This is a genomic window from Pacificimonas sp. ICDLI1SI03, from assembly GCF_054740865.1.
Genome location: NZ_JBSQAU010000002.1, coordinates 225,679 through 282,911, shown reverse-complemented (window position 1 = coordinate 282,911; position 57,233 = coordinate 225,679). Strand labels below are relative to the sequence as shown.

At 62.4% G+C, this 57,233-nt stretch carries 49 protein-coding genes, 1 tRNA gene and 1 other annotated feature (2 of these 51 only partly in view); of the genes, 19 read left to right on the top strand and 31 right to left on the bottom strand.

Translation table 11 applies throughout. The annotated features are described in order from the left end of the window. A protein-coding gene (locus tag ACSMXM_RS13310) for a septal ring lytic transglycosylase RlpA family protein (protein ID WP_460316827.1) crosses the window boundary here: on the bottom strand, positions 1–617 show its 5' portion. Its footprint begins 13 nt before the window's first position; 617 of the gene's 630 nt are visible here — the first part of the coding sequence; the start codon lies at positions 615–617; the stop codon falls past the left edge of the window. A gap of 343 nt (positions 618–960) precedes the next feature. Between ACSMXM_RS13310 and ACSMXM_RS13305 the strand changes: the two genes are divergently transcribed. Then, entirely contained in the window at positions 961–2,232 is a 1,272-nt protein-coding gene (locus ACSMXM_RS13305) for a class I SAM-dependent methyltransferase (RefSeq protein WP_460316826.1), read from the top strand. Here the strand turns inward: ACSMXM_RS13305 and ACSMXM_RS13300 are convergent. The 3 genes from ACSMXM_RS13300 to ACSMXM_RS13290 all read right to left on the bottom strand — a co-directional run bounded on the left by ACSMXM_RS13300 (position 2,148) and on the right by ACSMXM_RS13290 (position 4,904). Beyond that, positions 2,148–2,888, bottom strand: coding sequence for a sterol desaturase family protein (locus ACSMXM_RS13300; RefSeq protein ID WP_460316825.1), 741 nt, complete (start codon positions 2,886–2,888; stop codon positions 2,148–2,150). The genes ACSMXM_RS13305 and ACSMXM_RS13300 overlap by 85 nt on opposite strands. A gap of 95 nt (positions 2,889–2,983) precedes the next feature. Beyond that, positions 2,984–4,180, bottom strand: coding sequence for a phospholipase A (locus ACSMXM_RS13295; RefSeq protein ID WP_460316824.1), 1,197 nt, complete (start codon positions 4,178–4,180; stop codon positions 2,984–2,986). Between the two features lie 196 nt (positions 4,181–4,376). Next, entirely contained in the window at positions 4,377–4,904 is a 528-nt protein-coding gene (locus tag ACSMXM_RS13290; protein ID WP_460316822.1) for an EF-hand domain-containing protein, read from the bottom strand. Between the two features lie 118 nt (positions 4,905–5,022). On the opposite strand from ACSMXM_RS13290, the gene ACSMXM_RS13285 reads away from it, so the two are divergent. The 5 genes from ACSMXM_RS13285 to ACSMXM_RS13265 all read left to right on the top strand — a co-directional run bounded on the left by ACSMXM_RS13285 (position 5,023) and on the right by ACSMXM_RS13265 (position 10,561). After that, complete coding sequence (locus tag ACSMXM_RS13285; protein ID WP_460316821.1) at positions 5,023–6,249, top strand: argininosuccinate synthase; 1,227 nt, start codon at positions 5,023–5,025, stop codon at positions 6,247–6,249. Next, positions 6,242–6,673, top strand: coding sequence for a hypothetical protein (locus ACSMXM_RS13280; protein ID WP_460316820.1), 432 nt, complete (start codon positions 6,242–6,244; stop codon positions 6,671–6,673). Before ACSMXM_RS13285 ends, ACSMXM_RS13280 begins: the two co-directional genes overlap by 8 nt. Positions 6,674–6,804: 131 nt before the next feature. Beyond that, positions 6,805–8,316: an NAD(P)/FAD-dependent oxidoreductase gene (locus ACSMXM_RS13275; RefSeq protein ID WP_460316818.1), complete on the top strand. Its 1,512-nt coding sequence runs from the start codon at positions 6,805–6,807 to the stop codon at positions 8,314–8,316. 38 nt (positions 8,317–8,354) lie between these two features. Continuing rightward, positions 8,355–8,750 carry a GtrA family protein gene (locus ACSMXM_RS13270; RefSeq protein WP_460316817.1) on the top strand — a complete coding sequence of 132 codons (396 nt, stop codon included), beginning with the start codon at positions 8,355–8,357 and terminating at the stop codon, positions 8,748–8,750. Continuing rightward, complete coding sequence (locus ACSMXM_RS13265; protein ID WP_460316816.1) at positions 8,747–10,561, top strand: hypothetical protein; 1,815 nt, start codon at positions 8,747–8,749, stop codon at positions 10,559–10,561. The genes ACSMXM_RS13270 and ACSMXM_RS13265 overlap by 4 nt, the downstream gene beginning before the upstream one ends. On the opposite strand, the gene ACSMXM_RS13260 is transcribed toward ACSMXM_RS13265, so the two are convergent. From ACSMXM_RS13260 to ACSMXM_RS13240, 5 genes are read right to left on the bottom strand one after another with little or no spacing between them, the layout of a single operon-like run. Continuing rightward, positions 10,558–11,190, bottom strand: a complete 633-nt coding sequence (locus ACSMXM_RS13260) for a MarC family protein (RefSeq protein ID WP_460316813.1) — start codon at positions 11,188–11,190, stop codon at positions 10,558–10,560. The genes ACSMXM_RS13265 and ACSMXM_RS13260 overlap by 4 nt on opposite strands. Beyond that, on the bottom strand, positions 11,187–12,086 hold the full coding sequence (gene folD, locus ACSMXM_RS13255; protein ID WP_460317607.1) for a bifunctional methylenetetrahydrofolate dehydrogenase/methenyltetrahydrofolate cyclohydrolase FolD: 900 nt from the start codon (positions 12,084–12,086) through the stop codon (positions 11,187–11,189). Before folD ends, ACSMXM_RS13260 begins: the two co-directional genes overlap by 4 nt. Next, entirely contained in the window at positions 12,083–12,385 is a 303-nt protein-coding gene (locus tag ACSMXM_RS13250; RefSeq protein WP_460316811.1) for a YggT family protein, read from the bottom strand. Before ACSMXM_RS13250 ends, folD begins: the two co-directional genes overlap by 4 nt. A gap of 52 nt (positions 12,386–12,437) precedes the next feature. Further along, positions 12,438–14,045 carry a hypothetical protein gene (locus ACSMXM_RS13245; RefSeq protein WP_460316809.1) on the bottom strand — a complete coding sequence of 536 codons (1,608 nt, stop codon included), beginning with the start codon at positions 14,043–14,045 and terminating at the stop codon, positions 12,438–12,440. After that, complete coding sequence (locus tag ACSMXM_RS13240) at positions 14,042–15,298, bottom strand: NAD(P)/FAD-dependent oxidoreductase (RefSeq protein WP_460317606.1); 1,257 nt, start codon at positions 15,296–15,298, stop codon at positions 14,042–14,044. The genes ACSMXM_RS13245 and ACSMXM_RS13240 overlap by 4 nt, the downstream gene beginning before the upstream one ends. A gap of 77 nt (positions 15,299–15,375) precedes the next feature. Between ACSMXM_RS13240 and ACSMXM_RS13235 the strand changes: the two genes are divergently transcribed. From ACSMXM_RS13235 to murA, 5 genes are all read left to right on the top strand, one after another. Next, positions 15,376–17,436, top strand: coding sequence for an NAD(+) synthase (locus ACSMXM_RS13235; protein WP_460316807.1), 2,061 nt, complete (start codon positions 15,376–15,378; stop codon positions 17,434–17,436). A gap of 81 nt (positions 17,437–17,517) precedes the next feature. Beyond that, positions 17,518–18,753: a dicarboxylate/amino acid:cation symporter gene (locus tag ACSMXM_RS13230; RefSeq protein ID WP_460316806.1), complete on the top strand. Its 1,236-nt coding sequence runs from the start codon at positions 17,518–17,520 to the stop codon at positions 18,751–18,753. An 8-nt stretch (positions 18,754–18,761) separates the two neighbouring features. After that, on the top strand, positions 18,762–19,043 hold the full coding sequence (locus ACSMXM_RS13225; RefSeq protein ID WP_460316805.1) for an acylphosphatase: 282 nt from the start codon (positions 18,762–18,764) through the stop codon (positions 19,041–19,043). Positions 19,044–19,105: 62 nt separating this feature from the next. After that, positions 19,106–20,023: an EamA family transporter RarD gene (gene rarD / locus ACSMXM_RS13220; RefSeq protein ID WP_460316804.1), complete on the top strand. Its 918-nt coding sequence runs from the start codon at positions 19,106–19,108 to the stop codon at positions 20,021–20,023. Between the two features lie 22 nt (positions 20,024–20,045). Further along, complete coding sequence (gene murA / locus ACSMXM_RS13215) at positions 20,046–21,326, top strand: UDP-N-acetylglucosamine 1-carboxyvinyltransferase (RefSeq protein ID WP_460316803.1); 1,281 nt, start codon at positions 20,046–20,048, stop codon at positions 21,324–21,326. On the opposite strand, the gene ACSMXM_RS13210 is transcribed toward murA, so the two are convergent. The 3 genes from ACSMXM_RS13210 to ACSMXM_RS13200 all read right to left on the bottom strand — a co-directional run bounded on the left by ACSMXM_RS13210 (position 21,323) and on the right by ACSMXM_RS13200 (position 25,771). Next, the gene (locus tag ACSMXM_RS13210; RefSeq protein ID WP_460316801.1) at positions 21,323–23,062 is read right to left on the bottom strand and encodes a bifunctional helix-turn-helix transcriptional regulator/alpha/beta hydrolase; all 1,740 of its coding nucleotides are present in this window, start codon (positions 23,060–23,062) and stop codon (positions 21,323–21,325) included. The genes murA and ACSMXM_RS13210 overlap by 4 nt on opposite strands. A gap of 178 nt (positions 23,063–23,240) precedes the next feature. Beyond that, entirely contained in the window at positions 23,241–24,239 is a 999-nt protein-coding gene (locus tag ACSMXM_RS13205) for an NADP-dependent oxidoreductase (RefSeq protein WP_460316800.1), read from the bottom strand. After that, positions 24,236–25,771 (bottom strand): lipopolysaccharide biosynthesis protein, encoded by a 1,536-nt coding sequence (locus ACSMXM_RS13200; protein WP_460316799.1) that lies wholly within the window; start codon positions 25,769–25,771, stop codon positions 24,236–24,238. Before ACSMXM_RS13200 ends, ACSMXM_RS13205 begins: the two co-directional genes overlap by 4 nt. Before the next feature lie 141 nt (positions 25,772–25,912). Here ACSMXM_RS13200 and ACSMXM_RS13195 point away from each other — a divergent pair, with 141 nt between their 5' ends. Beyond that, positions 25,913–28,120: a transglycosylase domain-containing protein gene (locus ACSMXM_RS13195; RefSeq protein WP_460316798.1), complete on the top strand. Its 2,208-nt coding sequence runs from the start codon at positions 25,913–25,915 to the stop codon at positions 28,118–28,120. Here ACSMXM_RS13195 and ACSMXM_RS13190 read toward each other — a convergent pair. The 3 genes from ACSMXM_RS13190 to ACSMXM_RS13180 are packed head-to-tail and all read right to left on the bottom strand — an operon-like array spanning position 28,106 to position 29,886. Beyond that, positions 28,106–28,855: a M48 family metallopeptidase gene (locus ACSMXM_RS13190; protein WP_460316796.1), complete on the bottom strand. Its 750-nt coding sequence runs from the start codon at positions 28,853–28,855 to the stop codon at positions 28,106–28,108. The genes ACSMXM_RS13195 and ACSMXM_RS13190 overlap by 15 nt on opposite strands. Further along, positions 28,845–29,282, bottom strand: coding sequence for a YcgN family cysteine cluster protein (locus tag ACSMXM_RS13185; protein WP_460316793.1), 438 nt, complete (start codon positions 29,280–29,282; stop codon positions 28,845–28,847). The genes ACSMXM_RS13190 and ACSMXM_RS13185 overlap by 11 nt, the downstream gene beginning before the upstream one ends. Positions 29,283–29,286: 4 nt before the next feature. Further along, positions 29,287–29,886 (bottom strand): SCO family protein, encoded by a 600-nt coding sequence (locus ACSMXM_RS13180; RefSeq protein WP_460316791.1) that lies wholly within the window; start codon positions 29,884–29,886, stop codon positions 29,287–29,289. Between the two features lie 26 nt (positions 29,887–29,912). Here ACSMXM_RS13180 and ACSMXM_RS13175 point away from each other — a divergent pair, with 26 nt between their 5' ends. Continuing rightward, positions 29,913–30,548 carry an ankyrin repeat domain-containing protein gene (locus ACSMXM_RS13175; protein WP_460316789.1) on the top strand — a complete coding sequence of 212 codons (636 nt, stop codon included), beginning with the start codon at positions 29,913–29,915 and terminating at the stop codon, positions 30,546–30,548. A 19-nt stretch (positions 30,549–30,567) separates the two neighbouring features. On the opposite strand, the gene ACSMXM_RS13170 is transcribed toward ACSMXM_RS13175, so the two are convergent. The 4 genes from ACSMXM_RS13170 to ACSMXM_RS13155 form a co-directional block, all read right to left on the bottom strand. Then, complete coding sequence (locus ACSMXM_RS13170) at positions 30,568–33,294, bottom strand: [protein-PII] uridylyltransferase (protein WP_460316787.1); 2,727 nt, start codon at positions 33,292–33,294, stop codon at positions 30,568–30,570. Between the two features lie 32 nt (positions 33,295–33,326). After that, complete coding sequence (locus tag ACSMXM_RS13165; protein ID WP_460316785.1) at positions 33,327–33,755, bottom strand: hypothetical protein; 429 nt, start codon at positions 33,753–33,755, stop codon at positions 33,327–33,329. An 83-nt stretch (positions 33,756–33,838) separates the two neighbouring features. After that, entirely contained in the window at positions 33,839–38,551 is a 4,713-nt protein-coding gene (locus ACSMXM_RS13160) for an NAD-glutamate dehydrogenase (protein WP_460316783.1), read from the bottom strand. 115 nt (positions 38,552–38,666) lie between these two features. Continuing rightward, positions 38,667–39,908: a PAS domain-containing protein gene (locus tag ACSMXM_RS13155; RefSeq protein WP_460316782.1), complete on the bottom strand. Its 1,242-nt coding sequence runs from the start codon at positions 39,906–39,908 to the stop codon at positions 38,667–38,669. A 160-nt stretch (positions 39,909–40,068) separates the two neighbouring features. Between ACSMXM_RS13155 and ACSMXM_RS13150 the strand changes: the two genes are divergently transcribed. After that, a tRNA-Thr gene (locus ACSMXM_RS13150) sits at positions 40,069–40,144 on the top strand. A 69-nt stretch (positions 40,145–40,213) separates the two neighbouring features. Here ACSMXM_RS13150 and ACSMXM_RS13145 read toward each other — a convergent pair. Then, entirely contained in the window at positions 40,214–40,534 is a 321-nt protein-coding gene (locus ACSMXM_RS13145) for a DMT family transporter (RefSeq protein WP_460316781.1), read from the bottom strand. 147 nt (positions 40,535–40,681) lie between these two features. Then, the gene (locus ACSMXM_RS13140) at positions 40,682–41,392 is read right to left on the bottom strand and encodes an HPP family protein (protein ID WP_460316779.1); all 711 of its coding nucleotides are present in this window, start codon (positions 41,390–41,392) and stop codon (positions 40,682–40,684) included. A gap of 284 nt (positions 41,393–41,676) precedes the next feature. On the opposite strand from ACSMXM_RS13140, the gene ACSMXM_RS13135 reads away from it, so the two are divergent. Both ACSMXM_RS13135 and ACSMXM_RS13130 read left to right on the top strand, forming a co-directional pair. Next, positions 41,677–42,378 carry a cytochrome c oxidase assembly protein gene (locus tag ACSMXM_RS13135; protein ID WP_460316778.1) on the top strand — a complete coding sequence of 234 codons (702 nt, stop codon included), beginning with the start codon at positions 41,677–41,679 and terminating at the stop codon, positions 42,376–42,378. Positions 42,379–42,381: 3 nt separating this feature from the next. Beyond that, on the top strand, positions 42,382–42,900 hold the full coding sequence (locus ACSMXM_RS13130) for a CopD family protein (protein WP_460316776.1): 519 nt from the start codon (positions 42,382–42,384) through the stop codon (positions 42,898–42,900). On the opposite strand, the gene ACSMXM_RS13125 is transcribed toward ACSMXM_RS13130, so the two are convergent. Continuing rightward, complete coding sequence (locus tag ACSMXM_RS13125; RefSeq protein ID WP_460316774.1) at positions 42,821–43,357, bottom strand: DUF2231 domain-containing protein; 537 nt, start codon at positions 43,355–43,357, stop codon at positions 42,821–42,823. The two genes, ACSMXM_RS13130 and ACSMXM_RS13125, sit on opposite strands and share 80 nt — an antisense overlap. Here ACSMXM_RS13125 and coxB point away from each other — a divergent pair. Genes coxB through ACSMXM_RS13110 form a run of 3 tightly spaced genes read left to right on the top strand, consistent with a single transcriptional unit; the run spans position 43,286 to position 47,003 of the window. After that, a complete protein-coding gene (gene coxB / locus ACSMXM_RS13120) occupies positions 43,286–44,161 on the top strand; it encodes a cytochrome c oxidase subunit II (protein ID WP_460316772.1) in 876 nt (291 codons plus the stop codon). The two genes, ACSMXM_RS13125 and coxB, sit on opposite strands and share 72 nt — an antisense overlap. Then, positions 44,158–46,671 carry a cytochrome c oxidase subunit I gene (ctaD, locus tag ACSMXM_RS13115; protein ID WP_460316771.1) on the top strand — a complete coding sequence of 838 codons (2,514 nt, stop codon included), beginning with the start codon at positions 44,158–44,160 and terminating at the stop codon, positions 46,669–46,671. The genes coxB and ctaD overlap by 4 nt, the downstream gene beginning before the upstream one ends. Next, complete coding sequence (locus tag ACSMXM_RS13110) at positions 46,668–47,003, top strand: hypothetical protein (RefSeq protein ID WP_460316770.1); 336 nt, start codon at positions 46,668–46,670, stop codon at positions 47,001–47,003. The genes ctaD and ACSMXM_RS13110 overlap by 4 nt, the downstream gene beginning before the upstream one ends. A gap of 13 nt (positions 47,004–47,016) precedes the next feature. On the opposite strand, the gene ACSMXM_RS13105 is transcribed toward ACSMXM_RS13110, so the two are convergent. The 9 genes from ACSMXM_RS13105 to ACSMXM_RS13065 form a co-directional block, all read right to left on the bottom strand. Next, complete coding sequence (locus tag ACSMXM_RS13105) at positions 47,017–48,684, bottom strand: peptide chain release factor 3 (protein WP_460316768.1); 1,668 nt, start codon at positions 48,682–48,684, stop codon at positions 47,017–47,019. A gap of 78 nt (positions 48,685–48,762) precedes the next feature. Beyond that, positions 48,763–48,951, bottom strand: coding sequence for a TraR/DksA family transcriptional regulator (locus ACSMXM_RS13100; RefSeq protein WP_460316766.1), 189 nt, complete (start codon positions 48,949–48,951; stop codon positions 48,763–48,765). A 2-nt stretch (positions 48,952–48,953) separates the two neighbouring features. After that, positions 48,954–49,805, bottom strand: a complete 852-nt coding sequence (locus ACSMXM_RS13095) for a universal stress protein (RefSeq protein ID WP_460316765.1) — start codon at positions 49,803–49,805, stop codon at positions 48,954–48,956. Between the two features lie 12 nt (positions 49,806–49,817). Further along, positions 49,818–51,302: a SulP family inorganic anion transporter gene (locus tag ACSMXM_RS13090; protein ID WP_460316764.1), complete on the bottom strand. Its 1,485-nt coding sequence runs from the start codon at positions 51,300–51,302 to the stop codon at positions 49,818–49,820. A 240-nt stretch (positions 51,303–51,542) separates the two neighbouring features. Continuing rightward, positions 51,543–51,599: a sequence feature (sul1 is cis-regulatory element that is thought to sense ions involved in sulfur or methionine metabolism; They are found in Alphaproteobacteria), on the bottom strand. A gap of 72 nt (positions 51,600–51,671) precedes the next feature. Beyond that, the gene (locus ACSMXM_RS13085; protein WP_460316762.1) at positions 51,672–52,880 is read right to left on the bottom strand and encodes an MFS transporter; all 1,209 of its coding nucleotides are present in this window, start codon (positions 52,878–52,880) and stop codon (positions 51,672–51,674) included. A gap of 320 nt (positions 52,881–53,200) precedes the next feature. Next, complete coding sequence (gene dinB, locus ACSMXM_RS13080) at positions 53,201–54,304, bottom strand: DNA polymerase IV (protein WP_460316760.1); 1,104 nt, start codon at positions 54,302–54,304, stop codon at positions 53,201–53,203. 33 nt (positions 54,305–54,337) lie between these two features. Next, positions 54,338–55,711, bottom strand: a complete 1,374-nt coding sequence (locus ACSMXM_RS13075; RefSeq protein WP_460316759.1) for a protein adenylyltransferase SelO family protein — start codon at positions 55,709–55,711, stop codon at positions 54,338–54,340. Then, positions 55,708–56,403 carry a TetR/AcrR family transcriptional regulator gene (locus ACSMXM_RS13070; RefSeq protein ID WP_460316758.1) on the bottom strand — a complete coding sequence of 232 codons (696 nt, stop codon included), beginning with the start codon at positions 56,401–56,403 and terminating at the stop codon, positions 55,708–55,710. Before ACSMXM_RS13070 ends, ACSMXM_RS13075 begins: the two co-directional genes overlap by 4 nt. Positions 56,404–56,485: 82 nt before the next feature. Next, positions 56,486–57,233, bottom strand: the end of a protein-coding gene (locus ACSMXM_RS13065; protein ID WP_460316757.1) for an asparagine synthase (glutamine-hydrolyzing). The gene runs 992 nt beyond the window's last position; the window shows 748 of its 1,740 coding nt (coding positions 993–1,740); its start codon lies off the right edge, out of view; its stop codon occupies positions 56,486–56,488.

The window sequence follows — 57,233 nt, the reverse complement described above, 5'->3', positions numbered from 1 at the left end:
AGCAGTTCCAGCTTCACCCGCGCCTTGCCGGCACCCAGCATGCCGATCTTGCGGGCAGCCGCTTTTGACAGGTCGATAATGCGCTGGCCGTGGAACGGGCCACGGTCGTTGATTTTCACGACGACGCTTTCTCCCGAGTCCATATGGGTTACCCGAACAGTGCTGCCCAGCGGCAGGGTGCGGTGCGCAGCAGTCAACAGGGCGGGATCAAAGGCTTCCCCGCTGGCGGTGGAACGTCCAGCGAAACGGTCGCCATAATAGCTCGCCTCGCCCAGGCCGATTTCCTCTGCCGCAGCTTCAACAGCCTCGGCAGCAGCCTCTACCAGTGGGTCCGTGGCGGAATCGGCGCGCGGTTCCGGCAGGATGATCGGCATTTCGCTCGCAAATCCCGGCTCCGGCACGATTGCGCCGGAGAGAGCGCCGTCGCCGGCTTCCTGACCCTCAAGCAGGACATCGGCGGGTGGCGCGGTGTAGAGGTGCGCGTCTGCCAGACCCGCGCCGGCAATCGCCACGGCACTGACACCCACAGCCATTCGCGCCAAGCGGTGCTCGGTCTTTAATTTCAGAAATGCCTTCAGCCGGGCGCGTCGACCGGGAAGCATGGCTTCTTTCGTCATCAATATGCCCATAACCTATGAACGGATAAGGATATTTCTTGTTCCGGCATCGCCCCGGAACGCCCCCGACGCCGGAACGACGAAGCCTTGAATTTTGTGCTGGCCTCAGATCACCCACACGGCCAGTCGATATTAGATTACCAGTTGCCACAGGCCATGCACCAGCCCGCCGCGCACCATCCGGGCGCGGTTCAAGCACAACTGGCCGCAGACTCGATCGAGGAATTCCGGTCGACGCAAGCGCGCGCGAATCGCGCGAAAGCCGCCGATCCTGCCTCTTTACTCTGGCGGAGAGCGAATTAATCGATCCTCACCTTTTGGCAGAGAAGAAGGGGACCGGAATATGTGGCTGTTGAACCATATTCTTGATCGTCTCATCCGGCGGGGTGAGCTGACGGTGGTGGGCGCGAATGGCAAGCGCCGGACATTCGGCGCACCGGACCCCGATTACGGCCATTTGACGCTGCGGCTGCATGATTCCGGAGTGGCGCGCGCGATCGTCAGCAATATCGGCCTGGGATTTACAGAGGCGTTCATGGACGGCCGCCTGTCTATAGAAGGCGGCGATATTCGCGATTTCCTGTATCTGATCAAACGCAATAACAGCTTCGGTACGGGCCGCACTATAGAGGGGCAGGGGCTGAAACGTCGGCTGACGAGACTGCGCGCGCGCCTGGATCGCTTCAACTGGAAGCAGCGTTCAGAACGCAACGTCGCCCATCATTACGATCTGTCGGACGACCTATATAAATTGTTCCTGGACGAGGACTGGCAATATAGCTGCGCCTATTTCGAGGACGGCGTCACCGATCTGGACACCGCGCAGCTGGCAAAGAAACGGCATATCGCCGCAAAGCTAGCCCTGGAGCCGGGACACACGGTTCTCGATATCGGCTGCGGCTGGGGGGGCATGGCGCTGTACCTAGCGCGGACCTTCGACGTGCGCGTGAAGGGGATCACGCTGTCGCGAGAACAATTGAAGGTCGCGCGCCGGCGGGCGGAGGAGGAAGGACTGGCGGATCGCGTTACGTTCGAACTGATCGATTATCGGGATGTGGAGGGCAGCTTTGACCGCATCGTGTCCGTCGGCATGTTCGAACATGTCGGCCCGCCGCATTATGCGAAATTCTTTCGAAAGTGCCGCAACCTGCTGGCACAGGACGGCGTGATGCTGCTGCACACCATCGGGCGCATGGGCGGACCCGGCGTCACCGACAGCTTTACGTCCAAATATATTTTCCCCGGCGGTTACATCCCTGCTTTGTCAGAGATCGTTTCGGCGAGCGAGCGCGAGAAGCTGATCATGACCGATACCGAAACCTTGCGCCTGCATTATGCCAAGACGTTGAGGATCTGGTACGATCGGACGAAGTCGGCAAAGGACCGCATCGTCGCGCTGTACGACGAACGTTTCTACCGCATGTGGACGCTTTACCTGGCGGGCGCGGAAATGTCGTTCCTGACCGGCGGGATGTGCAATTATCAGGTTCAATATGTCCGCGACCGCTATGCCCTGCCCCTGACGCGGGACTATCTCGCGGAAAGGGAGGCGCTGCTGCGAAGCGCGGAATCGCCTGCGCCCCAGTCGTCCCGCGTGTCGGCAATGGGCAGGTAGAGCGACTGCCGGACATTGAGACGGCGCGCATAGGCGGCGACGCCCATGCGGACGGCATCTGCCCGCATGTCCAGGCGAAAGCTGCCATGCAGCCGGTCCCACAGGCTGATGCCGCTGGACCAGTTGGAATCGGTGGCATCGCGACGTGCCATGTGATGGATCCCGTGCATGCGCGGTGTGGTCAGGAACAGCGCCAGCCGCCGCTCCCACCTGCACGGCAGGCGAATATTGGCGTGATGAAACAGCACGCTGAGGAAAAAGAACCGATTCCAAACGTCGTGGGTCCGCGCATCCGGGCCCAGCAAGACGATCATCGCCATGCGCATCGGCGCCGATATCGCCTGGTCCACCGCGTGAAATCGGATGGCCGTCGACATGTCGAGGTCCAGATCGACATGGTGGACCCGGTGGAATCGCCACAAAGGCGCATAAACATGCGTCCAGCGGTGCCACCAGTACATCGCCCAGTCGAGCGCCAGAAACCCCGCGAGCGGACGGAGGCAGGGAGCGAGGAAGCGCACGGCGCCAAAGCGGCCGGCATCGCGCGCCAAAAGCGGGGCGAGCGCGTAATTTTGCACGGCGCCCGCGACAAGAAGGCTGCCGGCACCCAGAACGATATTGTCCAACTGGCGGCGGGCGCGCGGCTGTCGCGGCATACGCAGCGGTTTACGATCCTCACGCCGCATTAAGGCGACCAGCGCGAATGCCCCACCCGCGACCGCTGCCGCAGTCCCCAGGGGTCGCAGCCTCGTCACGGAACCAGACTGATTCCAAACCGCAGCCGGGTCGATTTGCGATCATATTCGAACAGATTGTCGCCATATCCGGCAAATAACTGGCCATGCAGGCGAAGGTTCAGATCGCCCAGAAACCCGCCCTTGATCGGATAGCTGAGGTCGGTCTGTACGCTGCCCCGGCCCGTCCCGATGAAGCCGAGGGCCGCTGTCTCCAGCCGCGCGCCGTCGTCGCGCACCAGCGTTAGGCGCAGGCCCGAATGGCCGCGAAATTCGTCGATATCGGGATTATCCTCCAGATCGCCGAAGTATATGAACGCACGGGGCGCGGCGGTCAGGCGAAAGGAATCGCCAATCGGCACGCTGACGGACGGTTCCAGATAGACGGTGTTGAAACTGCGGCTGAATGGCTCCTCGCGGCCATTGGAATAATGTTTGACGCCCGCCTGAACATTCACGTCCGATCCCTGCAGGGAGGCAAGGGCAAGATCGCTGCGATATCGATAAAACAGCTCCGGCTGGAAATCTATGGAGCGGAAGGGCGAACTTTCGACGCCCAGATCCCAGAACATCGTCTGTGTATATCCGAAATAGATGCCGCGCAGGAAGGACAGCCGGGATGCTGTTCCCGAATCGGGATCGACCAGCGCATATTTGAAGCTGAACTGCAGCTTTGCGTTCAACGGCGATGTACCCAGCAGCGCATACATGGGACGATAGGTGGAAAAATTAAGAGCGCCGTCGGCCTGCGGTGAATCCTGCAGCGCGTCGGGTTCCGGGCGGCTGTCGGGCGGAACCGCCGCCAGTTCGACCGGCGGAGCCTCTGTCACTGTCGGGGCGGGCAGGATCACCGCCGCCGATGCCGGCATATCGCCGGCCATTTCGATACGGACCGGCCCGCCTGTCGACAATCTGTCGGGCAACGCAAACCGGTACACGGGCTTCGCAAAGGCACCGGGCGCGACCGTCTGCGGACTGCCCAGCAGGTCGAGGACCACGGGCGTCGACTGCCCATCCTTCACAATGGTAGCATCGAGCCGCTGAGGCAGGGTTAGCGCTTGGGCACTGTCGTTCAGGAACACCAGTCCAATCTCTGGCGTACCAGGGTCGACGCCCGGCTGGACGGAACCGATGATAATTTCCGTCGCCAGGGAGGGCGCGGCAAACAGGCAGAGAAGAAATGCCCGAACGGCAAGGGAAGGAAAGCTGTTCATGCCCCGCTCTTACCAATTGCCGTCTTAAAAGGATCACAAAAAGAGAAAAGGACCGACACCCAAGGGAGGGAGGGTGCCGATCCTTCGCTACGCACGGGGGCGGCGGCGGGCCGTCAAAGGGGGAAAACCGGATCGCCGGTCGTCCGCCCCCATGTCACGCGCCCAAATGGGGGGAAAGGCGCGTATTCGGTAAACTCTATTCGGCAGTTCGCCCCTTCCCGCGTTCCGCCCGCATTGACTGCCACTGCGCGCGGCGCTCGGCGGCGGTCACGGTGCCGTCCTTGTCGGTGTCCGCGCGATCGAAACGATCGAGGGCGGGCGCCTTCGCCTCCGCGAGGGTGATACGGCCATCGCCATCTGCATCGGCGCGCATCATCATATTGCCGCCCTTATGCCGAGCGCCGGCACGCTTGCCGCCGCGCTTTTCGGCCATGGCATTCCATTCCGCCTCGCTGATAGCGCCATTGCCGTCGGTATCGGCCTTGGCGAACATTTTGCCGCTACGCTCCGCCATCATTGTTTCACGCGCGGCCTTCACCTCGGCCTCAGTCACCGTGCCATCGGAATCGGCGTCCATTTTCTGGAAATGATCGGTCACGCGTGCCTCGACATCGGCGCGGTCCATATCGGCGCCGCGCTTTGGCCCGCCATCGTCCGGTGCGGCATGTGCGCCCGCAGCGAACAGGGTGGCCATGCTGGCCGCGATCAGAAATTCGTTCTTCATTTTCGACACTCCTCACTGACTGTCGTAGAGGAATACGGGGCCGTCGGTGCATATCCCTTGAACGTCCCCTTCATCTTTGCGAAAGCCCGCCCGTCCCTCTTTCCCAAGGCCTAGAAACATGCCCGAGATCAAACGTGTCGTCCTTGCCTATTCCGGTGGCCTCGACACCAGTGTCATCCTGAAATGGCTGCAAACCGAATATCAGTGCGAGGTGGTGACGTTCACCGCCGATCTGGGCCAGGGCGAGGAGCTGGAACCTGCACGCAAGAAGGCGCTGGCCGCCGGGGTGAAGCCCGAACATATTTTCATCGACGACCTGCGCGAAGAATTCGTGCGCGACTATGTCTTTCCGATGATGCGCGCCAATGCGCTTTATGAGGGGCTGTATCTGCTGGGCACGTCCATCGCACGGCCGCTGATTTCCAAGCGCCAGATCGAGATCGCGCACCAGGTCGGCGCCGACGCGGTCAGCCATGGTGCCACCGGCAAGGGCAATGATCAGGTCCGCTTTGAACTCGGCTATTATGCACTGGACCCGGACATCCGCGTCATCGCTCCCTGGCGGGAATGGGATCTGACCAGCCGCACGCGCCTGATCGCCTTTGCCGAGGAGCACGGCATCGAGGTCGCCAAGGACAAGCGCGGCGAGGCACCCTTTTCGACCGACGCGAACATGCTGCACACCTCCTCCGAAGGAAAGGTGCTGGAAGACCCGTGGGACGAGGTGCCGGACTATGTCTATTCCCGCACGGTCAATCCGGAGGATGCGCCCGACAAGCCGGAATATGTCGAGGTCGACTTCGAACATGGCGACGGCGTCGCGCTGAACGGCGAAGCGATGAGCCCGGCCACCCTGCTGGAGGCGTTGAACGAATATGGCCGCCGCCATGGCATCGGTCGCCTTGATATGGTCGAGAACCGCTTCGTCGGCATGAAGTCCCGCGGCATGTACGAAACGCCGGGCGGCACCATCTATCTGGAGGCGCATCGCGGTATCGAGCAGCTGACGCTGGACCGCGGCGCGACCCACCTGAAGGACGAGCTGATGCCGCGCTATGCGGAGCTGATCTACAACGGCCTGTGGTTCAGCCCGGAGCGGGAGATGCTGCAAGCCGCCATTGATCACAGCCAGAAGGACGTCACCGGCACGGTGCGGCTGAAACTGTACAAGGGCAGCGTTCAGACCGTCGGCCGCAAGGCGGATGTCAGCTTTAACCTCTACAGCCAGGACGTGGTCACGTTCGAGGATGACAAGGGCCGCTACAACCAGCGCGATGCGGAGGGGTTCATCCGCCTGAACGCCCTGCGCCTGCGCCTGCTGGGGCAAAGGAAGCGCGGTGGCTGATCCCATCGCCCCGTCGCTGGCCGGCGTATTGTCGGAATTTTTCGACAATTACGCGGCCGCGATCAATGCGAATGACGAGGATGTCATCCTGTCGTTCCTGGCGACACCGCACGGGATTCGTCGTGGACAGGAAACCATCTTCCTGGAAACGACCGAGGAAGTGCGCGAGAATATGGACGCGATCCTGTGGAAGTATGAGGAAAACGGCGTCGAGATCGTAACGCCGACCTTGCTGGAAGCGCGCGAATTGCCCGGCGAACAGGCCGCCGCCGCGCGCGTAGGCTGGCGCCTGACGGGGGAAAATGGCGAAGAGAGGCTGCGCTTCGAAACGCTTTATACGCTGGCGGCAGAAGACAATGTGTGGGCCATCGTCGCCGTCGACGCCACGGAGGAAGTCGCGGCCTGGGCAACAGCGGGCTGGTAGCCACAAACCCACGGCCTGAGATGCGATTTTCTGCCCCCGTCGATGCGACAGGCCTTTCTTAACCAGTCTTTTAAACCTTTTGCTGCAATGCAGTTCCTGAAACCAATTCAGCGTTCAGGGGCAGGCAGCGTATGGCATATCAGGGATCGGGCGTTGACGTCGCCATTATCGGCGCAGGACCGGCCGGACTGACCTCCGCCTATTTGCTGACCAAGGCAGGCTATTCGGTCACAATCATCGAAAAGGACCCCATTTATGTCGGCGGCATCAGCCGCACGGTCGAACATGATGGCTATCGTTTCGACATTGGCGGGCACCGTTTCTTTTCGAAGTCGAAGGAGGTCGTCGACCTTTGGAACGAGATCCTGCCGGATGATTTCATTCAGCGCCCTCGCATGAGCCGCATTTATTATGAGGGCAAATTCTACTCCTATCCGCTGCGGGCGTTTGAGGCGCTGGGTAATCTGGGGCTGATTCGCTCGACGCTGTGCATGGCGAGCTATTTGAAGTCCCGCGTCTTTCCAAAAAAGGACGTAGCCAATTTTCAGGACTGGGTATCAAACCAGTTCGGGCGGAAACTGTTTTCCATTTTCTTCAAGACCTACACCGAAAAGGTGTGGGGCATGCAGTGCGACGAGATTTCCGCCGACTGGGCGGCGCAGCGGATCAAGGGGCTGAGCCTTGGCAGTGCCGTCATGGACGGGCTGAAGCGGTCGCTGGGCCTCAACAAGAAACCGAACGACGGCATGGGGGCGAAGACCCTGCTGGAAAGCTTTCGCTATCCCCGCAAGGGGCCGGGCATGATGTGGGAGGCGGCGCGCGACTTCGTCGTTGCCGGCGGGAACACCGTCCTGATGGATCACGCCCTGCATCAGCTGTCCGAAGATGTTTCGACGGGCAGGTGGAAGGTGCTGGCAAAACGCGGCGACGGCAAGATGGTGGAGATCAACGCGTCTCACGTCATTTCCTCCGCGCCGATGCGGGAGCTTGCCAGCCGTCTGCATCCGATGCCGAAGGCGGCGGTGAACGCACTTGACCTGAAATATCGTGATTTCCTGACGGTTGCCGTCATGGTGAAGTCGAAAGACCTGTTCCCGGACAATTGGATCTATATCCACGATCCATCCGTACAGGTCGGGCGTATCCAGAATTTCCGGTCCTGGTCGCCCGAAATGATCCCGAATGAGGATATGGCCTGCGTCGGGCTGGAATATTTTTGCTTTGAAGATGACGGCCTGTGGTCGGCACATGACGAGGATCTGGTAAATTTGGCGAAGATGGAGCTGGAGTTACTTGGCCTGTGCAATCCCGACGATATCGCAGGTGGCGTCGTGGTGCGGCAGGAAAAGGCATATCCCGTCTATGACGACGCCTATGCCGCCAATGTCCAGGCACTTCGCAGCGAACTGGCCGAAACGCATCCCACGCTGCACCTGGTCGGGCGCAACGGCATGCACAAATATAATAATCAGGATCATGCCATGATGACGGCGATGCTGACCGTGAAGAACATTCAGGCGGGCGAGATCGTCCACGACGTCTGGTGCGTGAACGAGGATGCGGAATATCACGAGGCTGGTGACGAAGGCGCGGTCGAGGCGCTGAAATCCGAACGCATGGTTCCCCGCAAGATAGCCGCCTGACAATCCGCATATTTCGTGTCCGCGACGGGAAGAGGCCCATGGCCCGGCTGATCGATATGACATATCTGCGCTATGGTTTGGCCAGCGTGTGTGCATTGGCCGCTGACGTCGCCATGTTCACCGTGCTGATGTCGGCGGGCATGATCGCCAGCCTGGCCTCCGGCGCAGGATATGGCTTCGGAATCAGCGTGCACTGGCTGATTTCCAGCCGCGTGGTGTTCGCCCGGCAGACACATGTGCGCGGCAGCGACCAGCGGCGTCAGCAGAAATTGCTGTTCGCAGGCTCAGCCCTATTGGGACTGGGGCTTACCATGTGCATCGTGGGGGCGGGCACCGGCCTCGGTCTGGACCCCTCGGCTGCAAAGGCAATCGCTGTCATCGTCAGCTTTCAGGCGATCTGGCTCGTTCGCCGCCTTTATGTCTTTGCGTCATGACGATCGCCTTCGGGGCGGCCGATGCCGTGGCCGATACGGAACGCGCCGACGCCGACGCGCGTAAATTCCGCCTTGGCATTCTGATCGTCTGGATAGTCTCCACGCTGTTGCTGGCACTCCTGAAAAAGGACGCCATCTTTTCCGGTGAATTGCATGGACCGGATGATTATCTGCGACTGCAGGAAGTTCGTGACTTTCTGGCCGGGCAGAACTGGCGCGACGTCACGCAATATCGCCTGAATCCCCCTGATGGCGCGCCGATGCACTGGTCGCGACTGGTCGACCTGCCGCTGGCGCTCGTAATGGTTGCATTTCGGCCATTGGTCGGCGCGGCGGGCGCGGAAACGGCGGCCGCGATCATCGTGCCGTGCCTCTCGCTGTTCCTGACGATCATGTTGATCGCCTTTCTGATACGGCGGGTTGCCGACTGGCGCATGGCGCTGATCGGCGCACTGCTGGTCCCCGGCATGATGTTCCCGGCATTGCAGTTGAGCCCCATGCGCATCGACCATCATGGCTGGCAAATTGTTCTGGGGCTGGCAGCGGTGGCAGCCATCGCAGGTACGCGCACGACAAGCGCAGCCATGTTGGGCGGCGTCGCACTGGCGCTGATGCTGCACATTTCGCTGGAGGGACTGCCGCTTGCCGTTGCAGCCGGCGCCCTGCTGGCCTTGCGCGCCCTCTTCGTTCCGGCGGAAACCGGCAGGCTGCTCGGCTTCATGATTTCCGTGACGATCGCCAGCCTTGCATTTTTCGCCGCGACCCAGCCGCTGGCCATGTGGAGCGCCCACTGGTGCGACGCGATCATGCCAGCCTATCTTGCCGCGCTTGCGGGGGCGACGGCGGGGCTTTCCCTGCTGATGCTACCCGCAGCCAACGGACGGGCACGCCGCCTGGGTATATTGGCCGTCTCCACCGTCATGGGCATAGGCTGCCTCTCCCTCATCAACCCCGCATGCCTCGCCGGGCCGTTCAGCGCGCTCGACCCTGTCGTGAAAACGAACTGGTATGTGAATGTGCGGGAAGGGATGCCCCTGTGGCAGATTGTCGATGCGGTCAGCGTCGCCAGTGGATTTGCCGTGCTGATCGGTGCCGGCGCGACCCTGTTCATGCTGGCGGAGGGCGGCTGGCAACGGCGCGTACGGCTTGACCTGGCGTTTCTGTTCGTGGCGGCAGCCCTGTCAGGCATTTTCGTATTGCGGTCGATCGCACTGGCTCAATTATTGTCCCTCCCTGCGCTGATCTTCGCATTTTCGGAATTGCTGCGCCGCGCACGTATGCAGCCCCTGCTGCCGCGCCTTGTCGGGACCATCGCCCTTCTGCTGCTCCTGCTGCCAGCAACCCCGCTGTTCGCCATGGACTTGTGGGAAAGCTGGAGCAGCAAAGCCGAGGACAAAACTACGCAGCAGAGCGGCGGAGCGGAAGCCGCCTGTTTCAAAAAGGGGGCGTGGACGCAGGTGGCCGATATGCCGCCCACGACCATGCTGACGCCGCTGGACCCGACGCCTGCCATTCTGGCGGGAACGCCGCACCGAATGCTGGCAAGCGGGCATCATCGCAACGAAGCCGCGATGAAGGAGGTGATTGAGGTTTTCCGCGGATCGCCCGCAGACGCCCGAAGCTTCGTTCGTGAAAAGGGGCTGTCGCATATCGCCTGGTGTGCCGGCGCGCGGGAGATGCGATTCTACGCCCGACAGGCTCCGAACGGGTTTGCCGCCGCCCTCCACGACGGCGAGATTCCGACCTGGATGCACCCTATTATTACCGGACGCGGAAAAGCCGGCGTACGGCTGTATCGCGTCGCCCCCTAGGCGAGGAAGCTGGCGCGAAGCCCGTCGAGAACGAATTGCGCCGCCAGCGCGGCCAGGATCACGCCCAGCAATCGTGTCAGCATCGCCTCCATCTTCTGCCCGATGAAACCAAGCATTGGACCCGCCAGCAACAGGGCCGCCAGCGTGAGGAGGAGAACCAGGAACAAGGCGCCAAAAACAACGCTTCGCTCCACAAAACTCGTGGTCTGGCTCATCAACAGCATCAGCGCCGCGATTGAGCCGGGTCCGGCGATCATGGGGATGCCCATGGGAAAGACACTGACATCGTCAACGTCCGATTCGTTCATTTCCTGAACACGCGTTTCTCGCCGTTCAGTGCGCTTCTCGAACACCATTTCCAGCGCGATCATGAACAACATGATGCCGCCTGCCACACGGAAGGCGTCCAGCGATATGCCGAGCGCCTCCAACAATGGCCTGCCGAAAAAGGCAAAGACGATCAGTACGCCGCCCGCAATCAGGATGGAGCGCACGGCCATGCCGTTACGCTGACGGGCGCTGGCCCCGGCTGTCAGGCTGGAATAGATCGGCGCACAGCCCGGCGGGTCGATGACGACGAACAGGGTGGCGAATGCCGTGACGAATAGATCGACGAGCGCCGGATTCACAAATCCTCCGGTACCGCCAGCCGCTGACGGCGATAGGCGGCCGTCACCGTATTCCTCAACAGACAGGCGATCGTCATGGGACCGACACCACCCGGGACCGGCGTGATGGCCGATGCGACCTGCTCTGCCTCGCCAAAGGCGACATCGCCGACAAGCCGCGTTTTTCCTTCGCCGCGCTCCGGCGCCTCGATCCGATTAATGCCGACGTCGATAACCAGCGCGCCCGGTTTTACCCAGTCGCCGCGAACCATCTCTGGCCGGCCGACGGCAACCACCAGAATGTCGGCGCGGCGCGCCTCTGCCGGCAGGTCCGACGTACGAGAATGCGCCTGGGTCACGGTTGCATTGCGCTGCAGCAACAGCTGCCCCATTGGCTTGCCGAACAAATTGGAGCGGCCGATCACCAGCGCCGTCTTGCCCGACAGATCACTGCCCAGGCGATCGGCAATCATCATGTCACAGCCAAGCGGTGTGCAGGGCACGATGCCGGGCAGCCCGCTCAGCAGACGCCCGGCATTGGTGACCGTCAGGCCGTCGACATCCTTGTCCGGATCGATCGCCTGCACCACCGCATCCGCATCGAGGTGACCCGGCAGCGGCAGCTGACACAAAATGCCATCGACATTCGGATCTCCATTCAGCTTGTCCACAAGGTCCAGAAGCTGGTCCTGCGTAGTCTCCGCAGACAGGCGGTGCTCGAAACTTTCCATGCCGGCTTCGCGCGTCGCCCGGTGTTTGGACGTGACGTAAACGTCGCTCGCCGGATCGTCACCGACAAGAATGACGGCCAGGCCCGCCTTACGCCCGGCCTGCTCGTGAAAACGGGCGGCATGATCCGCCGTGCGGGCTCGCAGCGCCGCTGCGAACGCCTTTCCGTCGATACGGTCCGCCATCAGGTGAACAGATCGATCACGAGCGCGGGTACCAGCCGCTGCACCAGAATGATCGCCAGGATCAGGATCATGGGCGACAGGTCGATACCGCCCAGATCCGGCAGAAACCGGCGGATGGGGCGGTAGAGCGGCGCCGTCAGCCGCTCAATGCCGAAAACGAGCGAACGCACGAAATTATTCGACGTGTTGATGACGTTGAATGCGATCAGCCACGACAGAATGACCTGCGCGATGATCACCCAGATGACGAGCTGGCACAACATTACGAAAATATCGAGAATGGCGACAAGGGTAGCTGGCATGGATGATGGCCCTGGATCTCTGGTGAATGCGCATCGAACGAGGAGTCGCTGTCTAGCGGGATGGCACCGTGCTTGCCAGCCGCGAGACGCGGTCGGCGACCTTTCTGAGGTCAGGCATGCCGTCAAAGACCGCTGCGGAATGGAAATCATATTCGAACCGCTGACCGGAACGCATGTTGCACTGCATGCCGCCGCAATAGATGACGAGGTCCATTTCGTTCACCAGCGCCTCTGGCGCGTCCACATTACGGTAACGGATATCATCCCGCCAGATCATCGGCGTACAGCCGGATGCGCGGCACAGCCATTGCCCCAGAATGCCATTATCGCTGCCCACATCATTGACGTCGATATACTGCACCGTGGCGACAACCTCGCCCGGCGGCAGCGGCTCTGCGGCGGCGAGATGCTTGCCATACGGCCCAGCATTCACATTCAACGAATAAAGATAGGTTCCCCAGCCAAGGGAGCCGGTGCCGCCGGAACCGGTGAACAGACCGCGCGCGTGCCAGCGCAGGCCGTTCGCCTTCCGGCCGCCCCAGCCTGCATCGCCATAGCATGAATCGCCGATGCAGGTTCTCGGTCCCTTGGTCGTGTCGCCGCTATTGCCGAGACCCGGCATCTTGCCGCCAGTATCCGACCAGACGCCGCCGATTCGGAAATAGGTTACCATGGCGGCGCGATCTAGCGATTGCGGCAGCGCTTGCCGGTCCTGCATCAGGACGAGGCCAGAGCAGCCGATATCCGTTTCGTTGCAGCGTTTCTGCGGAGCCGATTCACGGTCCAGCCATGTGGCCAGCCATTCGCCTTGCAACTGCTGACGCTCCGGAACACTGCGGCGAACATCGCCCGCCGCCACCCGCAATATTTGCGCGCGCGCCGCCGGCAGTTCGCTGGGAAACGCCATCTTGGGGGCGCGGGGACTTGCCTGATAGACTTTCAGGGTTCCTGACTTGTTGGAACCCTCCACCCGCTGCAGCTCCAATGTCGCGGGACCGCTATGGGCCGGAAAGCGAATGAGAAACCCGGAATCCCCTTCGGCCTTCATCGAATCCCGGTCACCCAGACGCTTCACGGTCGTGAAGTTGATGTCGGCGTCGGCCAACGCATCGAGCCGTCTGCCATCGGCAAGCACCAGAACCGGCCCTTCGCCGGTTTCGCGCGTCTTTACGGTTATCCTGCCTTTCGACGTGACGACATAAATATCGCGCAGCCCCTCGGGAAGTTTCAGGCGGACCGGGCCGGAGGTGGAGAAACTGCCTTCGGCAAAGGGCCGTGGACCCTGCGGCGTGCCGTCGGCGTCGACATAATCGATCGGCTTTTGCTGCCAGGAAAGTTTCTGTGCCCTGTTCCAATATCTGTGCGTTACCTGGCTTTCCACCCACTCGCCCGCGCCGGCGGCGTCCAGCGTATCGAGCGACACGGTGGCGCCTGTCGGCAGTTCCGCGGCCATCGTGGTCGCTTGCGCGCTCGCTGGCACCGTGGCGGAGGCGGATGACGCGGACGAAGCGGCGGAGGAGGCCGCCGCATAGGCGGTCGCCACCGGCGCACCAAGATCGGCCACCATGTCCGGCTTCTTCTTAAGAAGGACCGCACCGGCCGCCAGCGCCAGGAACATGCCGACCGACACCAGCGCGAGCAGAAAGCGGGTGCCACTCATGTTGGGATCAGCGTTTTCAAGGGCGTCTCCGTATCGGCGAGATCAGCGGGATCGAGCATGTCGCCAGTTTCGCGGACATGCCTTATCAGTTTCTGCGCCTGGATGAAATCGGCTGGTCGGTTGACAGCGTCGAGCGCAATCAATCGCCCGCCCTTTAGATACAATAGCGAAAACTTGCCCGACGCGGGATCGCCGCGCAGCACCGTCTGGTCATATCCGATGGACAGCCCCGCCGTCTGCAGCTTCAGATCATATTGGTTCGACCAGAACCAGGGCAGCGCATCATAGGCGACGTCCTGGCCGCAGATCGTCTTGGCCGCCACATTCGCCATATCATTGGCGTTCTGCACCGATTCAAGCCTGATTTCAGCACCGTCGGCATAGGCGTTTTCATGCAGAGCGCAGTCGCCAATGGCAAAGATATGTGGGTCGCTGGTCCGGCACTGCGCATCGACCTTTACACCGTTCGTCCCCTTGATGCCGCAGGCGAGCAGGGGCTCCACAGCCGGGACAATGCCGATACCGACAATCACCATGTCAGCGGGCAGGCTTTCACCGCTGTCGAGACGGACGCCGGATACCCTGTGGTCCCGCCCCTCCAGGCAGTCCGTCATCGTGCCAAGAAGGAAATTGACGCCGGCGGCGCGATGACACTCTTCGTAAAAGCGTGACAGCGGTTCGCCCGCCACCCGCGCCAGCACACGGTCCGCCGCCTCGATGACGGTGACGTGCTTTCCCATCTTCACCAGAACCGCGGCCGCCTCCAGCCCGATATAGCCGCCGCCGACCACGACGATCCGCTCTACCTCGCCCAGTTCCGATTTCAGCAATTGCACGTCGGAGTGCGTGCGAATGGCATGGACGCCCGTCAGGCCGACATCGCTGCCGCACGGCATGCGCCGGGGCTCTCCGCCCGTTGCCCAGATCAGGGTGCCGTAGCGGATCGTCTCTCCATCGGCATCGACAAGTTCGCGGGCCTTCGGGTCGACGCTTTCGATGCGTGTGGAGGGAAGACGCCGTATTTCGCGCGCCTCCCAAAAATCCTCTTTCCTGAGGAGGATACGCTCGAACGGCTTTTCCCCGGCCAGATAATCCTTTGACAAGGGCGGGCGCTCATAGGGCAGGTCCGGCTCGTCGCCGATCAGGCCGATGCGGCCCTCAAAACCGTTCTGGCGTAGCGCAATCGCCGCCTGCGCCCCGGCATGACCGGAACCGACGATCGCGACATCGAAATTATCTAGCTCTGCGTGAATGGCGGGGCCTCCTTTTCGCGCACAACCCTACGCCGCCGCACTGGACCGCTCAATCCCCGCAAGGCAAAGAGCGAAACATGAGCGAAACCCACCCCTTTTACTCGCTTCGCCAGCACGGTCTCGTCCGGGTCGGCGCCTGCACACCGCTTGCCACGTCCGGCGACCCCGCCGCCAATGCCGCGGAAGCGATAAAAAACGCAGAGGATGCCCATGACAAGGGGATCGACCTGCTGGTCTATCCGGAACTCAACCTGACCAGCTACGCCATTGACGATCTGCATCTGCAGGATGGCTATCTGGATGCCGTGGAGGAGGCGATCGCCAGCGTCACCGCCGCCAGCGTCAATCTGCGCCCGGTCCTGTGCGTCGGCGCGGCGCTCAGGCGCAACGGTCGGCTCTACAATTGCGCGCTCGCCATACATCGCGGCCGCATTCTGGGCGCGGTACCGAAAAGCTTCCTGCCGAATTATCGCGAATTCTATGAAAAGCGCTGGTTCGCCATGGGTGTAGGCGTGACCGGCCATGAAATCGAACTTTGCGGCCAACAGGTTCCGTTTGGCACCGACCTGATCTTCGCCGCATCGGATTATGCGGATTTCATCTTCCACCTGGAAATTTGCGAGGACTATTGGTCGCCCGTGCAACCCTCGACGGAGGGCGCATTGGCGGGCGCGCTGATCCTGTGCAATCTCAGCGCCTCCGACATCGTCATTGGCAAATCCCGCGACCGCAAACTGCTGTGCGCGGCGTCGGCAATGCGGAACATGGCCGCCTATGTCTATTCCGCCGCAGGACCGGGCGAATCGACGACCGATCTGGCCTGGGACGGCCAGGGCCTGATCTACGAGCTTGGCAAGGAACTGGCCGAGTCGACCCGCTTTCAGTGGGATGCAGAAACCGTTTTCGCGGATGTGGATGTCGCGCGTCTGCGGCAGGAGCGGATGCGCACCCCGACGTTCAACGATGCCGCCGTCGCCAGCCGAGATCCCGAAAACCGGTTCCGCCGGGTGCATTTCGCCCATGGCGATCTAAACGAGGATCGCGGGCTGGTACGCCGCGTCTGGCGCTATCCCTATGTGCCGAACACGCCGGCATTGCTGGACGAGGACTGCTACGAGGCCTTCAACATCCAGGTCGAGGGGCTGGCGAAGCGCATCCGCTCGACCGGCGCCAAATCGATCGTCATCGGCATATCGGGCGGCCTCGATTCGACGCATGCGCTGATCGTGGCGGCAAAGGCAATGGACCGGCTCGGTCGTCCGCGAACGGATATTCGCGGTTATACGATGCCCGGCTTTGCAACGGGCGAGACCACGAAGGGAAACGCCTGGGCGCTGATGAAGGCAATCGGGTGCACGGCCGAGGAAATCGATATTCGCCCGGCGGCGAAACAGATGCTTGCCGATATCGGCCATCCCTTCGCCGATGGAGAGGAAGTCTACGACACGAATTTCGAGAATGTGCAGGCCGGTCTTCGGACGGATTATCTGTTCCGCCTGGCGGGCGAACATGGGGGGTTCGTCCTTGGCACCGGCGACATGTCGGAGCTTGCGCTCGGCTGGTGCACCTATGGCGTCGGCGACCATATGAGCCACTATGCCGTCAATTCCGGTGTTCCGAAGACGCTGATCAAATATCTGATTCGCTGGTGCGAACGCACGGACCAGTTCGACAAGGAAATCGACGAGGTGCTGGAACGGATTCTGGCGACCGAAATCAGTCCGGAGCTGGTTCCCGCCGACAAGGATACCGGCGCGATGCAGTCGACGGAGGATCGCATCGGCCCCTATGCGCTGCACGATTTCTTCCTGTTCTGGATCCTGCGCTACGGCCTCGCCCCTTCGAAGGTGGCGTTTCTGGCGTGGCATGCCTGGCGGGATCGGGATTCCGGAGTGTGGCCGATCGGCTATTCGGAAAGCGAGCGCCACGAATATGATCTGGACACGATCGAGAAATGGCTGAGGGAGTTCCTGAAGCGCTATTTCGGCTTCGCTCAATTCAAACGCTCCGCCCTGCCCAATGGTCCGAAAGTGTCGGGCGGCGGCAGCCTCAGCCCGCGCGGGGACTGGCGTGCGCCTTCGGACGGGACGGCGGCGGCTTTCCTGCAAGAGCTGGACCGCAACATGCCGGGCGGCTGACCATCCGAAACCCGGTCTTGCCATCGCGCCAGAGGACTATGAAGAAGGGCCACGCAGGAGTTCGGGGGATGGGCATCTAAAATGACGAAAATCTGGTTCGCCATACCCTTGTGGCAGCGCGTCGTCGCGGCCTTGCTGCTAGGCGTTATCACGGGCCTGGCCTGGGGGCCGGAGGCGGAATCCATCAAATGGATCGGCGACCTGTTCATCAAGGCGATCAAGATGCTGGTCGTGCCGTTGATTTTCTTCAGCCTGGTGGCGGGCGTCTGCGCCATTGGCGACCTGAGAAAGCTGGGGGCTGTCGGCGGCAGGTCGCTGCTGCTGTTCATGGTCACCGGCGCAATCAGCGTTGGGCTTGGACTGGGGCTCGGTACCGTTCTGCAACCCGGCGCAGGTCTGTCCATACCGCTGCCTGACAGTTTCACCCCGTCGACGGAAACATTCGATCCCACGGACATGATCCTGCGCTTCGTGCCAGAGAACGTCATTGACGTCATGGCGACGGGTGACGTCCTGCCGCTGATCACCTTTGCGATATTGTTCGGGATCGGCATTCTGCTGGCCGGCGAGGCGGGCCTGCCCATGGTAAAGGCGATGGATTCAGGCGCTATCATCATGCAGAAGATGACCCTGATCGTGATGGAATTGACGCCCTTCGGCGTCTTTGCCCTGATGGCCTGGGTCGCGGGCACATTCGGCACCGATGCCCTGCTGCCGCTGGCGAAGGTCGTGGGTCTAAACTATTTCGGCTGCGCGCTGATCATCGTGCTGGTCTACCCGGCGATCATAAAGCTGTTCACCAAATTGCCGATCCTGGATTTCTTTCGCGGCATTCTGGATGCGCAGGCGGTCGCCTATTCGACCGCCAGTTCCAACGCGACCCTGCCGGTCAGCATGCGCTGTACGCAGCGGAACCTCGGCGTTTCGCGCTCCGTCTCCAGCTTCGTCCTGTCGCTGGGCGCCACCATCAACATGAACGGTACGGCCATGTATATGGGGCTGGCCAGCCTGTTCGGCGCGCAGGTTTTCGGCGTCGAACTGGGCGTCACCGAATATCTGCTGATTGCCATAACCGGAACGATCGGCGCGGTCGGCGCGGCGGGCGTTCCGGGATCTGGCCTGATCATGATGGGGCTGGTGTTCGGCGTGGCGGGCATTCCGATGGAAACCATTGCGCTGGTGGCGGGCATCGACCGTATCATGGACATGATGCGCACCATGACGAACATCACCGGCGACGCCGCCGTGGCGGTTGCGGTCGGGCACATGATGGGCGAAATCGACGTCGAGGAATATGAATCCGACGACGATGTTTGAGGTAAAAGATGAGCGATAGCTGCAAAAGAGCAGTGGTCAGCGGACGCGTACAGGGGGTGTTCTTTCGCAACTGGACCGTTGAAACCGCCAATGCGCTGGGCGTTTCGGGTTGGGTCCGCAATCGAAAGGATGGCACGGTCGAGGCGCTGCTGTGCGGTGAGCCCGGCACACTTGCCCAGATGATCGAGAAAATGAAATCGGGTCCTGAGCGGGCGAACGTGACCGATATTGCCGTCAGCGACGCCGATATTTCGGCGGTGAAAGGCTTTACCAAGCGCCCCACCGTGTGACAGCTTTTTTGCGCGCACGATACGCCATCGACGAGAGGTTGAACCGGCCTTAGGCGGGCGCGATGCGCGAACAGCCGGTCACCCCTGCCTCCGATACCGCCCCGGCAAGGGACATGTCCGGCCTTTATGCCGGTCTGAGCGCCTATCTGCTGTGGGGCCTGATGCCGGTCTATCTGAAACTGTTCGAAGGGATCGGTGCCGCCGCCGTCCTGGCGCACCGGGTATTCTGGTCGGCCATCCTGCTGGCAGCCGTAACCCTCATCCTGCGGAAAACGCCCGCTTTGCTGCGCGCGCTAAAGAACGTCAAACTGCTCCTGTGGCTGCTGTTTTCCGCCACGATGATCGGCCTGAACTGGTATCTATACACCTGGGCCGTGCTTAATGAGCGCGTGCTCGACACCAGCCTCGGCTATTTCATCCAGCCTATCCTCAACACCGCGCTCGGCGTCATCTTGCTGGGCGAGACAATGGGCAAATGGCGCATCGCCTCGACGATCCTCGCACTGGCCGGAATCGCGTTGATGACCGTCGCCAATGGTGGCCTGCCACTGATTTCATTGGGTCTTGCGCTGGCCTTTGCCCTTTACAGCTATGCCAGGAACAGGGCGGACGTCGATGCGCTGACCGGGCTTTTCATTGAAACCGCCTTTCTGGCCCCTGTCGCGCTCTGGTGGCTGGAAATTCACGGAGGCGGCATATTTTCGCAAGCGCCGACGATGACCCTGCTCCTGATCGGATCGGGGATCGCCACCTCCATCCCGCTGGCATTGTTCGGCCATGCCGCGCGGCGCGTGACGCTGACGACGCTGGGGTTCATGCAATATATCGCACCCTCGACAGTCTTCCTGCTCGGCGCGTTCGTTTATGACGAACCGCTTAGCGCCAGCCGCCTGGGTGCGTTCGCTCTGATCTGGCTGGGGCTGCTGGTGTTCTCCATCGGCGGGTTTCGCCGACGGCAGCGGCTCGCTAAGGCCGGGTGAACGAAGCCGGTACGGAAGATAAATGGACAAGATCATCATCAAGGGGGGCAATCCCCTTTCCGGAAAGATCCAGATCTCAGGCGCGAAGAACGCCGCACTGACCCTGATCCCTGCTGCGCTGCTGACGGAAGAACCGCTGACGCTGCGCAATCTTCCACGGCTGGCGGATGTCGATACGTTCGGCCACCTCGTCAATCAGCTGGGCGTTTCCACGGAGATCGAGGGGAAGCGGCCCGAAGTTTTCGGTCGCGTCATGACGCTGAAGGCGGGCCGCATCACCTCGACAGAGGCCCCCGCCGACATCAATCGCAAGATGCGGGCATCCGTCCTGGTCCTGGGTCCGCTGCTCGCGCGTTGCGGCGAGGCGCGGGTGCCGCTGCCCGGCGGTTGCGAAATCGGCGCGCGTCCCATCGACCTGCACCTGAAGGCAATGGAGGCGCTGGGCGCGGAGATCAATATCGGTCAGCGGTTCGTGACCGCGACCACGAAAACAGGATTGAAGGGCGGTCATATCGTCTTTCCGATCGTGTCGGTGGGCGCCACAGAAAACGCGCTGATGGCGGCGACATTGGCCGATGGCGAAACGATCATCGAAAATGCCGCGCAAGAACCGGAAATCACCGATCTTGCCCAGTGCCTGATCGGTATGGGCGCCAAGATTTCAGGTGTCGGCACCTCCACCCTCATCATCAAGGGCGTCACCCGCCTGCACGGCGACACCTATTCGGTGATGTCGGACCGTATCGAAGCGGGCAGCTATGCCTGCGCCGCGGCCATAACCGGCGGTGATGTCGAACTGGTCGGCGCGCTGCCGGAAACCTTCGGCGCCGTGATCGAAAAGCTGGAGGCAGCAGGCGTCGCCATAGAAACGACGGAAAACGGCATTCGCGTGTCGTCAACGGGCCGCATCAGTCCGGTCGACATAGAGACCCAGCCCTTTCCGGACTTCCCCACCGACATGCAGGCGCAGATGATGGCAATGCTGTCGCTGGCGAACGGGTCCAGCGTGCTGACCGAAACCATCTTCGAGAACCGCTACATGCACGTCGGGGAGCTGGAGCGCATGGGCGCCAATATTCAGGTGGCGGGACGTACCGCCACCGTGCGCGGCGTAAAGGAACTGACCGGTGCGCCCGTGATGGCGACCGATCTGCGCGCCTCCATGAGCCTCGTCATCGCCGGTCTGGCGGCAAAGGGCGAGACGCAGGTGCTGCGCGTCCATCATCTCGACCGCGGCTATGAGAGGCTGGAAGAAAAGCTGAGCGCAGTGGGCGCCGATATAGAGCGCGTCAGCGGCGACTAAACCGCCGCCGGTTCGGACGTCGCCCGCTCCGCCGCTTCCACGATCCTCTGCGCCAGAAGGTCGGGCTGCTGATAGATCAGAAGCTCGCCGGCACCGGGAACGATCTCTGCCGTCATGGCAGGGCTTTTTGCAACGAACCCGTCGATTTCCTGCTGTGAAAAGGATCGGTCCTTCGATCCGAACAGACAATGGGTCGGCGTCGTCAGCATATGGACGTGATCGGCCACGTCGTTCCAGGTCCGTTGCAGATCCCGAACGAAGCTTTGATGCCCTTGAGTCGTCGTTAGGGCGCAGGCATTTCGCAGCAACGGTGTCAGCTCCGGGTTTCGAAACACCTCCAGGTCCACGGGCGATTCCGCATAGGCCCGCTCCAGATACCAGTCCACGCCGTGCCGCTCTATGCTGCGAATGCCCGCCTGCGCGATGATCTGGGTGATCCAGGGCGCGCGCCGTGCGCTGGCCAGCATTGTGCGCTGGATCAGGGCCATGCGTGATACGCGCTCCGGCGTCATGGGCAGGATATAGCCTGCCGTCAGGATGCTGCCAAACAGACCGGCATCGCGCGTCGCCAGTTCGATCAGGGTCGCACCGCTGCCCGTCAAGCCGATGCCGGTTGCGCCGCGAATGCCCAATTCCTCGATCAGGAACCGAATCGCCTCGCATTGTTCCTCCTGCGGGTCGGAGTCCGGATCGGAATCGCTATTGCCGGATCCGGGCCGCTGTATGGCGAACAGCTGTATATTCTCGTCGGCGAGCCGCTGCATGACCGTTTCCGCCAGCAGATAGCCGACCGTCATGCCATGCACGATCAGCGCCGGCCTGCCCCCCTCCACGCCCATCCAGCTATAGGCAAGGCGGCGTCCATCGGCGCGGGTCAGGATGACTTCATGGCCCAGCGCATCCCGCCAGGCGCTCTTCGTACCGCGTTTTCCCAGATCGGCACGTGCACACAGCATCGCCACCAACCGCACCAGATCGACCTGGCTGGCCGTGTCGGTCTTGTGAAAGATCGTCTTCAGCTGCGTCCGTACGGTGTGAACGGATGCCCCCCTGCGTTCGGCGATCTGCGCGGTGTCCCGCGTTGCGAACAACAATTGCGTGATTTCGATTTCGGCGCGGGTCAGGTCGAACGCCTGGCTGAGGACCGTCGCGACGGCGTCCGACCATTCCAGGTCGAGGGAGCGGACCACCAGATAGGCCTGGCGCCCCTCATCGTGCATCTGCACGTAAAGTTCAGCCATCCCCCGGCGACCGTTTCGGTCGACAGTCCGAATAATGGCATGCTGGCGATTGCCGCCTATCAAGACGCTGCGGCAAACCGAATCATAATCGGCAACAGACGAAGGATCGAGCCATTCGCGCCCGCTGCCGCGCCCCTGTTTCAGGCCAAAGGCACCACGCGCCGCCTCGTTTTGCAGCACGAGAACTCCGCGAGGCGACAGCACCATGGCGGGAGCGGATACCAGATTGACCGCCCTATCCAGCGGATCTTCGGGATCGGGCGGCAGCGCACTGGAAAACAGGCTGCGGACCCCATCAATCTGGTGACGCAAAGCGGGATCGACCTCCAGATCCCCGTCGGGCGAGCCGGCGGCCTCCAGCTTTCGGCCCCATGCGGCCACCATATGTTCGAACGCACTGGAATCGCTGACCGTTCGATAGGTCGAGGCAAGGATGTCGAGATCGAGATCGCGGTCGCTGTGGGAACTCACAGTACTCGACGGGCGCTCGGTCATATTGGCTCCGAAAAGAAAAAGTCGCCAATACTCAATATGGGGTATGACGCAGAACGCAAATGGCGCGACATTCCGTCTTGTGCAACGCTGCACGTCACGCAAAGCGAACTGGCGGATCCGATAATCCGCCAGTTCGACATGACCTGCGAACGTCCGGTGTATGCCAACTGCGGCGGCGTCAGGCCTTCAGCACCAGCTTCCCAAAGTTCTCGCCGCTGAACAGAAGGTTGAGGGTGTCGACGTAGCGCCGGACGCCGCCCTCGCGCACGTCCTCCTTCGCCTCGATCTTCCCCTCTGACAGCCATTTCGCCAGTTGGGCCACCCCTTCGCCATAACGATCGTGATAATCGAAGACGACGAATCCTTCCATACGGCCATGCTGCACCAGAAGGTTCATGTAATTGCGCGGACCGCGAATGGCGCCGAAATCATTATAGCCCGAAATGGCACCGCAAATGACGATGCGGCCGTGGCGGGCAAGCAGGCTCATCGCCGCTTCCAGGATTTCGCCGCCGACATTGTCGAAGTAGACATCGACGCCCTTTGGACAGGCGGCGGCCATTGCCTTGGTCACATTCTCCGTCTTGTAGTTGATCGCCGCATCGATGCCGAGCGTGTCGGTCAGATAGGCGCATTTCTCTTGGCTGCCGGCCAGGCCGACGACACGCGCACCCTTCAGCTTGGCGATCTGGCAAACGATCGCGCCTACCGCGCCCGAAGCGGCGGAAACGACGACCGTTTCACCCTCTTTCAGGGCGCCGACTTCCAGAAGGCCGAAATAGGCAGTCAGCCCCGGCATGCCCAGCGCGGACAGATAGCGTTCAGGCGGTACTGAGGAGGTATCGACCTTCGTCAATTCATTGCCCTTTACCAGCGCATGGGTCTGCACACCCAGCGTGCCCTGGACCCAGTCGCCCTTCTGAAAACCGGCGGCCCCCGATTCCAGAACCTCGCCCACGGCGCCGGCGCGCATCACATCGCCCAGGCCCACGGGCGCAATGTAGCTCTTGCCCTCGTTCATCCAGCCGCGCATGGCCGGATCCAGCGAAATATGGCTGACCTTCACCAGCACTTCGCCCTCTGCAGGGGACGGTATATCGCCTTCGCGAACTTCGAAATCTGAAGGCTCGACCATGCCATTGGGGCGGTTGACGAGATGGACGCTGGTTCTGGTCATGTTTCGGATTCCTTTGCTTGCGACAGGCGGGAAAACAGCAGGCGGTCGGCTCCCTTGAAACCGAACGTCCACATCAGTCCGCCATAGATGGCGATCAGCAAGGGTAACCCAACAGCTATCTGCCAGAAAGCTGGCAGAAAGTGCATGGAGGCAAAGCCTGCCGCCGCCGTTACCGCCGTCACGGGCAGATAGACCCAGCGCAGCCCGCTGACCCGTTCAGGGATCAGATGGTGCAGCAAGACCACCTTCAATATGCTGGCCAGTAAGGCAGCGAGCGCCAGCGCCAGGGCGGCACCGATCCCCTGTACCGGCCGATTTTCCGCCACGTCCGGAAAAACCACGTCGAATAGTTGAATGAAGCCCAGCGTCATGACGATCTGCGCACCGAGCGCGATCAGGGACGCGATCAGATTGCGGTGCCGCGCCATATAGACCAGCGCGCTCTCGCTGATCGCAGCGGTGACGTAAAAGACCTCCGCGGCCAGCAACAGGAACAATACGCCTGCGCCCGCACCAAACCCTTCGCCGACCACCTCCATGCTGACCTCGCCCACGAAGCCCAGACACAGGGCAATGCCCAGCTGCGCGGAGATGATCCAGAACCCTACCTGCCGCAATTGCTGCGCAATATTTCCATAGTTCTTCTCCTTCACGCCATGCGCAATCACGGGGGCGAGAATCGGATCGAATGTCACCTTCAGCTTTTGCGGCAAGGAGGCGAATTGCTGCGCAACATAATAGATGCCGAGAACGGTGGGCGTCGCGAACTGCCCCAGGATGATGATGTCGACCCTGCGCATCGCCCAGTCGACCGTGTCCGCCCCCGCCAGCGGCCAGTTTTCCTTCATCATCAGGAACAGTTGTGCCGGTTGCGGGCGCCAATGACGCGGCAGGCCGTACATGCGGATGCAGGGTATCACCGACGCGACGAAGGCCGCGAACATCGACACCGCATAGGCGATGATCAGCGCGTCCGGCTTCCACGCGGGAATGAACGCCAGAAGCGCCGCGAAGATCGTAATCGTCCACGGCTCGATAATGGCCCTGGCATTCACCGTCGCCTGCACATTGTGGCGATAGGCAAGGGCCGCCAGCGTTACCTCAGACCCGACAAAGAACAGTGCCGACAGGGGAAACAGCCGGTCCAGTCCGCTGATCTTGGAGGCGGGAAAGACAATCTCTGGAATCGCAATCATGATGGCCGCGCCAACCGACGCGAGGACGACCGCAAGCAACAGCGCATCCCCGATGACATGGGCGGGCGGGCGGTTTTCTTTCGCCAGTTCCGCCGCAATTCCCCGCCGTAGCCCCAGCGTCGCGACCACCGCCATCATTTCGACGACCATCGTCGCATAGGCGAATCGGCCCAGCGCCTCAGCGCCGTAAAGCTGACCCGCAATGATCAGGAAGGGGATGCGCGCCAGCAGGCGCAGGAAAAATCCAAAGAAATTCGTGCGACCGCCCTTCGCGAGCGCGGCTGTGTCCGCGCCACGCGCAGACCTCGGGTCGGACGAAAGATCTGGCGGGCTCACCCGGCGGACTATGCCGCCCTACGGGTGGCGGGGCAAATGAAACGCGTATGGGGTGAGGCGGTCGATTTCATCGCCGCTTCATGTCCCGGGCGGCATATCCGAACTTCCCGCCGGCACCACCTGCCCCTAAGCTGGATAGATATGGCAAAAAAGAAATCCCGATCGCACGCTGGCCGCGCCTGGGGCGTGCTGTGGAAATCCGCGCTTGGCGTGGCCGTGCTGGGCACCATCTTGCTGGTCGTCACGGTCGGCATCACCATGGCGTCGATCCCCGGCTATGTCGAACTGCGAACGGCGGCGGTGGGACAGGCGGTGCGCGTGAAAAGCGCCGATGGCGCCGTCCTGGTCAACCAGGGGCCAAGCTATGGCGGCTGGCTGAGCTACGATGAAATTCCCCCCGTCATGGTCGCGGCGATGCTGTCGGTCGAGGACAGGCGCTTCATGAACCATCCGGGTGTCGATCCAAAGGGCATGGCGCGCGCGGCCTGGATAAACTTCACGTCCGATTCCCGTCGGCAGGGCGCATCGACCATTACGCAGCAGCTGGCCCGCAACATCTTCCTTTCCAACGAGCGAAGCTATGAACGCAAGATCAGGGAGGTGCTGCTTGCCCTTGCTCTGGAACGCAAATTTACAAAACAGCAGATCGTCGAGCTATACCTGAACCGCGTCTATTTCGGCGGCGGCGCCTATGGGATCGATGCAGCCAGCCGGCGTTTCTATGGCCATTCTGCAACGCAGATGACGCCGGCCGAAGCAGCCATCATTGCCGGACTGGTCAAGGCGCCCTCTCGTTTCGCGCCCAGCGCCGATCCGGAACGTGCGCGTGTTCGCGCGAATGTCGTCGCAAAACTGATGGAAGAGCAGGGCGTTATCGACGACCGCGCCGCCGTGCAGCGGGAAATTGCCGAGCTGGAATTCGCGCCGCAGCCGCGCGCGAACGATGTGCGCTACTTCACCGACTGGGTCCTGAGCCAGGTCGAGCGCCTGACGGACGAAACCGTCGAACCGCTGGTCGTCACCACCACGCTGCTATCCTCCATGCAGGTCGCCGCGCAGGACGCAGTAAAGCAGCAGACGCCGGACGGGGTGCAGGGCGCGCTGGTTTCCATGAGCCACGACGGCGCCATCAGGGCGATGATGGGCGGCCGCGACTATGTCGATTCGAATTACAACCGCGCGACCATCGCGGAACGGCAACCGGGATCGGCATGGAAACTGTTCGTCTATCTTGCCGCGATCGAGGGCGGCCAGTTGCCCGACGATTATGTCAATGACTCCCCGGTTTCGATCGAGGGCTGGACGCCGCGCAATTACGGTCGATCCTATCGCGGCGAAATCACCTTGCGAGAGGCGTTCGCCCGCTCCTCCAACAGCGTTGCGGCGCAGCTGGCCCAGCGTAATGGCTTCGACAATGTCGCGGATATGGCCGCCCGGTTCGGAATCGATACCGACATTTCCCGGCAACCGGCCATGGCGCTTGGCACATCCAGCGTACGGCTGATCGAGATGACCGCAGCCTATGCCGCCGTCGCACGGGGCGGCGTTGCCGTCGAACCCTATGGCATCACCCGCATCGAAACGGCCGAGGGCCGGCTGCTGTACGAACGCGATATTCGCAGTCCACGCGTGCTCGTCGCCCCCTGGGTGGCCACCAACATGACGCATTTGCTGGAAACGGCGGTCGAATCCGGAACCGGCGGCGCGGCCCGCATCGACCGGCCCGTCGCAGGCAAGACGGGCACGACCAGCGACTATCGGGATGGCTATTTCGTCGGCTTTACCGGCGATTTGACCACCGGTGTCTGGATGGGCCGCGACGATAATGCGCCCGTACCGGGCCTGACCGGCGGCGCGGCCCCCGCGCGCGCCTTTGCCGCCTATATGAAGGCGGCGACGAAGGGCATGCCGGTACAGCCGCTCAACAGCGACATTCGTATCGACGACGCCTTCGCGGAGCCCGATGCGGAAGTATATGGGCTGGAGGGGACATGGGCCGACGATTACGACCCGGCGACCGACCCCTATGTCGACGAATATGATTTCGCCGATGGGGAAGGCACAGATCGGATGGAGGCGGAGCCCTATGCGGATCCTGCCCCCCTCGCCGGGGGTGAAATTGGGGTGGAATACGGCAATTCCCCGCCGGCGCAGCAGTCCGGCCGCGCGACGTCGCAGGGTCTGAGCGCGGCAGACGTCCCCACTCGCCCGCGACCAGAGACGCCCCCCGCCTCTGCCGACGACAGCTGGCTCGACGCGCCTGCTGCCGCGCCGCAACGCCCCGCACCAACCCAGACGCCGCGCGGCCAGGCGCAGGGTCGCCCGGAGAACCTGTTACCGGCCGATTAGGTGCAGGCCGGCGCCGTGGGCGCGCAACCATGTGTCGGCCTGCGCCTGTGTGCCGCCAGCGAACAGATCGGCCAGTGCGTGAAATTCGGGGCCATGGCCACGGTGTACCAGATGCGCGACCTCATGCGCCACGATCGCCTGCCGGACGAGCGGCGGTGCGCAAATCAGCCGCCAGCTATAATTGAACGTACCCAGATGGGGGTTACAGCTTCCCCAGCGGCTGGTGGTGTCGCGCACGCTGATGCGTGTCACGCGCTCGGCAAGGCCATTTTCGCTCGCCACTTGGCGGGTTTCCGCCGTCAGCATCCGGCGCGCGCGTGCGCGCAGCCAGCCTTCGACGCGGGCGGAAAGCATGTCAGCGGGTCCGCCGACGCGCAGTTGCGGCAACGCTCCGGTGTGGATGAGTTCGGGCGTACGCGGCGCATGAGCGACATGCTGTATGACGACGTCGCGCCCCTCCAACGGAAATGTCACGCCATCGACCAAGGGTTTGCTGTCGGGCCAGCGCGCAATGCGGCTTTCCAGCCAATCGCGCTTTTCCTGCAGAAAGCGCTGCGCCCGTCGCAAAGAACCGTAACGGGGATAGCTGACGGTTACGCGGCCCCTGGCGGGGTCCGCGCGCAAGGTGATGCGTCGCGCGCGAGGTGATTTCAGAAAGGCGACGGCCACGACCCGCCCGGCAATCTCCAGGGTGTCCGCCGCGTCCTTGCTGCGGCCACCGCCGCTAAAGAACACGATCCGTCAGATGATGTTCGATCGGCCCTGCGTCCGCTTCCGAAATGGTCCACCCCCGAACCGAAACACCGGCACGATGCACGCTGTCGGGATCCCCCGTTATCAGCGGGTGCCAGTCAGGAAGGGCCTCGCCCTCCGCCAGCAGGCGATACGCGCAGGTGGTCGGCAACCAGGCAAAGGTCTCGATCTTTGCCGGGGTCAGCCGCACGCAATCGGGAACATGCGCCTTGCGATGGCGGTAATTGGAACATTGACAGGTGTCCCGATCCAGCAGGCGGCATGCGATGTTGGTCGGCACGACCTCCCCCGTATCCTCATCCTCCAGCTTCATCAGACAGCATTTGCCACAGCCATCGCACAGGGATTCCCATTGATCCCGCGACATGCGATCAAGCGGGACCCGCTCCCAAAAGGGCGCCTCCGTCATGGAGCTATTCCCCCGCCTGCATCCAATTTGCGATGTCGGCGGCGATGTCTGCCTGTGACACGTCGCGGGCATAGGCGTTGACCGGATTTCCCTCTGCATCGAACAGATAGATCTGTGCGCTGTGGTCCATCAGATAGAAGCCATCCTCTCGCACATCGCCCTTCGCCTTATAGACGCGGAACGTGTCCACCATGTCGTCGATTGCCTGCTGGGACCCGGTCAATCCGATCATCCGGGGATGAAATGCCGCTGCGAATTCCTTTACTACCTCCGGCGTGTCGCGCTCGGGATCGACGGTAACGAAGATTGGAGTCAGGCGCTCCGCCAGCTCGGGCTCATCCTCCTCAAGTTCGCCATAGGCGCGGCCCATGCGCGCCGCATCCACGGGGCAAACGTCCGGGCAAAAGGTATAGCCGAAATACATCAGCCGCCATTGCCCCTGCAGGCTCTGGTTGCTCACCTCATTCCCGTCGCCGTCGACCAGCGAGAATTCACCACCGATGGGCGCGCCCGCCAGCGGTGCCTCCTGCCGTTCCGACGAGGACGAACAGGCAGAGATCAACATCAGCAGGGCGGCGATCAGGATCGGTTGTCTGGAGTTCATCGCCATTCGCCTATAGGAAGCATTGAATGGAATCTATGCGTCGATGGGACAGGTTCAAGATGGCTATAAAGCGGGCAATCGCCGCACTGGCACTGATCTTCGGTTTTGCGCAGCTTTCGACGGCTGCCTCCGCACAATTTTCAGAGCGCTATGAATTCTTCAAGGCGGTCGAGGATGCCGATGCCGCCGAGGTTAAGCGCATGGTGGAGGGGCCGGCCTCAACGGTGGTCAATTCGAAACAGCGCGATGGCGGCCGCACGGCGCTGCACATCGTTACTGACCGGCGCGACGCCCCGTGGATCAATTTCCTGCATGGTTTCGGCGCCGATGTGAATGCACGCGACGACGCCGGCGACACTCCGCTGATCCTGGCAGCGAGCAGAGGGTTCGGTGACGGCATTCGACTGCTGCTGGCCTATGGCGCCGATGTGAACCTGGCCAATAATCGTGGCGAAACGCCGCTGATCCGGGCCGTGCAACGCCGCGACACCGAATCGGTCCGCCTGCTCATGAAAGGGGGCGCCGATCCCGATCAGGGGGACCATGTCGCCGGATTTTCGGCGCGCGATTATGCCAGCCGGGACCGTCGTTCACAGCGCATCCTGCAAATCATAGAAGGCGGTGAGACGGAGCAGGCCGAAGTCGTCGGCCCGACGCGCTAAACGGCCGATAAGGACGGGCCTACGCGGCCTTGCGTTCTTCCTCGACAACCTGCGCGGCATTCAGCAGGCGACGCTCCAGACCGCGCAGGCGCTGCGGGCTGTCCAGCCGCTGACCCATCAGGTCGGTCAGGTAGAATGTATCCACCGCGCGCTCGCCGTAAGTCATCACATGCGCCGAACGGATCGTCACCCGCGCGTCGAACAGCGTTCGTGCCAGCGCATAAAGCAGGCCGGGACGGTCCGCGGCATTCACCTCCACCACGGTGAAGCGGTTGGACGCATTCGGCTGCATCAGGACGCGGGGCTCTATCGCAAAACTGTCGGCACGCGTCAGCGCCAGCGGTCGCTTTGCCAGTCGCTCGCGCAGGCGGATACGCCCCTCCAGCGTGTCGATGATGTTGTGCCGCATGCGCGATAGCTGATCCGGCTCCACGAACGGCTCACCCGTGGGTCCGGTAATGGCGATATTATCCAGCGCCATGCCATCTCGAGAGGTATGCACGCGTGCATCGACGATGTTTGCGCCGGACAGGCTGATCGCGCCCGCCAGTCGCATGAAGATGCCGGGGTGATCGCTGGCATAGGTCGTCACGTGCGTCAGGCCGGTTTCCTCGTCGACGGTGGTCGCGACGCTCAGTTCGCCCTCGCGGCTGTCGATCTGACGGGCGTTTGCCACCAGCGTGGTCAGCGGTTCCGCCACCCAGTAACTGTCGTGAAAGCGCTTCACATAGGCGGCCATCCGCTCCTGATCCCAGCCAAGGTCTTCTGCCACGGCATCGCGCTTCGCCGCGATCCGCTCCGGCCGGCCATGTTCCTGGTGGCCCAGGCGCAGACGCGCCTCAGCCGCCTCGAACAGCTGGATCAGCAGTTGGGATTTCCACGCCGTCCATGTGCCCGGCCCGACGGCGCGAATATCGACGACCGTCAGAATCAGCAGCAGCTTCAGCCGTTCGGGGCTTTGCACCTCACCGACGAAATCCTCGATCGTCTTCGGGTCGGTCAGGTCGCGTTTGAATGCCGTCGCGGACATCAGCAGATGATAGCGGACCAGCCATGCGATCGTCTCCGTCTGCGCGGGCGACAGCCCCAATCGCGGACAGATCTTTTCCGCCACCTCCGCGCCCAGTTCGCTGTGATCGCCGCCGCGTCCCTTGGCAATGTCATGCAGCAGAACCGCCGTATAAAGCACCTCTCGGCTCGAAATCTTGTGGATCAGGGCGCTGGACAGCGGGTGGTCGTCCTGCAATTCGCCCTTCTCGATCTTCGACAACAGCCCGATTGCGCGGATGGTATGCTCGTCGACGGTGTAATGATGATACATGTCATACTGCATGCGCGCCACGACCCTGCCAAAATCGGGAATGAAGCGCCCAAAAACGCCTGCCTCGTTCATCCATCTCAGCACAAGCTCAGGGTCGCGCTTGCTGGCGAGGATCGACATGAACAGCTCGTTCGCCTTCGGATCCTTTTTCAGATCGCCGGCCAAATGGGCATCGTGCCCCGCCTGACGCATGGCGAGGGGGTGAATTTCGTGTCCCTCACGGTCGGCGAGAGCGAATAATTGCAACAGCCGGCGGGGCTTTTCCTGAAAGAAGTCGTCCGACGGGATGCCGATCCGCTCGTCCTTCAGCGTGAACCCCTTCAGGCGCTTCGGCATGCGCACGCGTGACGGCAACCGCATGCGCGTGGCGGCGTGCTGCTCCTCCAGATGCGCCAGGAACAGGCCCGTCAGGTCGCCGACAGATTTCGCCATCAGGAAATAATGCCGCATGAAGCGCTCTACCGGCGCTTCACCGGCACGCTCCTGATAACCGAGGCGGTTCGCAAGCTCTCGTTGCAGGTCAAACGTCAGGCGCTCCTCGGCGCGGCGCGACAGGCGGTGCAGCAATATGCGCACCGACCAGAGGAAATTTTCCGCGCGATTGAACTGACGATATTCGTGCGGTTCGAAAACGCCCTTGTCGACCAGTTCGACGGCCCGGTCGACGCGATAGACATATTTGCCGATCCAGAACAGCGCGTGCAGGTCGCGCAGGCCGCCCTTGCCCTCCTTGACGTTGGGTTCGACGACATAGCGGCTATTGCCCATGCGGACGTGCCGCGCTTCGCGCTCCGCCAGTTTCTGCTGGATGAAGTCGCGCTCCGTCCCGCGGGTCACGTCCATCGTGAACCGCACGACCGCCTCATCGTACAAGGCCTGGTCGCCCCACAGGAACCGTGCCTCCAGCATGGCGGTACGGATGGTGATATCCTCACGCGACAGGCGCACGAGTTCGGATAGCGACCGGGTGGCATGGCCGACTTTCCAGCCCAGATCCCACAGCGTGTACAGCACCGCCTCGATCACCTGTTCGCCCCAGGCGGTCAGCTTCTTACCGGTCAGGAACAGCAGGTCGACATCGCTGTAGGGCGCCATTTCCCGCCGGCCATAACCGCCGACGGCACAGACCAGCAGGCGCTCTGACGCCGAAGGATGATTATTGGGATAGAGGCGCTGCGTCGCGAAATCGTAGATCAGCCGGATCAGCTGGTCCGTCAGAAATGCGCGTGAATTCGCATGGGTCAGGCCCTTGCCCGGATCCTCATCAATCCGTCGGTCCAATTCGACCACACCGCGATCATAGGCGGCGCGCAGAATCTCCGTCGCCTCCGCCCGTGTCGGTTCGCAGCTGGCAAGTTCGCTCGCCAGCGCACGTCGGTCGATAATGGCACGCCTGTCATCGACTCGCTTGTAAACATCAGCCATGGCTTCAGTCTAACAGGCCAGGGTGGCCCCGGCTATTCGACAGGGATTTCTTCGCGCTTCTTCTGCAGCTCGCGCTCTTTTTTCCATTGGCGGAAATCGTTGACCACGCATCCCGATGCACCCGCTGCGCCCACCACAGAGCAATCCGTCGGTGTACGTGACCCCGTGTCGGCCAGCGCCTCACGCTCGGCACCGGCATCCAGCAGACGGTCGCCAGGATCGGGCGGGGGCGGCGATTCCTCGGGCTCGTCTATGGGATCGGCGGTCACGCAGATTTCGCCTTCGGGAATGTCTTCACACCCTTTTCGCGGCATGAACATGTCAAGCGGAACCCGCTTCGTCGGAGGGGCTACGATGACACCGGAACTCGGCGCCTCTTCAACTTCCTGCGCACTCGCGGCACACGGGCAGATGGTGAGGGCGAAGCCAGCGGCGGCAAGAAGAAGAAGGCGTTTGTCCATGTCCGTAACTTTCCTGTCTGCCGCTTTAACGGGCCATGAATGTATCAGGTTCCGCTTTTGCGCGCCCGCAGGCGCGCGCCGGTTCATCGGGCAAGCAGGCTGCGCGCCTGGCTGGCCAGATGCGCGAGCATGGCCGTCGTGATCGCTCCGGAACCACGCGCGCGTTCGATGGCCTCCCGCAACCGTCCGACACGGTCCTCGTGCGCCGCCAGCCATTCTGAAACGGCGGCCGACGGATCGTCGCCGGGCTGCGTGATCTGCCGGATCAGGCCGATGCGCAGCCCCTCGAAATCGCGGACAAGCCCGGCCACCAGCAGGCGTTCCCAAGGGTCCGTCGGGGACATTTGCGCTGCCGCCGATTTCGCCCAGTCGAGCCCAACCTCCTGCCCCAGCAGCGTATAGGCATTTGCAACGTCACACACATTGACCCCCACGTCGAACGCCAGACGCGAGGTCGAAACCCCGCCATCGAGCGCCTGCAGATCTATCATGCGCTCGGCGATGTCGTGGGGAGCGCCGCCCGTCGCGAGTTCCTGCCGCAGCCGCTCCAGATAGGCACGCGGCTCTGCGCGCAGCAGCGTGTCGATGTCCTCTGCCAGCGTCGCAATGCCGGGGCGCAGCGCCGTTACCGTATCGGATGGCTTGTCACCGACATCGGTCACGCGGATCAGGTCCGACATGTGCAGGCGCAGCACCTGTATCGAACGCGCGTGCAGCATCAGGTGCGCGGCGGCATCGATGTCCGCCGCATCTATCGAACGCCACAAATTGCGCAGGTCGAACAATTCTCGCGCAGAAATGAATGCCGCTGCGACATGGGCCAGCGTCGTTCCATGTTCTTCCGCCAGTTCGAACGCCAGGGCGATGCCACCGCGATTGACGATCTGGTTGGCCAGCTTTGTCGCGATGATTTCCCGGCGCAGGGTGTGGCTCGCGATTTCTGCTGGAAAGCGCGCCTCCAGCTCGTCCGGAAATGCCATGGACAAATCCTCGGCCAGAACAGCATCGTCCGGCACGCCGGATGCAACCAGCGATTCGTAAAGCGAGGTCTTTGCGTAGGCGAGTAGAATGGCAAGTTCGGGCCGCGTCAGGCCCATCCCGGTTGCTGCGCGCTGGGTCAGTTGCTCGTCGGTCGGCAACTGTTCAACGCGACGGTTCAATTGTCCCCGCGCCTCCAGCATCTGAATGACCCGTTGCAGCGCGGGCAGCGTCGCAGCGCCCCCGGCCGCCGCCACGGACAATGCCTGCGTCTGCATGAAATTGTCACGCAGAACGATGTCGGCGACCGCCTCCGTCATGCTGGCCAGCAGGGTGTTGCGCGCGTCCATCTCAAGCTTGCCGGACCGCAGCGGCTCCTGCAGCGCGATCTTGATATTCACCTCATTATCGGAACAGTCGACGCCTGCCGAATTGTCGATGAAGTCAGTGTTCACGCGGCCGCCATGGCGTGCGAAGGCGATCCGTCCCGGCTGGGTAATTCCCAGATTCGCGCCTTCGCCGATTACTTTTACCTTCAGGTCGCGCGCATCCACGCGCAGCTCGTCATTGGTGCGATCGCCGACATCCGCATCGCTTTCGCCGCCGGCCTTTACATAGGTGCCGATGCCGCCGAACCACAGCAGTCCGGCCTCCGCCGTCAGGATCGCACGGATCAGCGTCGTGGGCGATACCTCCTCCTCCGCGATATTCAGCAGTTCCCGAATTTCGGGCGTCAGGGTGATGGATTTTTGTGCGCGCGGGAAAACGCCGCCGCCGGGGGAAATCAAATCCCGGTCATAATCGTCCCAGGACGAGCGCGGCAGCGCAAACAGACGCGCGCGCTCTGCAAAGCTCGTGGCCGGATCAGGCGTGGGATCAATGAAGATATGGCGATGGTCAAAAGCCGCGATCAGCTTCAGGCTTTCCGACAGCAGCATGCCGTTGCCGAACACGTCGCCCGACATGTCCCCGATGCCGATCACCGTCACCGGCTCCGTCTGGATATCGACGCCCATTTCGCGGAAGTGCCGTTGCACACTGACCCAGGCGCCGCGGGCCGTGATGCCCATCGCCTTGTGATCATAGCCGTTCGCGCCGCCGGAGGCGAAGGCGTCGCCCAGCCAAAATCCGCGCTCCACGCTGATGCGGTTCGCAATATCGGAAAATGTCGCCGTGCCCTTGTCGGCGGCGACGACCAGATAGGGGTCGGGATCGTCATGGCAGACAACGTCGTCGGGCCTGACCACCGTGTCGCCAACGCGATTGTCGGTCAGCGACAGCAGGGATCCGATGAAGATTTCGTAGCAGGCGATCCCCTCTGCCAGCCATGCCTCCCGGTCACTCATCGGCGGCAGGGCCTTGGGGTAGAATCCGCCCTTCGACCCGGTGGGGACGATGACAGCGTTCTTCACCATCTGCGCCTTTACCAGTCCCAGAACCTCAGTCCGGAAATCGTCGCGGCGGTCCGACCAGCGCAAACCCCCGCGCGCAATGGGACCGCCGCGCAGATGGATACCCTCAACCCGTGGTGAATAGACCCAGATTTCGCGATAGGGCACCGGCTGCGGCAGGCCGGGAATCGCCGAGGAGTTGAATTTGAAGGCAAGCGCCGGTCGGTCGCCGGAAAAGGCGTTCGTCCGCAGCGTCGCTTCGATGGTGTCGCGGTACAGCCTGAGGATGCGGTCCTCATCGATCGCGGCGACCGATTTCAGATCCTCGACGATCGTGCGGCGCCATGTCTTTATCTCGGCTTCACGCTTTTTCACCGACGGATCGAAACGCGCATAGAACAGGCCGATCAGACCGGCGGTGACCTTCGGATGCTGGCGCAGCGCCTCGACCACCGTCGGCATGCTATAATTCAGGCCCACCTGCCGCAAATAGCGGAAATAGGCGCGCAGCCAATTGACCTGTTCAACCGTCAGGGAGGCGCTGGTGACGAGGCCGTTGAATGCGTCGTTTTCCTTCGCACCGCTCAGAACGGCCCGCAACGCGGGCTCCGCCTGTTCCTTCAGATATTCGACGTTCAGGGCCTCGCCATGGGCGCTTTCGACCAGGAAATCGTGAATCCAGCCGCCGCGTCCGCCGAGCAGGTCGAAGGGGAATTCCTCGATAACGCGAAGGCCGAATGCCTCCAGTACCGGCACCATGTCGGACAGCGGAATGATCTTTCCGCGCCGATAGATCTTGATGCGCATCTCATTCGCGGATTCCTCGGCCCTGCGATAGAAGTGGACGTCGCGGTCCTCTTCTCCCTGCAGTTCCGACAGCCGTTCTATGTCCTGCGCGCCCTCGGCAGCGTCGAACTGATCGCGATAGCTGGCGGAAAACGCGCCCGCATAGGTCAGGGACAGACGCCCGCCGCGCGCGCCGCCCAGGCGCTTCAGCAATTCGGCTTCCAGCGCCTCGTCCCATCCCCTGACCAGACGTTCCAGCTTCGCATTTAGATCGGCTTCGTCCAGGACGGCGGCCTTGCCGGGTGTCGTGGCCAAGTAATATTGAACCCGCGCCAGCCCCTCGGAGCGCAATTCCACGTCGAATCGCGACACGCGCGCCTTGAACGAATCCTCCAGCATGGCGCCGATACGCGACCGGATACCGGTATTATATGCCTCTCGCGGGACATAGACGATGGCGCTGACATAACGTCCAAAGGGGTCGGCGCGGACAAAGATACGCGGACGCGGACGATCGAGCAGCGACAGCATGCCCTTCGCCATTTCCGCCAGCCGCGTCGCGCTGACGATGAACAGGTCGGTGCGCGGAAAGGTCTCGATGACATGCGTCAGCGCCTTTCCGGAATGGCTGCGCGGATCGAAGCCCAGCGATGCCCGCACCTCCTGGATCTTTCGCCGCATCATCGGCACCTTGTCGGGCGACATTGACAGCGCCGCCGATGTCAGCAGGCCGATGAAGCGATATTCGCCACATACCTGCCCCTCATCGTCATACCGCTTCACGCTGATGACATCGTAATAGGTCGACCGGTGGACACGGCTGACGGCATTCGCCTTGGCGATCAATATGGGCTCGGGCGTTGCCATGAACTCGCGCAGCGCGGTCGGCAGAACTTCGAACCCGCCGGCGCCGCGCCACAGCGGGAATTCCGGATCCGACAGCAGGCCGAGACCAGCCTCCGCCTGCGGCTCCAGCGTGGGGTCGTCCAGCGCACCGCGAAAACGATATGCGGCATAGCCCAGCAGGGTGAAATTATCGTCCACCAGCCAGTCGAGAAACGCCTTCGCCTCGATAACTTCCGCTGCGGGTGCGGAAATTTTCGCATCGGCAAGCGAATCACCGGCGTCCTTCATCGCCGCCGTCATTTCCTGCCAGTCGCGTACGGCGGCGCGCACATCGTCCAGCACGATTGCCAGTTCCGCCGCCAGATCGCTGCGACCGCGTGCACCAACGCGATCCGCCTCGATATAGATGATCGATTCACGCGCCTGTTCATGCGATGGGCCGCCATTGGCCGCGTGCAGCGATTTCAGGCGCCCTCCACGCGTCCGCTCAACAGACACGATAGGATGCAACAGCCGGTGAATGCCCATCCCCCGCGCGGTCAGCGCATTGGTGACCGAATCGACCAGAAAGGGCATGTTATCATTGACGATGGCAAGTCCGGTACGACGCTGGCCGGGACTCGGTTCGATGCTCTCGACGTGAATGATCGGCGTATCAGGCGCGCGCTCCTTCAGGGCACCACGGACGAGGGTGGCGATGCGCTTGGCCGCTTTCGCGTCCAGGTCGTCCGCCTCCCCCGGCAGGGCTCCTTCAAACAACGCCCGCTCGAGCGGATCCATTCGTTTGTCGGCCATCCGGGTGTCCTTCGTACCTTCGCGTAAGATAATTGCGCCGCTGCTTATGCGCGGGGCAGCGGGGGGAAGGCAAGGAGGAGACGACGAAAGACTTTTTTCTGTCGCACCCACGGCTTTAGAGGCTGCTGAGAACCCTCTTCATCAGATCATCGCGGTGCGGAACAGCCGCAACGATGCCCAGCGACCCGTCGGGTTGGCGCCGCGCCATCATCAGGACGAATTCGTCGCCATCCGCCAGCTCCACGTCCAGCGACAGGCTGGCAAGCGGATCGCATGAGCGCAGCTCTCTGCGCGTCGCGGCGAGCCGGTCCTCCGTGGGCTGCGCCGTCTCTGCCCGGCGGGCAGCGCGTTCCGCCCGCACCACCCCTTTCAATCCGCCGTCGAAGCCGGCCAGGAATGCCAGCATCCCATCTTCCGGCACGTTCTGCCGCCTGGCATGGGACAGGACAGCGGCAAATTCCGTCAGGCGGGACTTGTCGTATTCTATGCCAAATACCAGCTTCAGCAGCGGCGTCATGGGGGCGCGTGCCTGCGCCGTCAGACCATTGTTTTGCAGCAATACCCGATAATGCCCGGGTGCCTGCTGCGCCGCCAGATGCACGTTCCACGCGGCGGATAGGGCTGCGTAGAGCGCAATCCGGCTGCGGTCGTTGGCACCTTGCAGCACGTCTGCAGCGCCGCGTGCATCAGTCAATCTATCCGCCAGCCCCGCAGGCGTGCCGAGCGGCGAGGTGGGCGCAGCCATTGCCGGGAAACGGGTTGCCAGACCGCTGATCTGCCCCAAACCGGCTTCGCGCGCCAGAACCTGACCCAGATCCGCCTCGGCAAGTTCTTTCCAGTTGATCACGCCGTACATGTAATCAATCACTCTGCCGTCACTGCTAAGCGGCATTAATATGCCGCGATAAAGCGTCTCATGACCGCGACGAGAGGTAAATTCCGCCTCGAACCCTACAGGCGCCCGGTTGGCGATGATTTCAAGATAATGATCCGTCAGGCGCGACAGCAAAGATCGCCGGGGAACCGAATTCACGTCCAGCGGGGCTTCGCGATACGGCTCATCGTCCAGCGTGCATTCCGCCTGCAGCCGCGCGCCGATAAAACGCAAGATCGGCTTCAGCCGCCCCTCGCGGAAATCCATCAGGAAGCTGTGCGGGCCGAAATCCTCGTCGCGCAAAACGTCCAGATCGGCGGGCGCGGGGAACTTCCGGCCGTTCAGCAGGCCAACCCATTGCTGATAGGCGCGCACATGCATGCGGCGCTCGTCCTGTCCCGCAAAGAGCGGCGGCGCTTCGAACCGGGGTTCGTCATCGCTTTCATACCCGGCGCTGAAATCGCCGCCGCCACCATCTTTCATCGCAAGTCGGCCAATCCGTGAACAGGTAGGGACCGATATGGCGCCGGCCGCTTTAAAGGGGGTTAACGCGCGGGCATGATTTGCCTAGCTTGTCAGCGCCCTTCCGCGCTGTTATTGCGCGCCCTCTCGGGCAGGCGGTCGAAACCGTCCCCGCCCGCGCGCCGCTTTAGCTCAGTTGGTAGAGCACATCATTCGTAATGATGGGGTCAGGTGTTCGAGTCACCTAAGCGGCACCATTTTTTCAAGCGCTTGTTTCTTCGGGCTGTCCTGCATGGGCCGCTTCCGTACCGGATTGCGGCGAACCCTCATGCATCGCCTGCCATCTTCATCAGGACCAGGCCACTGACGATCAGCACGGCGGCGATGACACGCATGATGCTGATGCTTTCGCCAAGAACGGTGACGCCAACAACGAAGGCACCCACGGCGCCAATCCCCGTCCACACGGTATAAGCGGTTCCCAGCGGAAGAACGCGCATCGACCAGGAAAGCAGCGCAAAGCTGATCACCATGCCGCCGATCGTGATGACACTGGGCCAGAATCGCGAGAAACCCAGCGACTGTTTCATCGAAAACGCCCAAAGGATTTCGAACAATCCGGCGATAATCAATACGGCCCAAGCCACGACAGCCTCCTTTACAAAGCCGCCGGGCCGTCCCGGTCTTGATCCCCGTTGCGGGGCGGGAACGTGGTCCCGCGCTTTTGGGAATAAGTGCGCGGGGCGGCGGTTTCAATGGCTGAGGGGGCGGGCGCCGTGGCCAGGTGGCGCCCATTACCCCTTACGCGAAGCCCCTTCCGGTAACTCACGCCGCGCCGCCGCATGGCTTTCAATTCTCCGCAACAGCTCTTTCAGATCATCGGTGTCGATGTCGAAGGCCTCGTGCATATCCGCCAGCCCTGCCTGGAAATCTTCTTCGCGAAAGCCGTCCGTCATGGCCAGTGGCATCTCGTCGGCGGGCACGTGATTCCCCCGATGTGGAAAGGAGTGACGGGAAAATTTGTGAAATACCCACGCGGCCGCGACCATCAGCAGGGAATTGAGCGCCACGGGTAATACCGCAAAGGACAATCCAGCGTCCGCGATTGCCGGCTCGCCGACGACCACGAGCAATGCCGTTGCGCCGCCGGGTGGATGCAGGCAGCGCAGCAGCGACATGACCAGGATTGCCAGGCCGACCGCACTTCCGGCGGCGAGAGCCGGATCTGCGATCATCTGTGCGCAGCCCATACCTACCAGCGACGAAATCACATTGCCGCCAAGGACAGGCCAGGGCTGGGCCAGCGGACTGGAAGGCACGGCGAACAACAGGACCGCAGACGCGCCCATGGGGGCAATCAGGAGGGAGAGGCCCGGCACCGAGGCCACGAATTGGTAAGAGATGGCGCCTGTAAGGAAAATGCCCAGAAACGCGCCCACCGTTGCCGATCCGCGGTCACGCCACGTCGCGCCCGGGAGGATCAGGCTAAAAAGCTTCGAAAACATTCAATGCCCACCAACAAACGGAAACGGCGCTTCAACGTGGCTGAGGACCGTTGGGCAAGAAATCTTAGATTTAACGGCCTATAGCTCCCGATGACGTGGTGCCCTCGCCCATACTGCGGGCGGCACATTTCCCCCGGTGGTCACGGGAGATCGAGCTACGAAAGGCGATCTCGCATCCTTTCTTTTAGCGCGCGCAACGCCATGAAACTTCTTTGGGGTTTGGCGTATTGTATCAGGGGTCGAGCGGGCTTGCTTCCCGCAAGGTTGCACCTAGGGAAGTGGCCATGACGGCATTACCATATTGCGGCCCGGCCCCCTCTCCGGATGCGATATTTGGCGCGTGGAATCTGGACCCGCTTCTGCTCCTTGCGCTGGCAGGCTGTGCCTGGCTGTTGCGCGATGGTTCTGTCAGGGCAAAGGCGGGCCTGGCGGTTCTGGTGCTCGCCTATGTCTCGCCGCTTTGCGCGCTCAGTGCCGGGCTGTTCTCCGCGCGGGCCGTGCATCATCTGGTCATCGTCTTTGCGGCAGCGCCGCTCCTCGCCGGCATTTTTACAGGCCGGGTATCTTTGCCTGCGGCATTCCTGTTTCACGTCATCGCCTTTTGGGCATGGCATGTGCCGGGCGTCTATGAATGGGCTTTATCCAGCGATGCGGCCTATTGGGTCGGGCAAGCGGCACTGCTGGGGTCATCGCTGCTGCTATGGAACGCCCTTTCCCGCCCGGACGCTTCTGCCCCGGCGGCCTTCCTGATCCTGATTGCGATGGTAATGCAAATGGGTCTGTTGGGCGCCCTGATCACTTTCGCGCCCGTGCCGATATATGGCCCGCACCTGTTTACGACGCAGCAATATGGTCTGTCGCCGCTCGACGATCAGCAACTGGCGGGCCTGATCATGTGGGTAGGCAGCCTGCCGCTGACGGTCCTGGCCGGGTGGGCTGTGCTGCGACGGCTGCTCCACCGCCTCGAACAAGAGGCTGTTGCCTGAACGATGCTGTGGCTGAAATTCCTGCACATCAGCGGTATCGCGATATGGGTCTCCGGCCTTCTTTACCTGGCGGCCATGCTCCTGAACCATCACAAGGTGCGGGACAGCCAGGATTTTGCGCGTGTGCGGATGGGCAGCCGGTTTGCATATATGGGGATCGTCTCACCGGCCGCCTTTTTGGCGGTGGGTGCGGGCGGCGCGCTTTTGTTCGTAGCGGACGCACTGCATCCGTGGATGTTCGTGAAACTGATGGCCGTGGGCGTACTGGTCATAGCCCATATTCAATATGGCTACGCGCTGATGCACCTGGCGGAAGAAGAGGCAGAGGGACCGACGCTGAGGATCATGATCGTTGCGGGCACCATTTTTTTGTCCACCGCTGCTATATTATGGCTTGTTCTGGCAAAGCCATATATTTCAAGCAAAATATTCCCGCAATGGCTCAACGAGCCGGGCTTTCTGCAACGTCAGGAAAGTCCGCTTCCGGCTCCTCCTCCCCCGCCTCGTCTTCCTCTATCATGACGCCGATCTGATGTTCGAAGACCAGCTTGCCACCCTGCCAGCCGGCAAGGCCCACGAAGATGAGGCCCCCTGTGGAAAGGAGCAGCCCCCACGGGAGGATCGCTGCCTGCGCATCCATAAGGCGGAAACCCCAATTGGCGCCGATCGTGGCGAGCAGCATCATCGCGGCGACCGCATGGGTCCAGCTTTCCGGGCGCCGCCTGACACCCGGCCCGGCCAGCAGCTCCGCCGTGCCGGCAATGCCTGCGAACACGCCCATCACGAAGCCCCAGCCGCTGGTCCACAGCGCTACCCTGGCGAAAAACGGGTCGCCGATCATCCACCACATGATGTCCGCGCCCAGCGTGGCGACCACCAGCGCAATGGGGAACGTTACCATCATCGCATGCACGGGGTGCCCGGCCAGCGCGATGCGCGAACCGACGCCAAGATCCCGGGCTTCGTCCAGTTTGGTCACGGCACCCCAACGTCCGTAACCACGAGGAGTTGCCACCGTGCGGCGGCCACCATTCTGACAGCGGGCAGCGTCTGTCTGGCCGGCTGTACGGGGGAATTTTCCACGCTGCAGCCTGCGGGGCCCGCAGCGCAGCATGTCGCGACCCTGTGGTGGGGAATGCTGGCCGGTGCAGCGGTCATCCTGACGGGGGTGCTTGGCACCGCCATCTACGCCCTGAAGCGCGAGCGGGCATTGCGCAACATATCCAGTCGCCGCCTGCTGATCGGCGGAGGTCTGATTTTTCCGACCGTCACGCTGCTTATCCTGATGGCCTTTGCCTTTCTGGCCGGGGACACGCTGCTGGCGCGGGCCGACGGGAGCGACGACGTTATCCGCGTGCGCGCCCAGCAATGGGGATGGACAATCGATTATCCCGGCGGGGAGCGGACCGAGAACGTCCTCCACGTACCCGCAGGCGAAGACTTCACCGTGGCGATCACCAGCGAGGACGTCATCCACAGTTTCTGGGTGCCGCGCCTGGGCGGCAAGATGGATGCGATCCCCGGAAAGGAGAACCGCCTGCGCCTGCAGGCCGATCTGCCCGGCACCTATCGCGGCACATGCGCGGAATATTGCGGCATCGGCCATGCGCAGATGCAATTCGAGGTGCGCGCGCATCCTGCCGCCGACTATGCGGCCGCGCTGCGGGGCGCCTCCCTTCGCCCGGCAGAGGACAGGCCGGTGCTGAACCCCCGGCGCGCGCCTGCGGCAAACATCATCGAGCGCTGGACGGACTATCTGCTGGATTGGCTGGGGGCGAAATGAGCGAGACGCATCACGGCGAGGCCCTGCACCTGCATCACGAGTTGCAGCCGCTCTATTCCCCGCCCCGGACACGCTCCGGTTTTCTGGCGGCGACCAATCACACGATTGTCGGCATTCGCTTCATGGTGACCGCGCTCGGCTTTTTCCTGGTGGGCGGCGTTCTGGCCATGCTGATCCGCGCGCAGCTGTCGGGGCCTAACACGCAATTCCTGGACGCGGCGCAATATTCGCAGGTGTTCACGATGCACGGCACCGTGATGATGTTCCTGTTCGCCATCCCGCTGATCGAGGGGTTCGCCCTCTACATGCTGCCCAAGATGCTGGGCGCGCGCGACTTGGCATTTCCCCGGCTCAGCGCCTTTGGTTATTGGTGTTACCTGTTCGGCGGGTTGATCCTGCTCGCCGCCCTGCTCTTGGGTGTGGCGCCCGACAGCGGCTGGTTCATGTACACGCCGTTGTCGTCCAAGCCCTATTCGCCCGGAATAAACTCCGACATCTGGCTGCTGGGCGTTACCGTGGTCGAGGTCTCTGCCGTCTGCGCCGCCGTCGAAATCATGGTAACGGTGCTGAAGGTGCGGACGGGCGGAATGGCCCTGTCGAAAATGCCGCTGCTGGTCTGGTATCTCTGGATCACGGCGGCGATGATGCTGGTGGGATTTCCGCCGCTGATCCTTGGTTCGATCATGCTGGAGATCGAACGCGCCTTTGGCCTGCCGTTCTTCGATCCCACGAAGGGCGGCGATCCGCTGCTGTGGCAGCACCTGTTTTGGCTGTTCGGTCATCCGGAAGTCTACATCATCTTCCTGCCCGCCGCAGGTGTCGTCTCGACGATCCTGCCCGTGTTCGCCGGCCGGCCCATCGTCGGATATAAATGGATCGTGGCGGCTCTGATCGCGCAGGCGTTCATCAGCTTCGGCCTGTGGGTGCATCACATGTTCACCACGGGCATTCCGCATCTCAGCCTGGCATTCTTCTCGGCGGCAAGCCTGCTGGTCGTCATCCCCACGGCAATTCAGGTATTTTCCTGGCTGGCCACGCTTCTGAAGGGGCGTCCGACGGTCACCCTGCCCATGTTGTGGATATACGGCTTTCTCTTCGTTTTCGTTGCAGGCGGGCTGACCGGCGTCATGGTGGCGGTGGTGCCCTTTGATGGCCAGGTGCACGACACGCATTTCGTCGTGGCGCATCTGCATTACGTTCTGGTGGGTGGCTTCGTTTTTCCCGTCATGGCCGGGATTTATTACTGGATGCCCCAGATCAGCGGCCGGCGGTCGGATCAGGGCCTGGGAAAACTCGCCTTCTGGCTGGTCTTCATCGGGTTCAATCTGACGTTCTTCATCATGCACCTAACTGGCCTGCTGGGAATGCCCCGGCGGGTTTATACCTATGCTGAGGGTCTGGGCTGGACGATGCCAAATCTCGTCTCGTCCGTGGGCGGGTTCATTTTGACGATCGGCTTCGCGCTGGTCCTGATCGACCTGCTGGTGCAATGGCGATTTGCGCCGCACACGCCCAGCAATCCATGGAAGTCTGGCACCTTGGAATGGGCCATGCCGACGCCCGCCCCCGCCTATAATTTCGCCAGCCTGCCCCATGTCACGTCGCGGGATCCCATTCATCTGAATGACGATCTGGGCGCGTGGCTGGCCCATGGCGGGGGTTATCTGCCCGGCAGGCGCGACGGTTTGCGCGAAACGCTGGGCGTCGATGGCGTGACCGGCGCACCGGAACAGGTCATTCTGCTGCCCGGCCCGACCTATGTGCCGCTACTGACCGCGCTTGCCGTCGTTGGCACCGCGCTCTGCTTTCTGTTCAGCGTCTATTGGGGCGCGGTGCTGATGGCCTGCGTCATCCTGGGCTGTGCGCTCTTCTGGCTGTGGAACACGGGATTGCGGCAGGATCCCGAATTGATCGAGGTGGGACTGAACAAGCGCCTGTTCCCCCATGCTGCCACTGAGCAGGCACCGGCCTGGTGGGGAATGATCTTCACGCTTGTGTTCGACGCCACCCTGTTTGCATCCTTGTTGTTCGGCTATCTTTTCCTTTGGACCATTGCGCCCAACTGGCCGCCGCCGACGTGGATCGACACGAATATACCGCTGGCCCTTGTTACGATGGCCGCACTCGTGATGGGGGCGATCGCCTGCCGACGGGCGGTCGCCACCAACAAGGCGGGCAGCACGCTCGGCACGCATTGGCTGGCGATCGCAGCAGCAGCTGGTATCGCCGCGGCGGGCGGTTTCATCGCCGTGCCCGCCCATCTGGCGCCGCCAGCGTCGCACCATGCCTATTCTGCCTCCGTCCTGATGCTGTCGGCCTATGGCGCATTCCATGCCGGTCTCGGAACGGTCGGCGCCTTGTTCGTGCTCGCCCGTAACCGGGCCGGTTTCATATCGCCGATACGCAGCCTGGACGTGCGCAACCTCTCTCTTTTCTGGACCTATTCCGCCATCAGCGGCGTCGTTGCGGCGGCGGCCATCCACCTGATGCCGCTGGCAGGCGTATCGTGAAAGGAACGGCGACGAACAGCGAGGCGGCCGCCCTCGCCGCCGGTTTTGCCCTTTGGTCGCTGGCGTTCATTGCCCTCTACGGCGCGCATGGCCTGCTTTGCTCCCCCAGTGTCTGGTCACCCAGCGACGGGGGAAAGCGCGCCTTTCTGGTCGGCATATGGCTGGCCCTGATGCTGGCGCAGGGTGTCCTGATCTATTGGTTCATGCTGCGCCTTCGCGCTGCCACGGCGGCGCTGCGTTTTATACGGCTGACCTCCCTTACGCTCGCAATTGCGGCCTTGGGCGCGACCGCATGGATCGGATTGCCGGTCGTCACCCTGCGTTTATGTTGACCAATCAGGAGGGTTATGCGCCCTCCAGTATCGGCACACGCTCCCGCACCGCCAGGAAGCGGATCTTCGGCCATTCCTTCTGAACCCGCTCCAATTCCCAGTTGCTGCGCGCCAGAAACACCAGCGCATCGTCGCCATCCTCTGCCAGATTGGGGCGCTGGGCGCCGATGAATTCCTTCTGCGCGGCTTCGTCGGGGGCCTCGATCCAGCGCGCGGTCTCATATTCCGTCGATTCGAAGCGAATGGAGAGGCCATATTCCGCTTCGCAGCGGGTTGAGATCACCTCGAACTGCAGCGCGCCCACCACCCCCACGACCCAATTGGACCCGACCAGTGGCCGGAACACCCGCGCCAGCCCTTCCTCCGCCAGATCCAGCAACGCTTTTCGCATCTGCTTGATCTTCATGGGGTCATCCAGGCGCACCCGGCGCAGGATTTCCGGCGCGAAGTCGGGCAGGCCGGTAAAGGCGATTCCCCCGCGTTCTGTCAGCGTGTCGCCGACGCGCAACGTACCGTGGTTCGGCAGGCCGATAATGTCCCCGGGCCGCGCCTCCTCCGTCAGTTCGCGGTCGCGCGCCAGAAAGGAGATGGGATTATGCAGGCCCAGTTTCTTGCCGGTCCGGCTATTGCCCAGCTTCATGCCGCGCTTCAGCGTTCCAGAACATATGCGCAGGAATGCGACGCGGTCGCGATGATTGGGGTCCATGTTCGCCTGTATCTTGAACACGAAGCCGGAAACCTGATCGGTGTCCGGGTCAACGGGTTCCGGGGTCGCCGGCTGCGTTCGCGGCGGCGGCGAATGGTGCAACAACGCCGCCAGCAGCGACGCGATGCCATATTGGCGCAGCGCGCTGCCGAAATAGACGGGCGTCAGGTCGCCCTGCAGAAATTCCGCCTGCGAGAAGGACGGATAGGCTTCTGTGGCCAGCTTCGCGTCGGCCAGCAGAGATTCCTGCGCAGGCCCCGTCGCCGTGCTTGTCAGCGCGCTGGTCAGGCGCGGATCGTCCAGGCCGGTGACGTCGATCCCCTGTGTATCCAGGGCGCCGCCGGTTTTGTCGGCCAGCCAGACGCGCTTTTCCTCGAACGAATATAATCCCTGAAACAGGCCGCCCATGCCGATCGGCCACGCCATGGGCGCGGTATCGAGGGCGAGCTTGTCGGCAATTTCATCCAGCAGCTCGAACGGCGAAAGCCCTTCGCGGTCGATCTTGTTGATAAAGGTGATGATCGGGATGTTTCGCAGGCGGCACACCTCGAACAGCTTCAGTGTGCGCGATTCGATGCCCTTTGCCGCGTCGATCACCATTACCGCGCAATCGACGGCGGTCAGGGTGCGATAGGTGTCCTCAGAGAAGTCCTCGTGCCCGGGCGTGTCGAGCAGGTTGAAACGGACCCCCTCATGCTCGAACGTCATGACCGAACTGGTGACGGAAATACCGCGCTGCTGTTCCACCGCCATCCAGTCGGAACGGGCGCGACGGCGACGGTTCCCCTTGTCGAAGACCTCGCCCGCTTCCCTGATGGCACCGCCCTCGTGCAGCAGCTTTTCCGTCAGCGTGGTCTTGCCGGCATCGGGGTGAGAGATGATCGCAAATGTGCGGCGGGGCAGGGGCGTTCCGCCACCGGCAAGGGACTGCGTGCCGCCGGCGGTCGCCGAAACGGATAAGGGGTCGGATGGCATTCTAGTTTCCTGCATGGCGGCGCGCTGGCATGCCACACTGACGAGGCCGCATGAATTGTCTGACCATTGGAAAAGGCCCTATGCGCCCCGTGCGCAGTCTATGCAGGTGGTCACTGCAGGATTGTGATCAAGTCGGCGGGGCGCGATCTCTGCTCCGCATTTCAGGCAATAGCCATATTCATCATTGTCGAGGCGGCGCAGCGCAGTGGTGATCGCGGAAAGCTGCTGTTCGATGAGAATGCGCCTATGGTCCTTGTCTGCTGCCATGCCTACCGCACCAGAAGGACCGGTACATGCACCGAGCGGATCAGGCTTGTCGTCGTGCTGCCGATAATGAGGGCGCGCAGCGGCGAATGGCCATAGGCGCCCATCATCAGCATGGTGCCGGGCCGGTCGGCAACGACGGCGGAAATGACCTCCTCCGCCTTGCCGCGACGAAGGGTTGTGTCGACTGGGCGACCGCCCTGCAGCGTTTCCGCAGCGGCGGCCAGTTCCTTGCGATGCCGGTCATCCTCGCTTTCCGCCATGACGATATGAACCGGCAGGCCAGTGAAAAGTGGTGAATTGGCCAGCCGCTCCAGCGCGCGCTTGGCCCCCGCCGATGCATCATAAGCCAGCACGACGCGCTCCGGCACATGCGCCTCCCTCGAGGCAATGAGGATGGGCTTGTTGCTGGTGCGGACCACCCGTTCGATCTTGGATCCTATATGATCGGCGGCGAATTCATGGCTGGCGCCGCGCTTGCCGATAACGACGATGCGCGCCTCTTCCTCGCGCTCGACGATGGTTTCGACGATGCCGCCATGCCGGTGCAGGGTCGCGACCTTCTCCACGCCGGTCCCGCGCAGACGATCCTCGCATGATTTCAGAAGGACGCGGCCGCGTTCAACCTGCAGCCGCGCGTCGCTCTCCTCCAGCCGCACGAGTTCTTCCATCAGGTCCGACTTGACGCCAAGGCCGATGGCGCCCGACAGATCATGCCGCGCCGCCACCGGATCCTTGCGCTGCACGACATGCAGCAGTTCTACCGGCAATTGCATCCGCGACGCCGCCCAGGCGGCCAGGTCGCAGACACTGTTCGCGTAGCTGGACGCATCGACGCAGGCCAGAACTTGTTCCATGGATCCTCTCCCTCAATGTCCGCCAGGCTGCAGGTCCGCGCCCGGTTTGTCATGTAATGCGAAACGCTCGACCATCGATGCGCTGGCATCGTTCAGGCCGAGGATTTCCACATCGGTACCTTCTCGCCGGAATTTCAGCACAGCCTTGTCCAGCGTTCCGATGGCGGAAATATCCCAGAAATGCGCGTCGCGGACATCGATGATCACCCGGTCGAGAACCTCCTTGAAGTCGAACGCACCGACAAAGGTGTCGGAGGAGGCAAAGAACACCTGCCCCGTGACCCGGTAGGTGCGCGTCTTTCCGTCCGACGACAGATCGGACGCGACCGTGAAGATGCGCTTCACCTTGCTGGCAAAGAACAGGCCCGACAGAATGACGCCTGCCAACACGCCGCGCGCCAGATCGTGCGTCCAGACCACGACCACGACGGTGACCAGCATCACGACCGACGATTGCCATGGATGATGGCGTATGTCGCGAATGGACCGCCACGAAAATGTGCCGATCGATACCATGATCATGACGGCGACGAGCGCGGCCATCGGAATTTCGGCGACCAGCCCGCCCAGAACCAGGATCAGGAACAACAGGAATGTGCCGGCCGTCATGGTGGACAGCCGGGTCAGACCGCCCGATTTTACGTTGATGACCGATTGTCCGATCATGGCGCAGCCGCCCATGCCGCCAAAAAACCCGGTGACGAAGTTCGCGATGCCCTGGCCCTTCATTTCCCGCTGCTTGTCCGACGGGGTGTCAGTCAGATCGTCGACGATCTGCGCCGTCATCATCGATTCCAGCAAACCGACCGCCGCCATGGTCAGGGAATAGGGAAGGACGATCTGCACCGTCTCAAGCGTCAGAGGAACATCGGGTATCAAGAAGGCGGGCAGCGAATCCGGCAGCTCACCCATATCGCCGACGGTGCGGACGTCGAAGCCGACATAATATACGATGATGGTCAGGATGATGATGGCAATCAACGGCGACGGGACCGCCTTCGTCAGGCGCGGCAGCAGATAGATGATCGCAAGCCCCGCTGCGACCAGAACATAGGTCAGGGGCGGGACGCCGGTCAGTTCCGGAAGCTGCGCCATGAAAATCAGAATGGCGAGCGCGTTGACGAAGCCGGTGATGACGGAGCGGGAAACATATTGCATCAACAGATGCATGCGCAGGAAACCCGCGATCATCTGAATGATGCCCATCAGGATTGTGGCGATGAACAGATATTCGACGCCATAGTCCCGGACCAGCGGCACCACCAGAACGGCAATTGCCGCCGTGGCCGCCGAAATCATGCCGGGTCGGCCTCCCACCAGGGCGATGATGACCGCTATCGAAAAGGACGCATAAAGGCCAATGCGCGGATCGACGCCCGCAATGATGGAAAAACCGATCGCCTCTGGAATGAGCGCAAGGGCAACCACGATCCCGGCCAATATGTCGGCGCGGGGATTCGAAAGCCATTCCTGCTTTAGCGAAGCCAGATTGAACATCATTTTCAACCTTGCCCATTAGTGGGCAGGATATCACCGGGGCGATTTCCGACCGGAGTGTGGGCGGCGCGTTCCACCTCTACCAACATCGTCAACATAATCTTGAATTTCCACAATTTCCGTAGCTCACCCTTCCGCGTGGCGAGCCACGACAGGGGAATCAGCATGGAATTTAACGATTTCCAGAAGCAGCCAAGGCTATGCGAGAGCACATCTACATCGGTACTGGAAAGAGCTTGAGGTTATCCCGGGGATAGGCGCCGGGCCGAGCCACCCGGATCAAAGTCCAGGTCCGACGGATGCGCAGTCGCATAAGCAGGGCTGGCGAAATGGCAAGCCATAAATCCCGAAACTCCGCGACGCGCATGGTTAGTGCGGCACGCGCCGGGCAAGGGGTTTCGCGGCGATCGCCAGAAGGATGCTGGCGGCGATGCACCAGCCGCTCATCCAGAGGAGCTGTCCGGGCAGTTCGACGCCCAGATCAATCAGATAGCCGGTCAGGCCGGGGCCGAGTGCGGTTGCAAAGACCATCGCCGACACGATGATCGCGCGAATGCCCCCCAGATTCGCCACGCCATAGACCTCTGGCCAGAGGGCGCCGAACAAGGTGGATGTGAAGCCATAGCTGATCCCCAGCAGGAACATGAAGATATAGATGCCCCAGACGGGGGTGAGCAGCCCTGCCGCGGCACTGGCCAGCACCAGCGGCCAGAGAAAGAAAGGCAGGATGCGCACCGCACCGAAGCGATCGATCAGGCCGCCGCAGATCAGCGAAAAGACAATGGTCGTTACCGCCATGATCGGAAAGGCGGCGGCAAAGGCCAGCGGGTCATAGCCCCGCAATTCGATGAAATAATCCTGGTGAAAGAAGACGGTGGTCCCGATGAACGGCGGCGCCAGCACGCCCACCAGCAGCGCATAGAACCACGGATCGCGCATCACCTCTGCGCGCGTCCAGTCGCGTGCGGTGCGTTCCCTTTCCATGCCCGTCATGTTCTCCGCCGGAATACGCTCGCGGGCGAACAGGAAAGAAACGGCGGGAAGGGCGACAAGAATGAGGAGGGCCGCCGCCACGACCCAGGTGAGCTGCCAGCCCGCCGCGGCGGAGATGAGCACGAAGCTGGCGGGAAGCAGAGCCTCCCCCGCCTGATGACCGGGGACTACCAGCGATGTCGCCCTGCCACGCCCCGCCGCGAACCAGCGTCCGATTTCCGTCAGGGCGGTATGGGTCATCATGCCCTGCCCGAAAAGCCGCAGAAGATAGAGGGCGAGCAGCGCAAGCAGAAAGCTGGGCGCATAAGCGATCAGGATACATGCCGCCGCAAGACACGGAATGACGAACAGAATCACCCGCCGCCCCGGCATCAGATCGAGTGTGCGGCCGAGAAAAGGAAGCGTCGCGGCGCTGGCCAGCGTGGCGGTCATGTACATCAACCCGAACTCGCCATCCGTCAGGGAAAATTTCGCGCGCAGCTCCTCCCCGGACAGACCGATGAAAAAGGTCTGGCCAAAGGAGGAGAAGAAGGTGAGCAGAAAGCCGCCGAACAGCCAGCGCGCGTTCTTACGAATGAAGTCCATCATGCGTCGGCTTTGCCCCAATGGGAGGGGGATGAGAAGAACCGGACAGCAGGGGAACCGGACAAACCGCACACTCAGCGCGCATGCGCGCGCGAGGGGGCGGGTGCGAGGCCAGGAGCGCTTGGAAAGCGGTGGGGGCACGACCTGGTAGCGGCGATGAGAAGGATCCGGCGGAAAAAGAATCCCATCTGAAATCCTATTTTTCAAAGAAAATTAGCGGTTTCCCGGTCGATTTTTCCTGCAGCGTGTTCGCCGGGACACAAATCTGTCCGGTTCGTGTCCACTTCGCATAATAGGAATGTGTCCGGTTGCGCGCGGATTTATTCGATGCCCAGATCGAGCTGTTCGCGCGCGGTCCGGGTTTTCGGTACGCCGGAAAGACCGGAAAGGGTGAGCCCCAATAGCCGCACACCCTTTGGCACGGGCAATTGCGCGTACAGCAAATCGCGGCCCACGCGGGCGAAGGTGTCGCGATCCCCGACCGGGGTGGCGAAACTTTGCGCGCGCGTGATCTGATGAAAGTCCTGGAACTTCATTTTCAGGGTGATCGTGCGGCCGGCCGCCTGCTGTGCGGCGATGCGTTCCCAGACGGCATCGACGACGCGGTCGAGAGCGGCGGTGAGGTCTTCCTCCTCCGACAGATCCTCCGAAAAGGTGCGCTCGGCACCGATCGATTTGCGCGTGCGGCTGGCGCGTACCGGGCGGTCATCGAGGCCGCGCGCGGCACGGTAATAATATTCCGCCGAGCTACGGAAATGCGTTCTGAGAAACTCCATGCTCTGCGCAGCAAGGTCCGCGCCCGTTTCGATCCCCAGCCGCTGCATCCTTGCCTGCGTCACCGGGCCGACGCCGTGGAAACGCTTTACCGGCAAAGACTGGACGAAGGCGGCGCCCTGCTGTGGACGGATGACGCATAGGCCGTCCGGCTTGTTCTGGTCGCTTGCCAGCTTTGCGAGGAATTTATTGTAGGAGACTCCCGCCGAGGCGGTCAGGCCGGTGACCTGATGAATGCGGGCGCGGATTTCCCTGGCGATTTCGGTGGCGGGGCGGCCGAGGGCGGTGACATCCAGATAGGCCTCGTCGAGCGATAGCGGCTCCACCAGCTGCGTGTAGGAGCGGAAAATATCCCGTACCTGGCCCGAAACCTCCCGATAAACCTCGAACCGTGCCTTTACGAAAACAAGATCGGGGCAGAGGCGGGCGGCCGTGACAGATGGCATGGCGGAACGCACGCCAAAGGGGCGCGCCTCGTAACTGGCCGCCGCCACGACGCCGCGCGCCTTTGATCCGCCGACCGCGACAGGCTTTCCTCGCAACGCCGGATTGTCGCGCTGTTCGACGCTGGCGAAGAAGGCATCCATGTCGACATGGATGATCTTGCGAATGAGGGGGCTCTCTTCGCTGTCGGGGGATTCGACCGGCATGGACGCGCTTATAGCCGGAACAAAGCGGGTCCGTCAGCTTTGGTGCGCGGCACCCATGCGACGGATCGCCTCGACCTTGTCATAGAGCGGCTGCCAGTCGTCATTTTCGGCGATGGGCGTCCACAATGATTCCATTTCCTCTATCAGCATGGAACAGGGCGCGGCATCGTTCCAATAGGGGTGGTCGAGCGCGCCGGGACGGGCGCGGTACATGGAGACCGCCGCCTCGAACGCCGCAAAGGCGGGTTCCCGATAGGCCGGGTGATCGTGCCGTCGCGTGCCGCCACGCCAGTCGAAAAAAGCGCGGTCGGGTTCGATGTCGCTGGCCGCCAGCGCCGCCTCCCATGCCCGCACGAGCGCCGCATCATCCGGACCTGAGGAAAGCCCCAGCCGGTCGAGAATGCCATCGATCAACGCCGCGTCGTAGCGTTCGGGATAATCCTGTAGCGCCGGGATCAGGCTGTCCGCCCCCGCCACCGTGCGCAATGCCAGAGCCAGCTGGTGGACATTCCATTGCAGCGCCTCTGCCTGGCGGCCAAAGGAATAGAGCCCGAACTGATCGAAATAGGCGGCGGTGAATTCGCCATCCCAGCGGGGCGCGAACCGCCATGGCCCATAATCGAAGCTTTCGCCCGTTATGTTGATATTGTCGGTGTTGAGAACGCCGTGGACGAACCCCGCCACGCGGTAACTGGCCGCCAGACGCGCCGCGCCCGATACGGCATGATCCATCAGGTCGGCATATCGATCGGCGGCGTCTTTCCCGCCGTCCGGAACGAATTGCTGCAGGCAATAGTCGATCAACTGTTCGATGGCGGCGCCGTCGCCTTCATAAGCGAGCCGCTGGAACGTGCCGTAGCGAATATGGCCATCGCTGAGCCGCACCATGACCGCCGAGCGGGTCGGGCTGGGCTCGTCGCCGCGCATCAGCGGCTCGCCTGTTTCGATCAGGCTGAGCGTACGGCTGGTATCGACGCCGAGGGCATCCAGCATTTCGGTGGCGAGGATTTCGCGGACGCCGCCCTTCAATGTCAGACGGCCATCGCCCGTCCGGCTGTACGGCGTGCGGCCGGACCCCTTTGTGCCGAGGTCCATCAGCCGGCCGCGATCATCGCGCATCTGGGCGAACAGGAAACCGCGGCCGTCGCCTATGTCGGGATTATAGGTGCGGAATTGATGACCGTGATAGGCCAGCGCGAGCGGCTGCTGCAGATTGCCGGCAAGCGGTCGAAAGCGCCCGAAATGATCGGCCCATTCCGCATCGGTCAGCGTCGCGAGGCCCACCGTTTCCGCCGCCCGGTCATTGCGGAAGCGCAGCCGCGTTTCAGGAAAGTCCGCCGCCTCGACAGGCGCAAAGAATCGCTCGCCCAGCGCCAGGATCGCCGGATCGGCGCGATACTCCGTCAAGCCGGTGCCACGCCCGCACGTGCCGCCACTGGCGTTTCCCGCACCGAGGGGCATTCGACGCCGCAAGCCGCGCAGACGAAGCGCACCGCCTCTTCCTCTACCTCCTGCCGCATTTCGGGGCTCATGTCGGGGCGGAACGCCAGGTCCAGCGCATCGCCGACGACGCCGCAGGTCAATGCCGCGGCGATGGGCGCGTTCAGGTGTGACAGGCCGCGTTCCTGCTTCATCGCCTCATATTGGCGTTCCATCCAGTCGACGACGACCTGGCGTGCGGCGCGATAGAACGGCTCCGCATCGGGATTGCTGGACATCCCCGCCTTCGTTCCGTCGGTGCTGTTCGCCTGCACCAGGTCTTCCCACGTCTTGTGGGTTTCGCAATATTGAAAACAACGCCTTATGGTGATGCCGGGATGAATATCCTGCAGCCGGTCGTCGCACTGCATGGCAAGGCACATGCGTTCGCCATAGCAGCGGCCAAGCTCCTCCTGCAGGGCGCGTTTCGACCCGAAATGATAGAAAATCGACCCTTCCGAAACGTCCGCAGCGCGGGCGATGTCGGCCGTTCCCGTCTTTGCGAAACCATTGCGCGAAAACAGTTCGTTCGCCGCCTCAAGCACGCGCTGTCGCGTTTCCGCCGGATCATAGCGGCGGACGCGAGTTTCAGGCGTGGAATGGTCAGCGCGGGTGGCCATGACTGATTGATGTCTCCCAGAAAACTATATTCAGGATATGGGCGGAAATGAGCAGGAGTCAAATTCAGGCGCAGAGGCGGCGTCAGCCCAGGCGCCCCTCCAGATGCTGCGCCAGATATTCGAGCGTCGCGACGCGGCGATAGAGGCCATTATCCTCTATGTTCGGGACGCGGAAATAGCGGCTCATGTGCGGGAAATGCAGGTCGAGGACGCGACCGAGATAGGCGGGCGTCAAAAGCCCGCCATGTTCGTCCCCGATAGGACCTAGACGGCGGCGCAGCGCATAGGAATGCTTGCGCATCCAGGGCGGCCGGATGCGCGTGCCGAATTCCGACAGGCGGTGCTGGTAGGTGGGCGCCGCATCGAAGGAATAGCCATAGGTCGACGGATAGGACGCAAGTTTCGGATCGATATGCGCCAGAAGCGCCGATTCGAATTTCCCCGCATTTTTCAGGGAGATGGGAAGCGTCAGCGCTGCCGCGACGATCTGGTGGTCGAAAAAGGGCATCAGATATCCGCCCTGACGGCCGACGAGGCTGATTTCCCGGCCAAAGAAGGACCGGCAGCGCATGCGCGGATAAAGCTGCTCGATCACCGGGCGCGGCAGCCGGCCGCCAGCATATTGTTCGCCCACCGCACGCAGGGCCTTTGCCTCCAGATTGCCGAGAAACCGGTCGGCATCGAAATCCGGCACGACATCGCTTTGCGTGTAACGCGCGAAAAAGGCGCCGACGACGTCGCGCGCCGTCATGCGGCGGTCGGCAAGATAGAAGAAATTGCGGAAAACCTCTCCACAGCCACCCGAAACGGCAAGCTGGCCATTGCGCTGA

What these genes read in the sequence shown, in the direction of transcription:
- ACSMXM_RS13305 (WP_460316826.1), top strand. Translation starts at nt 961, where the DNA reads ATGTGGCTGTTGAACCATATTCTTGATCGTCTCATCCGGCGGGGTGAG.
- ACSMXM_RS13300 (WP_460316825.1), bottom strand. Translation starts at nt 2,888, where the DNA reads ATGCCGCGACAGCCGCGCGCCCGCCGCCAGTTGGACAATATCGTTCTG.
- ACSMXM_RS13295 (WP_460316824.1), bottom strand. Translation starts at nt 4,180, where the DNA reads ATGAACAGCTTTCCTTCCCTTGCCGTTCGGGCATTTCTTCTCTGCCTG.
- ACSMXM_RS13290 (WP_460316822.1), bottom strand. Translation starts at nt 4,904, where the DNA reads ATGAAGAACGAATTTCTGATCGCGGCCAGCATGGCCACCCTGTTCGCT.
- ACSMXM_RS13285 (WP_460316821.1), top strand. Translation starts at nt 5,023, where the DNA reads ATGCCCGAGATCAAACGTGTCGTCCTTGCCTATTCCGGTGGCCTCGAC.
- ACSMXM_RS13275 (WP_460316818.1), top strand. Translation starts at nt 6,805, where the DNA reads ATGGCATATCAGGGATCGGGCGTTGACGTCGCCATTATCGGCGCAGGA.
- ACSMXM_RS13270 (WP_460316817.1), top strand. Translation starts at nt 8,355, where the DNA reads ATGGCCCGGCTGATCGATATGACATATCTGCGCTATGGTTTGGCCAGC.
- ACSMXM_RS13265 (WP_460316816.1), top strand. Translation starts at nt 8,747, where the DNA reads ATGACGATCGCCTTCGGGGCGGCCGATGCCGTGGCCGATACGGAACGC.
- ACSMXM_RS13250 (WP_460316811.1), bottom strand. Translation starts at nt 12,385, where the DNA reads ATGCCAGCTACCCTTGTCGCCATTCTCGATATTTTCGTAATGTTGTGC.
- ACSMXM_RS13245 (WP_460316809.1), bottom strand. Translation starts at nt 14,045, where the DNA reads ATGAGTGGCACCCGCTTTCTGCTCGCGCTGGTGTCGGTCGGCATGTTC.
- ACSMXM_RS13235 (WP_460316807.1), top strand. Translation starts at nt 15,376, where the DNA reads ATGAGCGAAACCCACCCCTTTTACTCGCTTCGCCAGCACGGTCTCGTC.
- ACSMXM_RS13230 (WP_460316806.1), top strand. Translation starts at nt 17,518, where the DNA reads ATGACGAAAATCTGGTTCGCCATACCCTTGTGGCAGCGCGTCGTCGCG.
- ACSMXM_RS13225 (WP_460316805.1), top strand. Translation starts at nt 18,762, where the DNA reads ATGAGCGATAGCTGCAAAAGAGCAGTGGTCAGCGGACGCGTACAGGGG.
- rarD (WP_460316804.1), top strand. Translation starts at nt 19,106, where the DNA reads ATGCGCGAACAGCCGGTCACCCCTGCCTCCGATACCGCCCCGGCAAGG.
- murA (WP_460316803.1), top strand. Translation starts at nt 20,046, where the DNA reads ATGGACAAGATCATCATCAAGGGGGGCAATCCCCTTTCCGGAAAGATC.
- ACSMXM_RS13210 (WP_460316801.1), bottom strand. Translation starts at nt 23,062, where the DNA reads ATGACCGAGCGCCCGTCGAGTACTGTGAGTTCCCACAGCGACCGCGAT.
- ACSMXM_RS13205 (WP_460316800.1), bottom strand. Translation starts at nt 24,239, where the DNA reads ATGACCAGAACCAGCGTCCATCTCGTCAACCGCCCCAATGGCATGGTC.
- ACSMXM_RS13195 (WP_460316798.1), top strand. Translation starts at nt 25,913, where the DNA reads ATGGCAAAAAAGAAATCCCGATCGCACGCTGGCCGCGCCTGGGGCGTG.
- ACSMXM_RS13185 (WP_460316793.1), bottom strand. Translation starts at nt 29,282, where the DNA reads ATGACGGAGGCGCCCTTTTGGGAGCGGGTCCCGCTTGATCGCATGTCG.
- ACSMXM_RS13180 (WP_460316791.1), bottom strand. Translation starts at nt 29,886, where the DNA reads ATGAACTCCAGACAACCGATCCTGATCGCCGCCCTGCTGATGTTGATC.
- ACSMXM_RS13175 (WP_460316789.1), top strand. Translation starts at nt 29,913, where the DNA reads ATGGAATCTATGCGTCGATGGGACAGGTTCAAGATGGCTATAAAGCGG.
- ACSMXM_RS13170 (WP_460316787.1), bottom strand. Translation starts at nt 33,294, where the DNA reads ATGGCTGATGTTTACAAGCGAGTCGATGACAGGCGTGCCATTATCGAC.
- ACSMXM_RS13165 (WP_460316785.1), bottom strand. Translation starts at nt 33,755, where the DNA reads ATGGACAAACGCCTTCTTCTTCTTGCCGCCGCTGGCTTCGCCCTCACC.
- ACSMXM_RS13160 (WP_460316783.1), bottom strand. Translation starts at nt 38,551, where the DNA reads ATGGCCGACAAACGAATGGATCCGCTCGAGCGGGCGTTGTTTGAAGGA.
- ACSMXM_RS13155 (WP_460316782.1), bottom strand. Translation starts at nt 39,908, where the DNA reads ATGAAAGATGGTGGCGGCGGCGATTTCAGCGCCGGGTATGAAAGCGAT.
- ACSMXM_RS13140 (WP_460316779.1), bottom strand. Translation starts at nt 41,392, where the DNA reads ATGTTTTCGAAGCTTTTTAGCCTGATCCTCCCGGGCGCGACGTGGCGT.
- ACSMXM_RS13135 (WP_460316778.1), top strand. Translation starts at nt 41,677, where the DNA reads ATGACGGCATTACCATATTGCGGCCCGGCCCCCTCTCCGGATGCGATA.
- ACSMXM_RS13130 (WP_460316776.1), top strand. Translation starts at nt 42,382, where the DNA reads ATGCTGTGGCTGAAATTCCTGCACATCAGCGGTATCGCGATATGGGTC.
- coxB (WP_460316772.1), top strand. Translation starts at nt 43,286, where the DNA reads ATGCACGGGGTGCCCGGCCAGCGCGATGCGCGAACCGACGCCAAGATC.
- ctaD (WP_460316771.1), top strand. Translation starts at nt 44,158, where the DNA reads ATGAGCGAGACGCATCACGGCGAGGCCCTGCACCTGCATCACGAGTTG.
- ACSMXM_RS13105 (WP_460316768.1), bottom strand. Translation starts at nt 48,684, where the DNA reads ATGCCATCCGACCCCTTATCCGTTTCGGCGACCGCCGGCGGCACGCAG.
- ACSMXM_RS13100 (WP_460316766.1), bottom strand. Translation starts at nt 48,951, where the DNA reads ATGGCAGCAGACAAGGACCATAGGCGCATTCTCATCGAACAGCAGCTT.
- ACSMXM_RS13095 (WP_460316765.1), bottom strand. Translation starts at nt 49,805, where the DNA reads ATGGAACAAGTTCTGGCCTGCGTCGATGCGTCCAGCTACGCGAACAGT.
- ACSMXM_RS13090 (WP_460316764.1), bottom strand. Translation starts at nt 51,302, where the DNA reads ATGTTCAATCTGGCTTCGCTAAAGCAGGAATGGCTTTCGAATCCCCGC.
- ACSMXM_RS13085 (WP_460316762.1), bottom strand. Translation starts at nt 52,880, where the DNA reads ATGGACTTCATTCGTAAGAACGCGCGCTGGCTGTTCGGCGGCTTTCTG.
- dinB (WP_460316760.1), bottom strand. Translation starts at nt 54,304, where the DNA reads ATGCCGGTCGAATCCCCCGACAGCGAAGAGAGCCCCCTCATTCGCAAG.
- ACSMXM_RS13070 (WP_460316758.1), bottom strand. Translation starts at nt 56,403, where the DNA reads ATGGCCACCCGCGCTGACCATTCCACGCCTGAAACTCGCGTCCGCCGC.